The sequence below is a fragment of the Streptomyces griseorubiginosus genome (genome assembly GCF_001514195.1).
Lineage (GTDB): Bacteria > Actinomycetota > Actinomycetes > Streptomycetales > Streptomycetaceae > Streptomyces > Streptomyces griseorubiginosus.
Genome location: NZ_KQ948752.1, coordinates 1 through 57,671, shown reverse-complemented (window position 1 = coordinate 57,671; position 57,671 = coordinate 1). Strand labels below are relative to the sequence as shown.

Sequence of the window (57,671 nt, the reverse complement as noted above, 5' to 3'; positions counted from 1 at the left end):
CCTCCGCGACGACCGCCAGGTCGTCCTCCAGGGACAGCAGCGCGGCGAGCGCGCCCCGGATCAGATGCTCGTCGTCGGCGAGCAGCAGCCGCACGGTCACGCGACCACCCCGCCGCCGACCACTCCGTCATCGACCACTCCGTCGTCAGCCACTCCGCCGCCGACCACTCCGCCGCCGGTCACTCCGTCGTCGACCGCTCCGCCGCCGACCACTCCGCCGCCGGTCACGCCGTCGTCGCCCACCCCATCGCTGACCACTCCGCCGCCGACGACGGCTGCCGCCACCGGCACCCGCGCCACCAGCCGGAACACGCCCTTGCCCGCCGGTCCCGCCTCCAGCGTCCCGGCCACCGCGGCGAGCCGCTCCCGCAGGCCGGCGAGCCCGGACCCGCCGGAGCCCGACGCCGTCAGCGCCCCGTCGTTCTCCACGGTCAGCAACACACGCCCTTCTTCCTTCCGTACGGCCACCTCGCACCGCTTGGCGTCCCCGTGCCGCAGGACGTTGGTGGTGGCCTCCCGCACCACCCAGCCGAGCGCCGACTGCACCTCGGCGGGCAGCCCGGACGGTTCCCCGGTGACCTGGCAGTCGATCCCCGCCGCGGTCAACACCCCTCGCGCTCCCGCCAGTTCGGCGCCCAGGTCGGCCTCCCGGTAGCCCCGTACGACATCCCGCACCTCGCGCTGGGTCTCCCGGGCGATCCTCTGCACCTCGGTCATCTGGTCCACGGCCTCCTCCCGCCCGCGCCGCGCCAGCTGTACGGCCAGCTCGCTCTTGAGCGCGATCACGGCGAGGTTGCGGCCCATCACGTCGTGCAGGTCCCGCCCGAACCGCAGCCGCTCCTCGGCGACGGCGAGCCGGGCCCGGGTCTCGCGGGCCTCGTCGAGTTCGTAGACGGCGGTCAGCAGCCACACCGAGAAGATGGAGGTGAAGGCGAGGAACCCGGCGCCGAGCAGCACGCCCACCATCGCCGCGAGGGTCGCCGGGGCGGGCATCCCGAGCGGGAAGGCGATGACCCCCGCGCCCGCGGCGAACCCCGAGACGATGGCGAGGACCCGTTTCCGGGCCCGCACCCCCAGGGCGGTCACTCCGGCACCGAAGATCAGCACGACCGCGAAGATCCCGCCCGCCGCGGTGTCGACGTCCTCCCCGCGGGGTCCGTGTTCGGTGATCGCGACGGCCGTCACGGCGACCGCGAAGGTGAGCGTGCCGAGTATCCACAGCATGTGGACGGGCTGCTCGCGGCGGCCGCGCGTCCAGTCCAGTGCCCGGGACGCGGTCACGGCACAGGTCCCCGCGTGTCCGATCACCATCACCAGCATCAGGGCGGTCAGCCAGCCCGGCATCGCCCCGAACAGCGGCAGCCCGACCGAGGCGGCCTCGGCCAGCGCGAAGAAGTGGAACGACCACCGCGTGTACGTCTCGACCTTCGCCGGCGTGCTCTTCCGCCGCCACCAGCCCCCCGGCTTGCGCATGCTCACCCCGTACCTCAGCGCCTCGGCTCCCAGCGGAACCACCGTCCCACAGCAAACACCGCGAGCACGGTCCAGGCCAGTGCCGTCCCGAGGGCGCCGAAGGCCTCGTACACCGAGAGCGTGCCCGACCAGCCGCCGCGGATCAGGGTGATCACGGGGGAGAGCGGCAGCAGCTCGCACACCGACGCGAGCCGGTCCGGCAGCATCTCCAGCGGGACGGTGACGCCCGAGACGCTCATCGAGGCCAGGACGAACGGCAGGGTGGTGACCTGCGCGCTCTCCACGGTCCGGGTCACCGTCGCCGTCACGGCCGCGAGGGCCGCGCACATCACCAGGCCCATCAGCAGCCCCAGGACGGCGAACTGGGGTGCACGCGGCGCGGGCAGGTCGAGCAGCACCGCGCTTCCCGCCGCCACCACCAGGGACTGGACCACCGCGGTCGCGCCGATCGGCAGCGCGGTCCCGCACAGGATCTCGGCGTCCCGCGGCTCCCCCGTGCGCAGCCGCTTCAGCACCAGCTCCTCGCGCCGGGTGGTGTAGATCGCGGTGAGAGCGCTGTAGACCCCGAACAGCAGGGAGAAGCCGATCGCGGCGGGCAGCAGTACGAGCCCGACGCTCAGCCCTTCCTTCTGGACGTCCATGTCGTCCACCACGGACCGCAGCGTGAACGGCAGCGCGAGCGGCACGAGAACGGCCGTCAGAAGCGTGGCCCTGCTGCGCCCGAGCAGCGTGAACTCGGCCCGGGCGAGAGCGCCGAGCCGCTCGGCGGGAGTGGTGAGGGCGCCCACGCGGCGACCGCCTCGCGCGATGGAGGCGCTCATGCCGCGATCCCCGCTCATGCCGCCATCAGCACTCACGCCGCGATCCGCGCTCACGCCGCCACCTCCCCCGCGATCCGCGCTCACGCCGCCACCCCCTCACGCGCCGCGATCCCAAGGAACGCCTCCTCCAGCGACGCCGACCGCACGTCGAGCCGGCGCAGCTCGACCCCCGCCCGTTCGGCCCAGGTCAGCAGCCCGGTGGCCGCCCGCTGGAGTTCGTGCGTCCGCAGCCGTACGACCCGTCCGTCGACCTCGTGCCCGGACACGCCGAGGTCCCCGAGCGGCGGCAGATCCCCCACGAACCAGCCCTCCGGCAGCTCGAACGAGATCCGCGACGGCTGTGCGGCGGTCACCTCGTCCGGTGTCCCCTCGGCCGCGACCCGTCCCTCGTGCAGGATCGCCAGCCGGTCGGCGAGACCCTCGGCCTCCTCCAGGTAGTGCGTGGTGAGCAGCACGGTCGTGCCGCCCTCCCGCAGCGCCCGCACCAACTCCCAGGTGTCCCGGCGCCCTTCGGCGTCGAGCCCGGTCGTCGGCTCGTCGAGGAACAGCACCTCGGGGTCGCCGAGCAGCGCGAGCGCCAGGTCGAGGCGCCGCCGCTCCCCTCCGGACAGCTGCTTGACGCGTACGCCGGTCCGCCGGGCGAGCCCGACCAGTTCCAGCACCTCCAGCGGCGGCCGGGCCCCGCTCACGCAGCCCGCCCACATCCGCGCGGTCTCGCCCACGGTCAGCTCGGAGGGAAAGCCGCCCTCCTGGAGCATCACGCCGGTGCGGGGCCGTACGACGGCCCGGTCGGTGTGGGGATCGTGGCCGAGGACGCGGATGCGCCCCTCGGTCGGTCGGGCGAGCCCCTCCAGCAGTTCGACGGTGGACGTCTTGCCGGCGCCGTTGGTGCCGAGCAGGGCGAAGATCTCTCCCCGTGCCACGGAGAAACTGATTCCGCGCACGGCCTCGAACCCGCCCCCGTACACACGCCGCAGGTCGGTGACCTCAATCACGTGTTCGTCGGTGTTCATGAACCCAGCGTCCCGGCGGACGGGAGGCGACAGCAGTGCGCGCTGTCACCACTCCGTGTGACAAATGTCAGACGGTCGAGGGCAAGAAAAAACCCCGGTCCTGGGGACCGGGGTCTTCACTCAAGAGCGAACGACGAGGTTCGAACTCGCGACCTCAACCTTGGCAAGGTTGCGCTCTACCAACTGAGCTACGTTCGCATTGCCTCCGACCGGCTCTCACCGATCGGCGCGAGCACCATCCTACCTGATCCTCCCCCAGAGGGGGTGCCCCCAGGGACCGGGACCGGTGGTGCAGAGCGGGTGACAGGAATTGCACACTGCGCCTTCCTCCTGGAAGGAGGATGTTCTACTACTGAACTACACCCGCATGTACTCCGTGAGCTGGGCCTTTCGGCCTCGCCCCTCGGCGTGCTCCAGACTCTAGCTGACCAGGTGGGGTGCAACGCAAGTCGGTTGTCCCGAGGGGCGGGTGACCCGGCGTCGACCGGGAGCTACTGCGCCTCGGCGAACGCCTCGTAGACCTTCTTGGGGATGCGTCCGCGGGCGGGGACGTCCATCTTGTTGGCCTGGGCCCAGGCCCGGACCGCCGCCGGATCGGGAGCGACCTCGGTCTGCTTGTACGCCTTGCCCGACCTGGACCGCTTGCGGCCGGCCTCCACGTAGGGCTCGAGTGCCTCACGCAGTTTCTTGGCATTGGTTTGATTCAGGTCGATCTCGTACGACTTGCCGTCGAGTCCGAAGGCGATCGTTTCCGCCGCTTCCGAGCCGTCGATGTCGTCAAAGAGAGTGACCACGACCTTCTGCGCCACGAATATCGGTCCCTTCGTACGGCACGTCATCAATTCATTTGTACCGTGCCAGACAATGCATTGTGAAGCTCGACTAAATCCTTCCGCGTGTCCGAGCGCAATAGGTATCGGGTGTCGATCTGAGATCTTTCCCGGAAATTTTCGTGAACGCTCGAGCGGCAGGCGGCCCGTGATGGCCGTCACGTAGATTCCTACAACTCAACGCGCGTAGAAATTTTGTGCGGGTAGTCTGAAGGAACCTGCTCAGCACCACACCACCGGGAGTGCCAGTGGCACGCGTCGTAGTCGACGTCATGCTCAAGCCGGAGATCCTCGACCCCCAGGGCCAGGCGGTCCAGCGCGCACTGCCGCGACTGGGTTTCGACGGCATCTCCGACGTACGTCAGGGAAAGCGATTCGAACTGGAAGTTGAGGGTCCGGTCGACGAGGCCGCGCTGGCCCGCATCCATGATCTTGCGGAATCCTTCCTCGCCAACACCGTGATCGAGGACTTCACCGTGAAGATCGAGGAAGTCGCGGAGGCCGTGAAGTGACCGCTCGTATTGGCGTCGTCACTTTCCCCGGCAGCCTCGACGACCGGGACACCCAGCGCGCGATCCGTCTCGCGGGTGCCGAACCGGTCGCCCTGTGGCACAAGGACAAGGACCTCCACCAGGTCGACGCGGTCGTGCTCCCCGGTGGATTCTCCTACGGCGACTATCTGCGGGCCGGCGCCATCTCCCGCTTCTCGCCCGTGATGGAGACGGTCATCGAGCAGGCGAAGGCCGGCCTCCCGGTCCTCGGCATCTGCAACGGCTTCCAGATCCTCACCGAGGCCCACCTGCTCCCCGGTGGGATGCTCGGCAACGACCACCTCCACTTCATCTGCCGCGACCAGAAGCTGCGGGTGGAGAACGCGGACACCGCCTGGACCGTCGACTACGCGTCCGGCCAGGAGATCCACATCCCGCTGAAGAACATGGACGGCCGGTACGTCGCCGACGAGTACACGCTGGACAAGCTGGAGGCCGAGGGGCGGGTCGTCTTCCGCTACCTGGACTTCAACCCCAACGGCTCGCTCCGTGACATCGCCGGCATCACCAACGAGGCCGGGAACGTCGTAGGCCTCATGCCGCACCCCGAGCACGCCACCGAGCCGCTGATCGGGACGGGCCGCACCGACGGTCTCCCCTTCTTCACCTCGATCCTCAAGAAGCTGGTCAACGCATGAGCCGGACGCCTCTGGACACGGTCGAGCACGCGGCCGCGACCCCCGACGTCGAGCTGCCCTGGGCCGAACTGGGCCTGAAGAAGGACGAGTACGAGCGGGTCGTGGAGATCCTCGGCCGCCGGCCCACCGGTGCCGAGCTCGCCATGTACTCGGTCATGTGGTCCGAGCACTGCTCGTACAAGTCCTCGAAGGTGCACCTGCGCCAGTTCGGCGAGAAGGCGCCGCAGAGCGATGCGCTTCTCGTCGGTATCGGTGAGAACGCGGGCGTCGTGGACGTCGGCCAGGGCTACGCGGTCACCTTCAAGGTCGAGTCGCACAACCACCCCTCGTACGTCGAGCCCTACCAGGGCGCGGCCACCGGCGTGGGCGGCATCGTGCGCGACATCATCGCGATGGGTGCCAGGCCGGTCGCCGTCGTGGACCCGCTGCGTTTCGGCGCCGCCGACCACCCCGACACCAAGCGCGTGCTGCCGGGTGTCGTCGCCGGCATCGGCGGCTACGGCAACTGCCTGGGCCTGCCCAACATCGGCGGCGAGGTCGTCTTCGACGCCTGCTACCAGGGCAACCCGCTGGTCAACGCCGGTGCCATCGGTGTGATGCGGCACGAGGACATCCACCTCGCGAAGGCGTCCGGCGCCGGCAACAAGGTCATCCTGTACGGGGCCCGCACCGGCGGCGACGGCATCGGCGGCGCCTCGATCCTGGCCTCCGAGACCTTCGACGACGCCAAGCCCTCGAAGCGCCCGGCCGTCCAGGTCGGCGACCCCTTCCAGGAGAAGCTCCTCATCGAGTGCACCCTGGAGGCCTTCAAGGAGAAGCTGGTCGTCGGCATCCAGGACCTCGGCGCGGCCGGTCTGTCCTGCGCCACCTCCGAGCTCGCCTCCAACGGCTCCGGCGGCATGCGCGTGACCCTGGACGACGTACCCCTGCGCGACTCGACGCTCTCGCCCGAGGAAATCCTCATGAGCGAGTCGCAGGAACGCATGTGCGCGGTCGTGGAGCCGGAGAAGGTCGACCGGTTCCTGGAGATCTGCGACAAGTGGGACGTCATCGCCACCGTCATCGGTGAGGTCACCGACGGCGACCGCCTGGAGATCTACTGGCACGGCGGCAAGATCGTCGACGTCGACCCGCGCACGGTCGCCCACGACGGCCCGGTCTACGAGCGTCCGTACGCCCGCCCGTCCTGGCAGGACGAGCTCCAGGCCGACGACGCCAACAAGCTGCCCCGGCCCGGGACTTCGGAAGAGCTCAAGCAGCAGGTCCTCCAGCTGGTGAGCTCCCCCAACCAGGCCTCCAAGAAGTGGATCACCTCGCAGTACGACCACTTCGTGCAGGGCAACACGGTCCTCGCCCAGCCCGAGGACTCCGGCATGATCCGCATCGACGAGGAGACCGGCCTCGGCGTCGCCATCGCGACCGACGGCAACGGCCGGTACGCCAAGCTGGACCCGTACGCGGGCGCCCAGCTGGCGCTCTCCGAGGCGTACCGCAATGTCGCCACCACGGGTGCCAAGCCGCTCGCGGTGTCGGACTGCCTGAACTTCGGCTCGCCCGAGGACCCGGCCGTCATGTGGCAGTTCGCGGAGGCCATCCGCGGTCTCGCCGACGCCTGCCAGCAGCTCGGCACCCCGGTGACCGGCGGCAACGTCTCGCTCTACAACCAGACGGGCGAGGCGGCCATCCACCCGACCCCGGTCGTGGCCGTCCTCGGCGTCATCGACGACGTGGCCCGCCGCACCCCGGTCGCGTTCCAGGAGGAGGGCCAGCTGCTGTACCTCCTCGGCGACACCCGCGAGGAGTTCGGCGGCTCGGCCTGGTCCCAGGTCGTCCACGACCACCTCGGCGGCCTGCCGCCCAAGGTCGACCTGGAGCGCGAGCGCCTGCTGGCCGAGATCCTGATCTCCGCCTCCCGGGACGGCATGATCGACTCCGCCCACGACCTCTCCGACGGCGGTCTGATCCAGGCGGTCGTGGAGTCGGCGCTGCTCGGCGGCAAGGGCGCGCGTCTGGTCGTACCGGACGGGCTCGACGCGTGCACGTTCCTGTTCTCGGAGTCGGCGGGCCGTGCCGTGGTGGCGGTCCCGCGCTCCGAGGAGCTCCGCTTCAACGACATGTGCGGCGCCCGGGGCCTGCCCGTCACCCGCATCGGTGTCGTGGACGGCGACTCGGTCGAGCTCCAGGGCGAGTTCGAGCTGTCGCTGGAGGAGCTGCGGACGGCTCACGAGGAGACCATCCCGGCACTGCTCAAGTAGTCGGCAGTCGTACGACCCGGAAGGCCCCGCCCGTCACCCCGACGGGCGGGGCCTTCGCCATGCCGGGACCGGCTGACGTCCGTCGCGACGATCACCCTCCCCCGCCGCCGTCCGCCAGGACTAGGCTCTCCGTCATGCCCACGGCCAGGAAGCGCGCCCGCACCTACGACCCCGTCAAGATCCGCAAGGCGGTGGAGGCCCAGCTCGGACACGTACGGGCGGCCGTACGCACCCTGACCCCCGAGCAACTGGCGCTCCCCACGCGGCTGGGCGAGTGGACCGTACGGGAACTGGTCGCGCACATCGGGATGGCGGTCACGGCCGTGCACCGCAGCCTTGAGCGGCCCGCGCCCCCGCGGCAGGACGCCACGCTCCTCGACTGGCCCTTCGTCACCTCCGCCAGTTCCGCGGCCATCGACGACTTCACCCGGGGCGTCGCCGAACGGCACCCCGACCTCGACGCCCACCTCGGCGACGTCGAGCGGACCCTGACCGAGCTGCTGGACACGCACCCCGGCAGCCGGCTCCTGGAGACCAACGTCGGCGCGCTGCCCCTCGCCGACTACCTGGTCACCCGGACCGTCGAACTCGTCGTCCACACCGACGACCTGAACGCCGCCGTGCCCGGCCTGGACATCCCGTACGACCGCCAGGCCCTGGCCGCCTGCACCCGGCTTCTCGCCGACGCCCTCGCCGTGAAGGCGCCCGGCGGTTCGACCGAGGTGCGGGTGCCGCCGTACGCCGTCGTGCAGTGCGTCGAGGGGCCGAGGCACACCCGGGGCACCCCGCCGAACGTGGTCGAGACCGACCCGCTGACCTGGCTCCGGCTGGCCACCGGACGGCTCACCTGGCAGGAGGCGATCGCGGAGGCCAAGGTCAGTGCGAGCGGGGAGCGGGCGGACCTGGGCGGACTGCTGCCGTTGATGGCCTGATTCGACAGGTGGGGGACCGAACCCTTCGCGGGGCTCGTGCGTCCAAGAGGCATGAAGCGGACGACACGTGTGAAATGCGCCGCCCTGGCCGCCGTCGGCACCACCCTGCTGACGGCCGCGTGCGGCACGCAGTCCGGCGCCGGGAGCGACGGGGTCACCGACCGCGGGAAGGCGTCCCGGCCGGCCGGTGTCGCGGACGTCGACTGGTTGCCGCAGAAGGTGACGGTGAAGGGCAAGGACTATGTCCTGCCGAAGGACGCCAAGACCGTCCGGGAGGCCCGCATCGTCTTCAAGTCCGACCCCGGTGCCTCCCATGAGGACGGCGGCCGTTCCGGCGGCTCGGTCGGCTGCAACAGCATCGGTGCCGACGCCGAGATCGTCGGCGACACCGTGCGGATCACCGACCTGATCCAGACGCTGATCGGCTGCCCCGACCCGCTCGGCACGTTCGAGGCCAAGTTCGTCGAGGTCTTCCAGGGCACCCACAAGGCCAAGGTCACGGCACGGAACGGCGTCAGCACCCTGACCCTGACCACCCCCAGCGGCGACAGCATCACCTTCCGCGAGAAGAAGCCCCCGGCCCTCAAGGGCACCCGCTGGTCCCTGGGCGAGAACGCCCACCTCACCCTCACCAAGGACGACACCGTCACCGGCAGTCTCGGCTGCAACACCTTCCACGGCAAAGCCGTCGTCAAGGACGGCACCATCGACTTCGGGCCCCTCGCGACCACGCGCATGATGTGTTCGGGCCCGGTGATGAAGGCCGAGCGTGAACTCACCGGGATCCTCTCCGGCACGGTGTCCTACCAGCAGGAACGGCATTCTCTGAAGATCACGAACCCGTCCGGTGGGAGCGTTACGGCCCGCGCGGAGTAAGAAAGCCCACTCTCCACGAATTCGGACCAGTGGTCGATCTCGCCTACACTCGGAGCCGTGCCACGTGGTGACGGTCGACTCAGTCATGATCTGCTCCCCGGCGAGAAGGGCCCCCAGGACGCTTGCGGCGTCTTCGGGGTCTGGGCTCCCGGTGAAGAGGTCGCCAAGCTCACTTACTTCGGGCTCTACGCCCTCCAGCATCGGGGCCAGGAATCCGCGGGTATCGCGGTCAGCAACGGCTCCCAGATCCTCGTCTTCAAGGACATGGGCCTGGTGTCCCAGGTCTTCGACGAGACCTCGCTCGGTTCGCTCCAGGGTCACATCGCGGTCGGTCACGCCCGCTACTCGACCACCGGCGCCTCCGTGTGGGAGAACGCCCAGCCGACGTTCCGCGCCACCGCGCACGGTTCGATCGCGCTCGGCCACAACGGCAACCTGGTCAACACGGCGCAGCTCGCCGAGATGGTCGCCGACCTCCCGAAGAAGGAGGGCGGCCGCACCCCGCGCGTCGCGGCCACCAACGACACCGACCTCCTCACGGCCCTGCTCGCCGCGCAGGAGGACGAGGACGGCAAGCCGCTGACCATCGAGGAGGCGGCCCACTCGGTCCTCCCGAAGGTGCGGGGCGCGTTCTCGCTCGTCTTCATGGACGAACACACCCTCTACGCCGCCCGCGACCCGCAGGGCATCCGCCCGCTGGTCCTCGGCCGGCTGGAGCGCGGCTGGGTCGTCGCCTCCGAGTCCGCCGCCCTCGACATCTGCGGCGCCAGCTACGTCCGCGAGATCGAGCCGGGCGAGTTCGTCGCCATCGACGAGAACGGTCTGCGCACCTCCCGATTCGCGGAAGCGAAGCCCAAGGGCTGTGTCTTCGAGTACGTCTATCTGGCGCGCCCCGACACCGACATCGCCGGCCGGAACGTGTACCTCTCCCGTGTGGAGATGGGCCGCAAGCTCGCCAAGGAAGCGCCCGTCGAGGCCGATCTGGTCATAGCGACCCCGGAGTCGGGCACCCCGGCCGCGATCGGCTACGCGGAGGCCTCCGGCATCCCCTTCGGTGCCGGCCTGGTGAAGAACGCCTATGTCGGCCGTACGTTCATCCAGCCCTCGCAGACCATTCGCCAGCTCGGCATCCGCCTGAAGCTGAACCCGCTCAAGGAAGTCATCAAGGGCAAGCGGCTGGTCGTCGTCGACGACTCGATCGTGCGCGGCAACACCCAGCGCGCCCTGGTCCGCATGCTCCGCGAGGCGGGCGCCGCCGAGGTCCACATCCGGATCTCCTCGCCGCCCGTGAAGTGGCCCTGCTTCTTCGGCATCGACTTCGCCACCCGCGCCGAGCTCATCGCCAACGGCATGACGATCGACGAGATCGGCACCAGCCTGGGCGCCGACTCCCTCGCCTACATCTCCATCGACGGCATGATCGAGGCGACCACCATCGCCAAGCCGAACCTCTGCCGCGCCTGCTTCGACGGCGAGTACCCGATGGAGCTTCCGGACCCCGAGCTGCTCGGCAAGCAGCTCCTGGAGACCGAGCTGGCCGCAGGGCCCGCCGCCACGGCCGCGGCCGACGCGATCCGTCGCCCGTAGGCAGCCCGTCCCACCTGCAGTACGACACGAAGGTTCTCACTAGCCATGTCTGAGACAACTGGTGCCAGCTACGCAGCCGCGGGCGTCGACATCGAGGCGGGCGACCGCGCCGTAGAACTGATGAAGGAGTGGGTGAAGAAGACCCAGCGCCCCGAGGTCCTCGGCGGCCTCGGCGGTTTCGCCGGACTCTTCGACGCCTCCGCCCTCAAGCGCTACGAGCGCCCCCTGCTCGCCTCCGCCACCGACGGCGTGGGCACCAAGGTCGACATCGCGCGCCAGCTGGGCGTCTACGACACCATCGGCCACGACCTGGTCGCGATGGTCATGGACGACATCGTGGTGTGCGGGGCCGAGCCGCTGTTCATGACCGACTACATCTGCGTCGGCAAGGTCCACCCCGAGCGGGTCGCCGCGATCGTCAAGGGCATCGCCGAGGGCTGTGTGCTCGCCGGCTGCGCCCTGGTGGGCGGCGAGACGGCCGAACACCCCGGACTGCTGGGCCCGGACGACTTCGACGTCGCCGGCGCCGGTACGGGCGTCGTGGAGGCCGACCGGCTGCTCGGCGCGGATCGCATCCGTAAGGGTGACGCGGTGATCGCCATGGCGGCCTCCGGTCTTCACTCGAACGGGTACTCGCTTGTCCGGCATGTGCTCCTGAACGAGGCGGGCCTCGCCCTGGACGCCCGGATCGACGAGCTGGGCCGCACCCTCGGCGAGGAGCTCCTGGAGCCGACCAAGATCTACTCCCTGGACTGTCTGGCCCTGATCAGCACGGCCGAGGTGCACGCCTTCTCGCACGTCACCGGTGGTGGCCTCGCCGCCAACCTGGCCCGGGTGATCCCCGACGACCTGCACGCGATCGTCGACCGCACCACCTGGACCCCGGACCCGATCTTCGACCTGGTCGGCAGGACGGGTCAGGTCGAGCGCCTGGAGCTGGAGAAGACCCTGAACATGGGCGTCGGCATGATCGCGATCGTCCCCGAGGAGTCGGCGGACGTGGCGCTGGCCACCCTGGCCGACCGCGGGGTCGAGTCCTGGATCGCAGGTGAGATCACCGACCGGGGCGACAAGGCGACCGGCGCGGAGCTGGTGGGTGACTACAGCGCCTGACAGGCAGCGCAAAACCCGGTCCGGTGGTGTGGACCACTCGGACCGGGTCAAGCACAGCTAGAGCGTCAAGCGCCGCGGCGGTGTTGAGACGTGGGACCGGATTCGTCGTCCTCGTCCTCGTCGTCGTTGTAGAGATCCGCGTACTGGGCGTACGGGTCGTCTTCGTCGTCGTCGTCCTCGAACGGCTCGCCATTCGGCGGCTGGCTCGAAGTCGAAGCGCCCAGCTCATTGGCCAGACGCGACAGATCAGTCCCGCCGCTGCTGTACTTCAGCTGGCGGGCGACCTTCGTCTGCTTGGCCTTTGCCCGGCCGCGCCCCATGGCTCGACCCCCTCGGATACGGGGCTCGGTGGCCCCAGAGTCTTGACACGCGTTCATGATCTGGAACGGACTCTCCACAGAGAGTCCGGTCCGTAGGGCTTCCACGGTACCTGAGCCCACGCCCATACGGTACGTCGCCCGCAGCACGGGCCCGGCACCGGCACCCGCGGGGAGCCCCGTCCCCGCTGGTCAACCGCGATTTTAACCACTTCTTCGCGGCCGACCCGCCGACGAACGTGAGAGTTCTCTCTAAGTGTGCGCCGACGGGTACCGGTCAAACGTCAGCGGGCCCGGTTCATGACCGCGGTCATGAACCGTTCACGACCGCGTCAGGGCCGCCTCGTGCATCCGCTGCTCGGCGATCCGGTCGGCCGCGGCGGCCGGCGGAATCCCGTCTTCCTTCGCACGTGCGAAGATGGCGAGCGTGGTGTCGTAGATCTTCGCCGCCTTGGCCTTGCACCGCTCGAAGTCGAACCCGTGCAGTTCGTCGGCGACCTGGATGACCCCGCCGGCGTTCACCACGTAGTCCGGCGCGTAGAGGATCCCGCGGTCGGCGAGGTCCTTCTCGACGCCCGGGTGCGCGAGCTGGTTGTTGGCGGCGCCGCAGACGATCCGCGCGGTCAGCGCCGGCACGGTGTCGTCGTTCAGGGCACCGCCGAGCGCGCAGGGGGCGTAGATGTCGAGGCCCTCGGCGCGGATCAGGGTCGCGGTGTCGGCGACGGCCGTCACGCCCGTCGGATGGGCGGCGAGGATCCGCCCCACGGCCTCCTCGCGGACGTCCGTGATCACGACCTCGGCGCCCTCGTCGCGCAGGTGCGCGACCAGGTGGTGCCCCACCTTGCCGACGCCGGCGATGCCGACCTTGCGCCCGCGCAGGGACGGGTCGCCCCACAGGTGCGCGGCGCTGGCCCGCATGCCCTGGTAGACGCCGAAGGCGGTCAGGACGGAGGAGTCGCCGGCGCCGCCGTTCTCGGGGGAGCGGCCGGTCGTCCAGCGGCACTCCCGCGCGACGACGTCCATGTCGGCGACATAGGTGCCGACGTCGCAGGCGGTGACGTACCGGCCGCCGAGGGAGGCGACGAAGCGGCCGTAGGCGAGGAGCAGTTCCTCGCTCTTGTCGCGCTCCGGGTCCCCGATGATCACGGCCTTGCCACCGCCGTGGTCGAGTCCGGCCATGGCGTTCTTGTACGACATCCCGCGCGCGAGGTTCAGGGCGTCGGCGACGGCCTCCGCCTCGGTGGCGTACGGGTAGAAGCGGGTCCCGCCGAGTGCGGGGCCCAGCGCGGTGGAGTGGAGGGCGATGACGGCCTTGAGGCCGCTCCTGCGGTCCTGGCAGAGCACGACCTGCTCGTGGCCGCCCTGGTCCGAGTGGAACAGGGTGTGCAGCACATCGGCAGCGGCGCCGTTTACGTCGGTCACTGTGGTGACTCCTGGGTAAGTCTCGGCGATCGGTGCAGGCTTCCCGTACGGGTGGCGGGGGCCTGTGAGCACGAGATTAGAGCGTGTGACGCCCCGAGACCGTGCAGTGCTCAGGATCACCTTCCCGTGACTTGCGGGCGTGCGACGATTTGCATAGTTTTCCCGCGCGTTTGTGTGCGGGTTTCGCAGGTTTTCCCGGCAGGCGGCGGGGGAGAGAGCAGGCGTGCCCAAGGTGTCCTCGGTGATCGTCCCGTACGCGACCTATCTGCGCGTGTACGAACCACTGGCCGCCTTCCCCGAGCCGGAGCGCACCCACTGGGCCCGCTACGCCCGCCGCCAGGAGCGCCCGTCCTACCAGGACGAACTGCGTCGCTCGCTGGCGGATCTGCTGCCCACCCCGCCGGTCCCCGTGCCGGTGCACGAGAGCAGTGACGCGTTCGTGCTCGACGTGGACGGCGTGGTGTGCGTGTGCCCCTGGCGCACCCGGCTGCGCGGCTGGCTGGCGATGGAGGAGCTCGGCGAGGAGCTGCCGGGCCCCGTCCTGGACGCCGTGCTGCCCGCGGTCGTACGCCACCAGACGTCCCAGGACTACGAGCGCTGGCTGGCCCGGAACCCGGACGCCAGGCCGTGGATCCGTACGGCGACCTGGCAGGTGCCGCTGCACTGGTTCGTGCTGGTGGGCGACGAGGAGCGGCGCTTCGACAAGGGGTCCGGGGAGGTCCCGCCGATGCTGCGCTACCGCACGCCCATGGTGCAGGCCCGGCGGCGGGTGGCGCGGGCGCTGCGGGCCCTGAAGGACGGCGTCGACGAGGGGCCGCTCATCGACGGCCTGATCGATGTGGGGCGCTGGCTGGAGGAGTTCCACCCGCGTTCGCTGGTCGAGCTCGACTACGGCGGGCTGGTGCACGTGCTGCCGCCGGGCGAGCTGGAGGACGACCACTCGGCGGCCGACGTGGCCGAGGGCATCGAGGCGCTGAGGCTCGGTGACGGGGCGGCCGCGGGCGAGGCCTACGGGCGCCTTGTGGAGCGCTGGCGGGCGGTCAGGGACCGGCGCTCGGCGAACTGACGTTTGACGTGACGCCCTTTTTGGGGTTTCGTCCTCGCTCAAGGTGTCACGAGGTTTCGCTGATGTCCCATCAACAAGGGGCAAGCGTGACGGACCGCACGTATCCGGCTCTTGCGCCTCTTGCCCCTCCTCATGCCAAAATAGGACAAGGGGCCCGGGGGAGGTTCCGCTTTGGGGGGTCTGATGACTCCTGATCGCCTCTGTGACTGATCGTCACAGAGGCGTGACTGTCCGCTATGGCATGGTCCATCGGCTTCCGTCGCCGATGAACACCTGGGGGGCAATTCCATCGGTTTGGCCGACGAGGCTGGACGGATGGTGTAGTTGTAGTGCCGAGGACAAGCCGTTCGTCCTATAACCGACTCGACCCGCATCCGCCATTTCGGGCAACGCGGGTCAAGGTGCAGAATTTAGAGGAAAGAACCGAGAAGGTTCGGTTCTCCCGAGGAGGCCGCTCATGACCGCTCGCACCCCTGATGCCGAGCCGCTGCTGACCCCGGCTGAGGTCGCCACGATGTTCCGCGTGGACCCGAAGACGGTCACGCGGTGGGCGAAGGCCGGCAAGCTCACGTCGATCCGTACGCTCGGCGGACACCGCCGTTACCGCGAGGCTGAGGTCCGCGCTCTGCTCGCGGGTATTCCGCAGCAGCGCAGCGAGGCCTGAACAACTGAATAACCGGACAAACCGGCCTGCCCCCCAGCTGGCTGCGGCGTCCGAACCCTGGCTTCAAGCGACGCGGGTCCTGCCCCAACAGGGCCCATTCTCAACCCCGTCGTCGATCGCGCTGGACTCCGCCGAGTCCAGCGCGATCTTTTTTGTGCGCGCGCCAGGGGTGGTGGGAGCCGCTGTGAGTGGGCTTGTCGGAGTCTGGGGAGGGGTGTCGGATCTCCTGTGGAGCGGGCCCAGGGACAGGTCGGATCAGTAGTGCAATTGCACATATTAAATTGACCTGTTGTAGGGGAGGGGTAAGTTCCACCGTTTTAAAAACTCATGCGGTGACTCCCGTCACATGCCAGAGTCCTTGTTGCGGCTGGGACTTGTGCGCTAGAGGGGGCCGTGCCGTGTCGTGCCGTGTCGTGTCACGCCGGGGAGGGGGTCTCGTCCTCCCTCGGCTGCTCTTCCGGCTCCTCCGGGAGATCGGATGCTCGGGGCGCGGAATCCATCGCCAGGCGCAGGAGGCGGTGGCAGATCGGGCAGTGCCGGGTCAGATGCCGATACGACGACGCGGCGGACAGGTGTGCGCGGAGCAAGGCCCGCGTCTCGTGCCTGACCGATGCCGCCATACGCCACCTCCGGGCTCCGTCGGGAACGGGGGCCTGGTTTCTGGGTACCGGTGCTTTGAGGCGCCGTCAAGATGGCGTGGAGGGTGCCGAGCTCATCTCCGGCGCTGCGGTGACCGTCCTGGGGGCTGCCGCCCCCAGCCCCCCGCTTCGGCCCTGAACGGGCCTCGTCCTCAAACGCCGGACGGGCTGAGATGCCTGGACCGGCGTCCGAACAGCACCCTCCGTGTGACCATACGAAGAAGGCCCGCGCCCCGTTGCCGGGATGCGGGCCTTACTTCTTGTTGCGGTCCTGACGGGATTTGAACCCGCGGCCTCCACCTTGACAGGGTGGCGAGCACTCCAAACTGCTCCACAGGACCAGGTTTCGCGGCGCTTATCGGTGCGTTGCGCTGCGAGAAGGACTGTACAGGAGCAGGCGGGTCCTGGTCGAACTCACTCCGTGTGGCCGTCCGGTCACGGAGCCAGCGTGTCGATCGTCTTCACGATCCGCTTGTCCGAGATCGGGTACGCCGTGCCCAACGCGTGGGCGAAATAGCTGACCCGGAGCTCCTCGATCATCCAGCGGACGTCCAGGACCTGCTGCGGCACGGGCCGGCCCTGCGGGAGCTGCTCCAGGAGCCAGGCGTACTCGTCCTGCATCTCGTGGACCTTCTCCATACGGGTCGTGTCCCGTTGGGCGTTCGTCGGCATCTGCTGGAGCCGCCGGTCCGCCGCGACCAGGTAGCGCATGAGGTCGGGCAGGCGCCGCAACCCGGTCTCCGTGACGAAGCCGGGCTTCACGAGGGCGTCCAACTGCTTCCGTACGTCCGCCAGGTTCGCCAGCAGCGCCGGGCTCCGTACGGCCTTCAGACGGCGCTCACAGGCCTGCCAGGCGGCAAGCACCTGCTGCACCTGGCCGACCGTGCGGACAGTGGTGTCGACGATCTCCGACCGCACCTTGTCGTACAGCTTCCGGTACGACTCCTCGTCCCACGCCGGTCCCCCGAAGTCCCCGATCAGCTTGTCCGCCGCCGCGGTCGCGCAGTCGTCGAACAGGGCCTGGATGGAGCCGTGCGGGTTCGCCGACAGGGCCAGCTTCTGGGGGTTCGTCAGCTTCTCGGACGCGAACTTCGCCGGGTTCACCGGGATGTTGCGCACGATGAGCCGGCGCGTGCCCTTCCACATCGCCTCGGCCTGCTCGGCCTCGGTGTCGAAGAGGCGGACGGAGACGGTGTCGCCGTCGTCCACCAGCGCCGGGTACGCCTTCACCGGCTGGCCTGCCCGGCGGGTCTCGAAGACCCGGGTGAGGGAGCCGATCGTCCAGTCCGTCAGGCCCTTGCGCTCCAGGGACTCGCCGCCCTCGCGGGAGGCGGTCGCGGCGGCCGCCTGGGAGAGCGCCTGGCGCGCCTTGGGCTTGAGCTGGAGCCGAAGCGCCTCCAGGTCCTTGGCCTCCGCCAGCTTCCGCCGCCGTTCGTCCACGATCCGGAAGGTGATCCGGAGGTGGTCGGGGATCCGGGACTGGTCGAAGTCCTCCGCGTCGAAGGGCACGCCGACCATGCGCTTCAGCTCGCGGGCCATGGTGACCGTCAAGGGCTCCTGCAACGGCACCGCCGTGTCCAGGAACCGTTTCGCGAAGTTCGGCGCCGGCACGTAGTTGCGGCGGATCGGCTTGGGGAGGGAGCGGATCAGCTCCGTCACCAACTCCTCGCGCAGGCCCGGGATCTGCCAGTCGAAGCCCTCGTCCTTGACCTGGTTCAGGACCTGGAGCGGGATGTGGACTGTGACACCGTCCGCGTCCGCACCCGGCTCGAACTGGTACGTCACCCGGAACTTCAGCGGGCCCTGCCGCCACGAGTCGGGATAGTCGGCCTTGGTGACCGCCTCCGCCGACTCCCGGATGAGCATCTCCCGCTCGAAGTCGAGGAATTCGGGCTCCTCGTGCCGCTTGCGCTTCCACCAGGAGTCGAAGTGGGCGCCGGAGACGACGTGTTCGGGCACCCGCTGGTCGTAGAAGTCGAAGAGGGTGTCGTCGTCGACCACGATGTCCCGTCGCCGGGCCCGGTGTTCGAGCTCCTCAACCTCGCTCAGCAGCCTGCGGTTGTCGGCGAAGAACTTGTGGTGCGTGCGCCAGTCACCCTCGACCAGGGCGTTGCGGATGAAAAGCTCGCGGGACGACTCCGGGTCGATCCGGCCGTAGTTCACCTTCCGCTGGGCGACGATCGGCACGCCGTACAGCGTGACCTTCTCGTAGGCCATCACCGCGGCCTGGTCCTTCTCCCAGTGCGGCTCGGAGTACGTCCGCTTCAGCAGGTGCTCGGCGAGCGGCTCGACCCACTCCGGCTCGATCCTGGCGTTGACGCGGGCCCACAGGCGTGACGTCTCCACCAGTTCCGCCGACATGACGAAACGGGGCTGCTTCTTGAAGAGGGACGAGCCGGGGAAGATCGCGAACTTGGCGTTGCGGGCGCCCAGGTACTCGTTCTTGTTGCCGTCCTTCACGTCCTTCATCCCGATGTGGGAGAGAAGGCCGGCGAGGAGGGAGACATGGACCGACTGGTCGGCCGCGTCCTCCTCGTTCAGATGGATGCCCATCTGCTTGGCGACCGTGCGCAGTTGGGTGTAGATGTCCTGCCATTCGCGGATGCGCAGGAAGTTGAGGTACTCCTGCTTGCACATCCGGCGGAAGGACGACGAGCCGCGCTCCTTCTGCTGCTCGCGGACGTACCGCCACAGGTTCAGGTACGCCAGGAAGTCGCTGGTCTCGTCCTTGAAGCGGGCGTGCTGCTGGTCGGCCTGGGTCTGCTTGTCGGCCGGGCGCTCGCGCGGGTCCTGGATGGACAGCGCGGCGGCTATGACCATGACCTCGCGGACACAGCCGTTCTTGTCGGCCTCCAGGACCATGCGCGCCAGGCGCGGGTCGACGGGCAGTTGGGCCAGCTTGCGTCCGGTCTGGGTCAGCCGCTTGCGGACGTCCTTCTCGGAGGGGTCCAACGCGCCCAGTTCCTGGAGGAGTTGGACGCCGTCGCGGATGTTGCGGTGGTCCGGCGGGTCGATGAAGGGGAACTTCTCGATGTCACCGAGTCCGGCCGCGGTCATCTGGAGGATGACGGAGGCGAGGTTGGTCCGCAGGATCTCCGCGTCCGTGAACTCCGGGCGGGCCTCGAAGTCCTCCTCGGAGTAGAGGCGGATGCAGATGCCGTCGGACGTACGGCCGCAGCGGCCCTTGCGCTGGTTGGCGCTGGCCTGCGAGATCGCCTCGATGGGCAGCCGCTGGACCTTGGTGCGGTGGCTGTAGCGGGAGATACGGGCGAAGCCGGGGTCGATGACGTACTTGATCCCCGGGACGGTCAGGGAGGTCTCGGCGACGTTGGTCGCCAGAACGATCCTGCGGCCGGTGTGCGGCTGGAAGACGCGGTGCTGCTCGGCGTGCGAGAGCCGGGCGTACAACGGCAGCACCTCGGTGAAGCGGTAGTTCTTCTTCACCAGGGCGTCCGCGGTGTCCCTGATCTCGCGCTCGCCGGAGAGGAAGACGAGGATGTCGCCCTTGCCCTCGCCCTGGAGCTCCTCGACGGCATCGCAGATCGCGGTGATCTGGTCGCGGTCGGAGTCCTCCGAGTCCTCTTCCAGCAGGGGCCGGTAGCGGACCTCCACGGGGTACGTGCGGCCGCTGACCTCGACGATAGGGGCGTCTCCGAAGTGCCGGGAGAAGCGCTCGGGGTCGATGGTCGCGGAGGTGATGACGACCTTGAGGTCGGGGCGCCTCGGCAGCAGCTGGGCCAGGTAGCCGAGCAGGAAGTCGATGTTGAGGGACCGCTCGTGGGCCTCGTCGATGATGATCGTGTCGTAGGCGCGCAGCTCGCGGTCGGTCTGGATCTCGGCGAGCAGGATGCCGTCCGTCATCAGCTTCACGAACGTCGCGTCCTGGTTCACCTGGTCGGTGAAGCGCACCTTCCAGCCGACGGCCTCGCCGAGCGGGGTGTCCAGCTCCTCGGCGACCCGCTCGGCGACCGTGCGGGCGGCGATCCGGCGGGGCTGGGTGTGGCCGATCATGCCCTTGACGCCCCGGCCGAGCTCCAGGCAGATCTTCGGGATCTGGGTCGTCTTGCCGGAGCCGGTCTCACCGGCCACGATCACGACCTGGTGATCACGGATGGCGGCCGCGATCTCGTCCTTCTTCTGGCTGACCGGGAGCTGCTCGGGGTAGGTCACGGCGGGCACCCGCGCACGGCGTGCGTGCACCCGTTCCTCGCCCTTGCCGACCTCCGCCTCGATCTCGGCCAGCACGGCGGCGCGCGCCTCCGGCTTGCGGATCCGGCGCGCGCCTTCGAGCCTGCGCCCGAGCCGTTGCGCGTCACGCAGGGTCAGCTCGGTCAGGCGGGCGGCGAGATCCCCGAAGGCGGGGGTGCCGGGGGCGGGGGCAGGGTGCGTAGACATACGCGATCCAGGATCTCATCCCCGGGAAATTACTGGCGAACGGTTTTGTCCCGGGCGTCGCAGCCTGGTGGATCAGGGGCCGGCGGATCGGAAGCCCGCCGGATCACCAGCACGGCGATCAGGGGGCCCGCGGAGCCGGAGCCGACCCCGGTGCTCCCGATGCCGCCGGTGCCGGTTCCGGCGCCGTGGCTGTGCGCTCGTGCCGCTCGCCGAGGGCGATGGACCGCGCGGTGTTGGAGATCGCCTTGATGCCGAGATAAGCGGTGGTCATGCTGCTGACCGCGGTGAACGCGGCGGTGAGGACTCCGACGATCACCGCCTTGTCGCCGTCGAGCCGCCAGACCCCGACCACCGCCACCCCGGCGATCGCCAGATTGCTCGCCAGCACCGCGAACAGCCCGTATCTCGCGCGGGCCAGCTCCAGACCGTCGTCCTGACTCATCGTCCCCACCCCTGTCCACGGCAGATCGCACGACAGATACAACAAGACCCCGATCCGGAGATCGGGGTCTGTGCTGTGGCTGGGGCCGGGGTCGAACCGGCGACCTACCGCTTTTCAGGCGGTCGCTCGTACCAACTGAGCTACCCAGCCGAGAGGCTTCCGGGGAAACCTCAGCGGTCCTGACGGGATTTGAACCCGCGGCCTCCACCTTGACAGGGTGGCGAGCACTCCAAACTGCTCCACAGGACCAAGCGTTGTGCACGAACAGTGTCGCACACGGTTTTGCGTGCCCCCAACGGGATTCGAACCCGTGCTACCGCCTTGAAAGGGCGGCGTCCTAGGCCGCTAGACGATGAGGGCTATCGGCCCGCCTGGGCGCTTCTCAGCGCGTCGGGGACGTGAGAAGCATATGGGATGCCGGGAGGTATCGCCAAAACGGTTTAGGGGCTGCCCGTGGGGGAGGCCTGGGGCGAGGCCGATGCCGAGGTCGTGGGCGAGGCCGACGGCGAACCGGTCGACGACGTGGTCGGTGACGGCGTCGCTCCCGGCTGGTTGTCCTGCGGGAGGTGCCGGCTGACCTCCGCCGTCGTGAGGCCCAGACCGCCGAGTCTGATCTCGTCCCAGGCCTGGAGGCGCCGGGTGTCGCGGTCCAGGTAGAGGATCGAGGCCTCGATGGGGTCGGGGTACTTGCCCTCGACGGCCCGCAGACCGCTGCCGCCCGTGGAGCCCTCGACGCGCAGCCGGGTGCCCTTCTTCAGGACCTCCATCTCCTGGTGGTGGAGGTGGCCGGACAGGATCATCGGGACCTCGCCGTCGACCTCGCGGGCGGCCGAGGGCTCATGGGCGATCGCGATGTCGACCGGGGTCCCGGCGGCCCGCTGTGCGCGCAGGGCTGCGGCCAGGCGGGCGCCCGCCGCCTCCTCGGACGCGTCGGTGCCCGGGTTCGTGGAGCGGTCGGGGGTGAACTGGGGGTCGCCCATCCCGGCGAACCGCAGCCCGGCGACGGTCTCGGCCTTGCCGTCGTCGAGGACGTGGACCCGCTTGAGGCCCTCCATGTAGCGCTGGGTGGTCAGGGAGTCGTGGTTGCCGCGGACCCAGACGTACGGCGCCCCGAGGTCCGGGATCGGGTCGAGGAAGCCGTTCTCCGCCGCCGTACCGTGATCCATGGTGTCGCCGGAGTCGACGATCACGTTGACCCTGTACTGCTCCACCAGCGAGGCGATGATCTTCCAGCTCGCCGGGTTCAGATGGATGTCGGAGACGTGCAGGACCCGGATGGTGGTGGGGTCCGGCTGGTAGGCGGGGAGCGTGGACGTGACGTCGTAGAGCTTCGTCACGTTGGTGACCAGGCGGGCCAACTCCTTCTGGTAGACGTCGAATTCGGTGACGATGCTGCGCGCGTTGCCGACCAGGGACGGGGCCGAGGAGAGCAGGCCCGAGAACTTGGGCTCCAGGACCGATTCGGGGTTCCAGGTGGCGTACGCGGTGCCGCCGGAGGCCGCCAGGAGGGTGAGGGCGAGGCCGCCGGCGGCGAGGGCGCGGCGCGGGCGCCGGTAGACGGCGAGGCCGAGGGCGGTGGCGCCCGCGACCACGGCGACGCAGGAGCGGACCGCGAGATCGAGGGTGCCGTGCTCGACGTCCGAGGCGACCTCGTCCTGGAGGCCGGAGAGCCGCTCGGGGTGGTCGACGAGGGCCTGGGAGCGTTCCGGGTCGAGCTGGTCGACGTTGACGTCGAGCCGGACCGGCGCGTGGTGGCTGTCCAGCTCGAGGGCGCCCAGCGGGGACACGTTGATCTTCGTGCCGCCGGTCAGGGACGGGCGCAGGGTCATCGTCGTGTTCATGGGCCCGACGGGCACCCGCACGTTGCCGACGATCAGCAGGCCCAGCCAGGCACCCAGAAGGACCACGGCGACGAGACCGAGGGCTCGGGTCCAGGGATGAGCCGGATGGACCAGTTCGACGGACGGGTGGGAGCGACGACCGGCGTACTGCCGGGTGAGGGCGTGCGGTGCCTTCCTTACGGCGGACAGGATCTTCCGGGCGGCGGCGGGGACGCGGGCCATTGATCCCGTATGCCCAAGTCCGCGCCCGGATATGCGGGCGCGCTCCCCCTCTCGTACGGCGGGGTCGTACCGGAGAATGGGCATGTGCTGGAGATGACGCGCGAGGAGTTCGAGGAACTGGTCGCCGAGGCGCTGGACCGGATTCCGCCGGAGTTGACGCGGCTGATGGACAACGTCGCGGTGTTCGTCGAGGACGAACCGCCGGCGGACGATCCCGAGCTGCTCGGGCTGTACGAGGGCACTCCGCTGACCGACCGGGGCGAGTGGTACGCCGGGGTGCTGCCGGACCGCATCACGATCTACCGGGGTCCGACGCTCAGGATGTGCGGGACGCGGGACGAGGTGGTCGCGGAGACCGAGGTGACGGTGGTCCACGAGATCGCCCACCACTTCGGGATCGACGACGCGCGGCTGCACGCACTCGGGTACGGATAGCGGGTTCGCGTGTCCTCTTGTGGGCGGCAGGAGTTGGACAGGTTGACTCTCTGACGCCCGCCCTCGGAGGTGGCTGCTCGTGCGCCCCTTGTACGTACCCGTCCGTCTGGCCGCCACGGTCATGGCCGTCGCCGCCGCAGCGGGCTGCATGAGCGTGGGCGGGGACGACGGAGGCAGCGGCGCCAAGCCCTCGCACTCCGCCGGTGAGCGGGGCGGTGCCGGCCCCGACGGGGGCTCGGCGGGCTCCGGCGGTTCCGTGGGGCTCGGCAGGGCGGCCGCGGACGGCAAGCACGGGAAGAAGAAGGGGAAGCACGGCGAGGAGTCGGCGTCCCCGTCGGCGTCCGCCTCGGCGAGCGCGTCCGCCTCCGCGGGGGCGCGGCCGGGGAAGTCGGCCAGGCCGGCACCCTCGGCGACGCACGTCGACCCGCCCCCCACGCACACGCCCGATCCGGAGCCGCCCGCGTCGAGCGAGCCGCCCGCCTCGCCCACCCCGTCGCCGCCGCCCGCGGAGCCGTCGTCGTCGGCGCCGCCGGAGACGGGAGCGCAGCTGAGCCAGCGCGAGCCGGCGCCCACGGCGGGTGCGCCGGTGTGACGCGGCGGCCGCCCACGTGACCTCCACTACACCGGCAGGCGTTGGTTTGCCTTGGGGGGTGGGGGGTGCGTATGGTGGTAGATCGTTTGATCCCATTGCCCGGCGCCATTGCAGAGAGCGCCGTGTGGCGCGTTCTCTCCCTTGCCGTGGCTGACCGCATAGAGGCGGTCGTATTGCGAAATCACGGAGTTGACGGGCGCGTGCCGACGAGACTCCGGAAGGTTTCGCTTACGCATGTCCATTTCCAGTACTGATCACGCCGTCATGCCCGAGAACGAGGGCACCGAAGGCGCTCCCGAGGTCACCTTCGCGGACCTCGGTCTCCCCGAGGGCGTGGTGCGCAAGCTCGCCCAGAACGGCGTGACCACCCCCTTCCCGATCCAGGCCGCGACCATCCCGGACGCCCTGGCCGGCAAGGACATCCTCGGCCGTGGCCGCACCGGCTCCGGCAAGACCCTCTCCTTCGGTCTGCCGACCCTGGCGCGTCTCGCCGGCGGCCGCACCGAGAAGCACAAGCCCCGCGCGGTCATCCTCACCCCGACCCGCGAACTCGCGATGCAGGTCGCGGACGCCCTCCAGCCCTACGGCGACGTCGTCGGCCTGAAGATGAAGGTCGTCTGCGGCGGTACGTCGATGGGCAACCAGATCTACGCCCTGGAGCGCGGCGTCGACATCCTCGTCGCCACCCCGGGCCGGCTGCGCGACATCATCAACCGCGGCGCCTGCTCCCTGGAGAACGTCGAGGTCGCCGTCCTCGACGAGGCCGACCAGATGTCCGACCTGGGCTTCCTGCCCGAGGTCACCGAGCTGCTCGACCAGGTCCCGGCCGGCGGCCAGCGGATGCTGTTCTCCGCGACCATGGAGAACGAGATCTCCACCCTGGTCAAGCGCTACCTGGTCGACCCGGTCTCGCACGAGGTCGACAGCGCCCAGGGCAACGTCACGACGATGTCCCACCACATCCTGATCGTGAAGCCCAAGGACAAGGCGCCGGTCACCGCGGCCATCGCCTCCCGCAAGGGCCGCACCATCATCTTCGTCCGCACCCAGCTGGGCGCCGACCGCATCGCCGAGCAGCTGCGCGAGGCCGGGGTGAAGGCCGACGCGCTGCACGGCGGCATGACCCAGGGCGCGCGCACTCGCACGCTGGCCGACTTCAAGGACGGCTACGTCAACGCGCTCGTCGCCACCGACGTCGCCGCCCGCGGCATCCACGTCGACGGCATCGACCTGGTCCTGAACGTCGACCCCGCCGGCGACCACAAGGACTACCTGCACCGCGCGGGCCGTACCGCTCGCGCCGGCCGCACCGGCACCGTCGTCTCCCTCTCCCTCCCGCACCAGCGCCGGCAGATCTTCCGGCTGATGGAGGACGCGGGCGTCGACGCCGGCCGTCACATCATCAACTCCGGTACGGCCTTCGAGCCCGAGGTCGCCGAGATCACCGGCGCCCGTTCGATGACCGAGGTCCAGTCCGAGTCCGCGGCCAACGCGGCTCAGCAGGCCGAGCGTGAGGTCGCCCAGCTCACCAAGGAGCTGGAGCGGGCCCAGCGCCGCGCGACCGAGCTGCGCGAGGAGGCCGACCGCCTCGTCGCGCGTGCCGCCCGCGAGCGCGGTGAGGACCCGGAGACCGCGGTGGCCGCGGCCGCCGAGGCCGTCGTGGCCCAGGAGGCGGAGATCCGCGCCGAGGCCCTCGTCGCCGAGCAGCCCGCCGAGCGTCCGGCGTACGAGCAGCCGCGTCAGCGCCGTGACGAGCGGGGCAACTACGAGCGTCGGGACGACCGTGGTGGTCGTTCGTTCGAGCGTCGTGACGACCGTGGCGGCTTCAACCGTGACCGTCGGGACAACGACCGTGGTGGCTTCCGTCGGGACAACGACCGTCGGGACGACCGTGGTGGCCGTTCGTTCGAGCGTCGTGACGACCGTGGCGGCTTCAACCGTGACCGTCGGGACAACGACCGTGGTGGCTTCCGTCGGGACAACGACCGTCGGGACGACCGTGGTGGCCGTTCCTTCGAGCGTCGTGACGACCGCGGTGGCTTCAACCGTGACCGTCGGGACAACGACCGCGGTGGCTTCCGCCGCGACAACGACCGTCCGGCCGGCCGTTCCTTCGAGCGCCGTGACGACCGTGGCGGCCACCGGGGCAGCGACCGTCCGTTCAACCGTGACCGCCAGGGCGACCGCCCGGGCTTCCGCTCCGCCGGCCACGACCGCCCGAGCCACGACCGCCCCTACGGCCGTCGTGACGACCACCGCGGCAGCGGCAGCGGCAGCGGCACCGGCTCCTTCGGCCGCCGCGACGACAAGCCGCGCTGGAAGCGCAACGGCTGACACAGTGTGAAGTGAGAAGGGCCCGTACGACTTCGGTCGTACGGGCCCTTCTCGTATGCGTATTCGACTACCGGAGTCTGTGGGGCAGTTGTTAGCATCCGGGGATCGCGCTGTGGAGTGTGGCCGAGGGGGAACACCAGGCCTGCCGCCGCGCCTTTTCTGACTTCCCTGGGGAGGGACCCTTGACCCGGCGTGCCCGGATCGCACTCACTCTTGCCTCGCTGGCCGCCCTGAGCGCCGGCACCCTGACGTCCGCGGGCCAGGCGGCCGCGGACACCAGCCCGACGCCGATCGCCACGGACGGCGTGTGGGGCCTCGACTACGCGGCCGGCTATCTGACCAGCGTCGAGTACCGGCCGAACGGCGACCAGTACGTGGTGGGCCGGCAGCTCTCGCCGGACGGCTCCACGGTGCTGACGCAGGACACCCGCGGGTTCGCCGGCGTCTACGCCAACGGCACCCACCTTCAGCGGGTGCCCTGCGACGCGGGCGACTGCGTGCCGCTGCGGTCCACCGGTGAGCAGAGCGTCGGCTACTTCCGGGTCGACGAGTCCGGCAAGGAGCGCGCCCAGATCTGGCTGGAGCCGAACAGCTACCACGGCACCGAACCCGATGTCACCGGCGGCCGTTTCGTGGACGCCACCGGCCGCTACTTCGTCTACAACGCGGCCTCCACCGGCAAGCAGTACGTCGACGCGGTGAACCGGTACCGCGACGAGGACGTCCGGCTGACCCGTTCCGTCACCGCCGCCTCCGTGTGGGGTTCCGCGCTGTGGACGCCGGGCTCGGGCAACGGCGTGCTCACCCAGTACGACCTGGAGGGGAAGAAGACGGTCGCAACCGTCTCCACCGGCGCCCCCTGCACGGTCAAGGAGCTCCAGGTCGTCGGCCGCTGGATCTACTGGAACTGCGGCCCGACGGGCGCCGCGGGCGTGTACGACCGTACGGCGAAGAAGAACATCACGGTGCCCTCCGGACCCGTGCTCGTCGGCGACGGCTACCTCGTCCGGCACGACCGGAGCGCCGGCAAGCTGATGCTGACGGACTTCCACACCGGTACGGCCGCCGTCGCGCGCGCCATCGCCGACCTGCCGGCCGGGAACACCACCGACCAGCGGCGGCTGACCTGGTCGGTGGACAAGTTCGGCGGGGGTGTCGCCTACGTCGACGCCGACCGCACGATCCGGATCGTGCCGAGCGGGGTGCCCGCCCAGTCGCTCGGGAAGATCGAGTCGGACCTGGACAACCCCTACTTCAACGCCTCGGGTCGCAACGGCGGCAACATGGCCTGGATGAGCACCTGGCAGCTCAGCAAGCCCGCCGACTGGACCTTCACGGTGAAGGACGCCCAGGGCCGCACGGACCGCACCCTCAAGGGCAGCGGTACGGCCATCGACCTCCAGTGGGACGGCACGACGAACTCGGGCGCCTACGCGTACAACGGCCAGAAGACCTGGACGCTGACCGCGAAGGCCGCCGACGGCGTGGGCACGTTCACCACCAGCGGCAAGATCGCGCTGAGCGGCGGCCGCCAGGGCCACCACGACCAGGGCGGCTACGCCTACGGTGAGCTGGCCACCCTCAACTCCTCCGGCACGCTGAGCCTCCAGTACACCAACGGTGGCGGCAAGTTCGACTGGAAGCAGAACGGCTCCGGCTGGCCCGCCGGGACCGTGGCCGTGCCCTTCGGCGACATGGGCAAGGACCGCTGTGCCGAGATGCTGGTCCGGATGCCGAACGGCGAGCTGCGCCGCTACGCGGGCAAGTGCGGGGAGGGTTCGTACGCCCCGGCGAGCAGCCACACCTCGCTCGGCACCGGCTGGAACGCGTACAACGTCCTGACCGCCCCCGGCGACCTGACCGGCGACGGCCGGGTCGACCTGCTGGCCCGCAAGGCGTCCACCGGTGACGTCTACCTGTTCGCCAACGACGGCGCGAGCAAGCTCAAGCCGGGCGTGAAGATCCGCAGCTGGGCCACCTACAAGAAGATCGTCGGTGCCGGTGACCTCGACGGCGACGGCTTCGGGGACGTCCTGGTGCAGGACAAGGCCGGCACGCTGTGGCGCTACGGCGGCACCGGCACCGGGCAGGTCAAGGAGCGGGTGAAGGTCTTCTCCAGCTGGGGGACCTCGTACAACGTGGTCGTCGGCGTCGGGGACATCACCGGCGACGGCAGGAACGACCTGGTCTCCCGGGACACCGCCGGCAACCTGTACCGCAACAACGGCGACGGCAAGGGGTCGTTCGGGGGGCGTACGAAGATCGCGAGTGGCTGGCAGAGCTACAAGGGCCTTTTCTAGAGGGTCGCTTCTCGGCCAAGTTGTGACGTGTGTCACGCCCCCGGGATGGGAATCGCTGGGGGCATGACAGATGACGCCATAGCGAGTGGGCAGTCGGGGATCTCCAAGGAACTCTCCGACGAGGAACGGCTTGCCCAGCTCGGCTACACGCAGGTCCTGGCCCGCCGCATGTCGGCGTTCTCCAACTACGCGGTCTCCTTCACCATCATCTCGGTGCTGTCGGGCTGTCTGACCCTCTACCTGTTCGGCATGAACACGGGCGGCCCCGCGGTCATCACCTGGGGCTGGGTCGCCGTAGGCCTGATGACGCTCTTCGTCGGCCTGTCGATGGCCGAGATCTGTTCGGCGTACCCGACCTCGGCCGGCCTGTACTTCTGGGCGCACCGGCTGGCCCCACCCAGATCGGCCGCCGCCTGGGCCTGGTTCACGGGCTGGTTCAACGTACTGGGCCAGGTCGCGGTGACGGCGGGCATCGACTTCGGCGCCGCGTCCTTCCTCGGGGCGTACCTGAACCTCCAGTTCGACTTCGAGGTCACCCCCGGCCGCACGATCCTCCTCTTCGCCGCCATCCTCGTGCTGCACGGCCTGCTGAACACCTTCGGCGTGCGGATCGTGGCGCTGCTGAACAGCGTGAGCGTGTGGTGGCACGTGATCGGCGTGGCCGTCATCGTCGGCGCGCTCACCTTCGCCCCCGACAAACACCAGTCGGCGTCCTTCGTGTTCGGCGAGTTCGTCAACAACACGGGCTGGGGGAGCGGGGTGTACGTGGTGCTGCTGGGGCTGCTCATGGCCCAGTACACCTTCACCGGCTACGACGCCTCGGCCCACATGACCGAGGAGACGCACGACGCGTCCACGGCCGGCCCGAAGGGCATCGTCCAGTCGATCTGGACGTCGTGGATAGCGGGCTTCGTACTCCTGCTCGGCTTCACCTTCGCGATCCAGTCCTACGACGGCGCCCTGAACTCCCCGACCGGCGCGCCCCCGGCGCAGATCCTCCTCGACGCGCTCGGGGCCACGGCCGGCAAGCTCCTGCTCCTGGTCGTCATCGGCGCCCAGCTGTTCTGCGGGATGGCGTCGGTGACCGCCAACAGCCGCATGATCTACGCCTTCTCACGCGACGGCGCGCTGCCGTTCTCGCACCTCTGGCACACGGTCAGCCCGCGCACCCGTACCCCCGTGGCGGCGGTGTGGCTGGCCGCGGGCGGGGCACTGCTGCTGGGCCTGCCGTACCTGATCAACTACACGGCCTACGCGGCGGTGACGTCCGTCGCGGTGATCGGCCTCTACATCGCCTACGTCATCCCGACGCTGCTGCGGCTGCGCAAGGGCGACGCCTTCGACCGGGGGCCGTGGCACCTGGGCCGCTGGTCGCGGGCGATCGGGCTGGTGTCGGTGGGATGGGTCGGTGTGATCACGATCCTCTTCATGCTCCCGCAGGTCTCGCCGGTCACCTGGGAGACCTTCAACTACGCCCCGATCGCCGTCCTGGCCGTCCTCGGCTTCGCGTGGATCTGGTGGGCGGCCTCGGCCCGGCACTGGTTCCTCAACCCGGAGCACGAGCGCACCAGGGCCCGCGAGGCGGCCCGCGCGAACGCCCCCGAACCGGTCGATCCCTGACCTTTCCCACTCCCCGGCCCCTCTGACACGGCCGTGTCCCCGATACCCGATCGGAGACACGGCCACGTCCGGCTATGCTCGTGGGGGCAACATCGCCTGGGCCCTTAGCTCAATTGGCAGAGCAGTGGACTTTTAATCCATTGGTTGTGGGTTCGAGTCCCACAGGGCCTACAGGTTGCGGACGGGGGTGACTCCTCCGGCCTGCTGTGCAGCGCCTGAGCCGGCTTCGGTCGGGTCGGGCGCTGTCTGCGTTTCGGGGGCACCGCCCGCCACTCCCCGCCGTCAGAGCAGGTGCCGGTTCGGGGCCTTCGCCTCGTCCTCGTGGTCGGTCAGGACCACCACGTCGACCCCCTGCCCGGTGAGCAGGCCGGTCCCGTCCGCCCCCGTCACGAACGTGTCCGGCTCCCGCCACGCCGTCACCACCCGGCGTACCCCCGCGTCCAGGATCAGCCGGGCGCAGGGGGCCGGGCGGGAGGCGCGGTGGGTGCAGGGTTCCAGGCTCGTGTAGACCGTGGCGGACGGCAGCCGCGGGTCGTCCGAGGCGATCTTCGCCAGGGCCGCCTCCTCCGCGTGCACGACCGGGTCGCCGGACTCCCGGGAGTGGCCGCGGGCCAACTCCGTGCCGTCGGCGGCCACCACCACCGCTCCCACGCTGAACGCCGTGCGGGAGGGCGGGCACTGGGCGGCGAGTCGGCAGGCCAGCGCCAGCCAGTGGTGGTCCGCGGCGGCGGGGGTCGGGCCGGTGCCCGGTGCCGTGGGTTCGTAGCGCATCAGGACCACGTCCTCGATCCGACGGGTCTCCACCAGCCGCAGCCGGCCGCCCTGGTAGCCGCCGGGGCCGAACAGTCGCGGGGCCTCGGGATCGCCGACGAACAGCGGGGCCAGCACCAGCTGCACCTCGTCCGCCAGGCCCTGCTGGAGGAGCTGGGTGTGGATGCGGCCGCCGCCCTCGACCATGAGCCGTTCGACGCCGTGCACCGCGTGCAGATGCTCCAGCAGGCGGCGCCAGTCCAGCGCCGGGCCGAGGGCGACCACCTCGGCCGCCAGGCCCAGTTCGCGGGCCCGGTCCGCGCCCTTGTCCGTGGTGTAGACGACCTTCTCGCCGCCCGTGTGCCAGAAGTTCGCCGCGGGGTCCAGCTCGCCCGAGCCGCTGACCGTGACCTTCAGGGGGTACGGCGGTTTCCCGGCGGCGACCCGGGCGGCCCGGCGGGCCTCGGAGTTGACCAGCAGGCGGGGGTTGTCGGCGCGGATCGTGCCGGCGCCGATGAGGATCGCGTCCACGGAGGCGCGGACCTCGTCGACGCGGTCGAAGTCGGCCGGGCTGGAGAGAAGGAGCCGGTCGGGGCCGGTGTCGTCCAGGTAGCCGTCGAGGGAGACCGCGGCGGAGAGGAGGACGTGGGGGTGGGGCATCGGCGCGGTCCCTCTCGAAAAAGGATGGCGGGGCTTGGTTCAAGTTTGAAGCAAACCTACACTGGTGGCATGACGACCCGCTGGCTCAGCCCCGACGAGCAGCGAGCCTGGCGTGCCTACATCGCCGCCTCGCTCCTCCTGGAGGACACCATCGACCGGCAGCTCCAGCAGGAGGCCGGCATGCCGCACCTGTACTACTCCATCCTCGCCAACCTCTCCGAGACCCCGGAGCGGCGGCTGCGGATGACCGATCTCGCCGAGGGGCTGAAGATCACCCGGCCCCGGCTGACGTACGCCGTCGCCCGGCTGGAGAAGGACGGGCTGGTGCGGCGCGAGAGCTGTCAGTGGGACAAGCGCGGCAGCGTCGCGGTGCTGACCGACGAGGGTATGGCAGTGCTGGAGCGGGCCGCGCCGGGCCATGTGGAGACGGTCCGCGCCGCGCTCATCGACCGGCTCACCCCGGAGCAGGTGCGGCAGTTGGAGGAGATCTTCACCAGCGTCACCGAGGGGCTCCTGGGGGAGGAGGGCGCCTCCGGGGAGATGCCCTGGCGGCGCCGGTCGTCGCCGTCCTGTTCGTGAGGGCCGAGCGGGTCGTGTCGGTGAGGGCCGAGTGAGCGCCGCTGTCCGCGTGTGATGCGTGCCATAAACCCGTTGCTTCAAATTTAAAGCATGGGGTAGGGTCTCGATCAGTAGATCTGCTTCAAATCTGAAGCAGATATGCCTACGGACCGGAGTACCCGCATGACCGACCTGCCCGCCGCCACCCAGCGCTCCCGCGTCCGCGTCCCGCTGCGCTTCGGTGACGGCTACCGCGTGGACGCCGAACTCGTCACCTTCCACGGCCTGGCCGACGGACGGGAGCACCTCGCCGTCGTCCTCGGGGACCCCGCCCCCGGCACCGTCCCCCTGGTGCGCCTGCACTCCGAGTGCCTGACCGGGGACGTCTTCGGCTCCGCCCGCTGCGACTGCGGGCCCCAGCTGCGCGAGGCGGTCGAGCGGATAGCCGAGCGCGGCGGTGTGCTGCTGTATCTCCGCCAGGAGGGCCGCGGTATCGGCCTCTACAACAAGCTCGACGCGTACGCCCTTCAGGACCAGGGTCTCGACACCTACGCCGCCAACACCGCGCTGGGCCTGCCCGAGGACGCCCGGGACTACACGGCGGCCGCGCAGATGCTGACCGCCCTCGGGATCGACGAGGTCGACCTCCTCTCCAACAACCCCGACAAGGCGGGCCAGTTGAGGGACCTGGGGATCGGCGTCCACGACCGTGTCCCCACGGGGGTGTTCACCACCGCCCACAACGTCCGCTACCTGCGCGCGAAGGTCCTCCAGACCCAGCACACGCTGCCGCTGGGGGAGTTGACGGAGCTCGGGGTCGGCTGAGCGTCACGGGAGTGCGGTGACCACCGGCCCGCCGCACCGTCCGCCCGTCACGCGTGTACGCGGACGCCCAGGTCGTCCCGCCGGATCTCCAGCACCTGGCGGTGCGGCAACACCCGCCACGCCCCGTCCGGTTGGGGCACCCCGCTCGACGCGACGAGCACCCGGTCGCCGTCCGCCCGGTACCGCAGCCGGAAGAAGTCGGGCCCGCGCCGCCGGCTCACCTCGGAGTCCGGGTCCTCGTCGGCGTACGCGTACAGCGCCTCCTCGGTCAGCAGCAGGCAGTTCAGGCTCGCGAAGGACGCGCGGGCCCGGATGTCCGCCGCGGCCCGTGCGAGCGCGTCGACCGGGTCCTCGTCCCGCAGCAGCGTCCGCACCCGCAGGAAGAACCGCTCCGAGTCGGTGGACCCGCCCGCCGCCGCGAGCAGACCGGGGTCGATGAGCTCGTCGAGGGTGTCGTACGGCGAGAAGAAGCCGTTGTGCGCGAAGGCGAGGCCGCCCGCGGTGAACGGATGGGTGTTGCCCGGCACGACGGGCAGCCCGGGGCTCGCCATCCGCAGATGCAGCACGGCGGCATCGGCGTGCGTCCCGGCGAGGGCGTGCTCCCAGAGCCAGTCCCCGGCCGCCGATGCGATCCCCTTGACCACCCGTGGCCTGCCCCCGCCCGCCCCGGGCCAGGCGGCGATCCCCCACCCGTCACCGTGCTCCCGGCTCAACTCCGTGAAGGGAACGGTCAGTTCACCGAGGGCAGCGGCGAGCGGAAGAGGCGCGCGGGTGACCACGCCCAGGAGACGGCACATGGGCGTGACAGTACTAAGAGGCGCTGTCCTCGCTGTGGTCGCGGATCCAGTTCCGGTGCGCGTTGGAGCCCTCGCGGCCGGGCGAGAGCTTCAACACGGCTCCGCCGTCGATCTGCTCCAGGCTCGTGATCACGTACGGCGAGCCGGTGTGCACCGCAAGCCGTATGGCGCCGTTGGCGAACTCCGTCACCCGCAGAGTCCGGCCCCCGGAGAGCGGGACGTCCCGCTTGTCGATCTCCACCGGTCGCTCGTCGGCTGCCGTCATGGCCCCTCCTGGTTCGTTTGAGGACCGTCACGGTACGCCGACGGAGAGGGCCTGTTCCAGCCGTCCACCGGCGTGAAAGGGCAGGTCATGGGCGCTGCGCGGTAATGCGTGCAGGAGTCGCTCCCCGGATGGCGTATGCTGGTTTCACCGACGCGGGGTGGAGCAGCTCGGTAGCTCGCTGGGCTCATAACCCAGAGGTCGCAGGTTCAAATCCTGTCCCCGCTACTCACGGCTCAGGGCCGGAGTCCAGTCAATGGACTCCGGCCCTGAGCGTTTCCCGTAGCGCTCTCATGACCTGGCGTGAGCGGTCCGGTCAACTCGCCCGTTTTTTACCGGTGATGGGCCGTAAGTCCTGCGGGAATTTCGTTAATGATCAAGCGGAACAGCTTGGAATCGGACCCCCGGGTCTATTAACGTTCGATAACGCAGCGCGGTCGTCCCAGCCGTCACAAGAGACGGCTCCGTGCTCACGCGCCGAATTCCGCAAGGGAACCGGGGAACCACCACCTTGGGGTGAATCGCTCGTCTGCCGCCGTGGCCACACGGCGGGTATACGCGCGTAGGAGACCTTCCTGCTCCGAACCCGTCAGCTAACCCGGTAGGCGAGAAGGAAGGAAAGGAGCGCGCCCACGTGGCGTCCAACCCGCCTGCCCCCGAGGCCCCGCCCGTACCCCGCAGCACTCTCGTGTACGGCGGCTACCGCGCCGACGACGAGGCCCCCCTCGGCGAGTGGAACCCGACCGCGGACTCCCTCGCCCCGGTGCGAGGCCGGCACCGCGTGGCCAAGCAGCGCGGCGGCGGATTCGCCCGCAGCTCCACCGTCCTCGGCGTCGGTGTCATAGCCGCGGTCAGCGCCGGCGGCATGGCCAGCGCCAACACCGGCAAGCCGCCGGTCTCCATCTCGATGCCGGACCTGCCGAACGTCGGCTCGCTCATCTCGGACGACTCCGACTCCGGCGCCGACGACACCAGCGCGTTCAGCAGCGTCGGCACCACCACCGTCGATGCCGCCAAGGGCACCTCGGACGCCGGTGAGGCGCTGCGCTCGCGCATCCTCGCCCAGGCCGAGCGCCAGCAGGACCAGCTCGACACCAAGGCCGCCCAGGCCGTCGCCGAAGCCGCCCAGAAGGAGGCCGACGCGGCCGCCGCCAAGGCGGAGAAGGAAGCCCAGCAGCAGGCCGCCGCCGCGAAGAAGAAGGCGGAGGAGGCGGCCGCGAAGAAGGCCGAGGCCGCGCGCCTGGCCGAGCTCGCCAAGCAGTACACGCTGCCGACCTCGTCGTACACCATCACGGGGACCTTCGGTCAGGCCGGTTCGCTGTGGTCCTCCGGCTACCACACGGGCCTCGACTTCGCCGCCCCCACGGGCACGCTCATCAAGGCGATCCACAGCGGCACCGTCACGGAGGCCGGCTGGGCCGGTTCCTACGGCTACCGCACGATCCTCACCCTCGACGACGGCACCGAGCTGTGGTTCTGCCACCAGTCCTCGATCAGCGTCAGCGTGGGCCAGAAGGTCGGCACCGGTGACGTCATCGGCCGGGTGGGCGCCACCGGCAACGTGACCGGCGCGCACCTGCACCTCGAAGTCCACCCGGACGGTGCGGCGACCGGGATCGACCCGATGGCGTGGCTCCAGGGCAAGGGGCTCAACCCCTGAGACTCCCTAGACTCTCTGAGGTCCGGAGGGGCTAATTCCGCTTGTTTACGAGGACTTTGCGGCCGTAGCGGAAGGTCCTCGTCGGGTGGGGGCGTTGACGTATCACATGACTTCTCTCCGCAAGCTCGGCTCCTCCGACCTCGAGGTCTTCCCGCTCGCCCTCGGCGGCAACGTCTTCGGCTGGACCGCCGACGAGGCCACGTCCTTCGCCGTCCTCGACGCGTACACCGCCGCGGGCGGCAACTTCGTCGACACGGCCGACTCGTACTCCTCGTGGGTCGACGGCAACTCCGGCGGCGAGTCCGAGACGATCATCGGCAAGTGGCTGGCCGCCCGTGGCAACCGCGACGACGTCGTCATCGCCACGAAGGTCAGCCAGCACCCGGACTTCCCCGGGCTGACCGCCACCAACATCAAGGCCGCCGCCGACGCCTCCCTGAAGCGCCTCGGCACCGACCGCATCGACCTCTACTACACCCACTTCGACAAGACCGAGGTGCCGGTCGAGGAGATCATCGGCGCACTGGACGAGCTGGTGAAGGCGGGCAAGGTGCGCGCGATCGGCGCGTCCAACATCTCCGCCGCGCGGCTCTCGGAGTCCCTCGCCTTCTCCGACCGCGAGGGCCTGGCGCGCTATGTCGCCCTCCAGCCCCACTACAACCTGGTCTCCCGCGACACCTACGAGGGCGAACTCCAGGCCGTCGCCTCCCGGGCCGGCCTCGCCGCCGTGCCGTACTACGCCCTCGCGTCCGGATTCCTCACGGGCAAGTACCGCCCCGGTACGACGGTGGAGGGGGCGCGCGCGGCGGGAGCCGGCAAGCACCTCGACACCGACCGCGGCCGCAAGGTCCTCGCCGCCCTCGACGACATCGCCGAGTCCCACGCGGCCCCGGTCGCCACGATCGCCCTCGCCTGGCTCGCGGCCCAGCCGACGGTCACGGCCCCCATCGCCTCCGCCCGCACGGTGGAGCAGCTCCCGGCGCTGCTGGGGGTGGCGGACGTGACCCTGACGGAGGAGGAGCTGGGGCGTCTGACGGAGGCGTCGGCGTAAGGGGGACACGCCCGACCGACCCCGTCGGGCAGGGGGCGGGCCGGTTCGACCCTGTCGGCCTTCGGCGCAGCCCTCGCAACCCTTGCAGTCCTTGCAGTCCTTGCAGTCCTTGCAGTCCTCCGTAGTCCTTGCAGTCCTTGCAGCCCTACGTCCGATACGGGTTGTACGCGGGATACGGCGTCGGCTGGATGGGCTGGGACTGGACCGGCTGTACCGGCTGGTGCTGGACCGGCAGTGCGGGGTGGCCCGGCTGGGGCGGGTAGCCGTACACCCCGTACACGCCATACCCCCCGTACCCCGGCCAGGGCGGCGCGGCCACCGGCGGGGCCGTCACCCGGGCGGCATGGTCGAGGGCCGGCCGGGCCACCTCCCGGCGCCGCCACAGCTCCTGGAGCAGCTCCCGCTCCCGTACGACGAAGTCCCCGTTCGCCCGGCCGAGCCGCCCCCGCCGCCGTAGGAAAGCGAGCGAGGTCGCGTACGCCTCGTACTGCGCCACCGCCCGCCCCGCGGGCCGCCCGCCGAACTGCCGGCGCGCGTACTCCCGCGCCACCCGCCGTGCCCGCATCGAGCCGAGTGCGTACGGCTCGACCGGTGTCAGCCAGCCGGTCGCGGCGTAGGCGGGCAGCTCCTCGCGGACGGTCTTCAGCTCCCGCTGCCGCGTCCAGATCACCAGCCAGGTCAGCAGCGCGAACGCCGGCACCATGAACATCGCGTACACCGCGAAGAAGCCGTACTCCCCGAACGTCGACGAGCCGTTCCACGTCGCGTGCATGCCCATCGCGAGCAGCAGTCCGGACAGCGGGAAGAGCACCCGCCGGATGTGCTGGCGTTCCGCCGAGAGCGCGGAGATGCCGAAGCCGATGCCGGTGAGGACGGTGAACAGGGGGTGCGCGAACGGTGACATCACCACGCGCACGAAGAAGGTCGCGGCGGTGACGGAGGCGATGCCGCGGTCGCCGGTCAGCTGGTCGGTGCCGAAGGCGGTGCCGAGGTAGAGGATGTTCTCGGTGAACGCGAACCCGGTCGCAGTGATCCCGGCTATCACTACCCCGTCCACGATCCCGGTGAAGTCCCGTCTGCGGAACAGGAACACGAGCAGTACGGCGGCCGCCTTCGCCGACTCCTCGACGATCGGGGCTATCACCGTCGCGCCGAGGGTGTCCGCTCCGGACGGGTCCGCGGTCGCCGTCGCTATCCACTTCGTGGCGAAGCTGTTGGCGATGATCGCTATCAGCGCGGCCGCGCAGGCGCCCCAGGCGAACGCGAACAGCAGATTGCGCCAAGGGCCCGGCTCGACCCGGTCGAGCCAGCGGAACGCGGCAATGAGCAGCGGTACCGGCAGGACGGCGAGCCCCAGACCGACCAGGAAGCCCTCGCTGCCGGTCTGTTGACGCACCAGCGCGAGGATGACGAGCCCGGACAGCGCGAGAAGCGTGATCAGGGCGCCGTAGCGCACCCACTTCCGCTGCCACCAGTGCGCATGCCGCAGCGGGGCACCACCGGTGGGCTCACCGGAGTACGTCGGATACGGGGGAATGGTGGCCACGGCATCGACCTTAACGAGACGGAGGCACCGCCCGCAGCCGGGCTGGAACCTAGGCGCCGGAGGGGGACTGGTCGGTTCGGTCGCCGTGCTGTACGCGGCGGAACAGCAGGTCGTTCACGACATGTCCCTTCTCCAGTCCCTGGCCCTCGAAACGGGTCAGCGGCCGGAAGTCGGGACGCGGCGCGAATCCGCCGTCGGCCTGGGTGTTCTCGAAGTCGGGGTGCGCGGTGAGCACGTCCAGCATCTGTTCGGCGTACGGCTCCCAGTCGGTCGCGCAGTGCAGCAGCGCGCCGGGCCGAAGCCGGGTCGCGGCCAGGTCCAGGAACTCCGGCTGGATCAGCCGCCGCTTGTGGTGCCGCTTCTTGGGCCAGGGGTCCGGGAAGTAGACGCGCAGCCCGTCGAGCGCGTCCTCGGCGAGCATCTCGCGCAGGAGGATGATCGCGTCGCCGTTGCCGACCCGGACGTTGGTCAGCTGCTGCTGTTCGGCGAGGTTGAGCAGGTTGCCCTGGCCGGGGGTGTGCACGTCGACGGCGAGGATGTTGGTGCCGGGGTCAGCGGCGGCCATCCGCGCGGTGGCCTCGCCCATCCCGAACCCGATCTCCAGCACGACGGGGTGGTCGTTGCCGAACATCTCGCCGAGGTCGAGGACCCGCCGCCCGTCGATGTCGAGCCCCCACGTGGGCCACAGCCGCTGCAACGCGTCGGCCTGTCCCGCGGTCACCCGGCTGCGGCGCGGCTGGAAACTGCGGATCCGCCGCTCGAAGTGCGACCCCGCGGGGTCCGGGCTGGGACCGTCGGGAAACCGCGGCTCCCCCTTGCCCCGGGTGTGCCGCACGGAGACACCGGGGGTGTGCGGGGTGGAGTCGCCGGAGTCGACGGCGTCGGGAGCGTTGAGGGAATCAGACACAGTGGGGCCGATTTTACGTGAACCCGGCCCTGTGGGGTCCGGGGCGGGCCCCGGCCCGAATCGGAGCCCGTGCGCCGCTCCCCTCACACGCCCCGCAACGCCTCCAGTGCCCGCCGGGCCACCTCGCGCCCGATCGGCAGCGAGGCCGTCGCCGCCGGTGAGGGCGCGTTCAGCACATGCACCGCCCGGGCCCCCTCCCTGATCAGGAAGTCGTCGACCAGCGTGCCGTCCCGGAGCACCGCCTGGGCGCGCACGCCCGCGGGCGAGGGCACCAGATCGTCCGCGTTCGCCGCCGGCAGCAGCCGCCGCACGGCCGTGGTGAAGGCCCGCCGGGACACCGATCTGTGCAGCTCACCGGTGCCGTACCGCCAGTGCCGCCGCGCTATCTGCCACGACCCCGGCCATGCCAGCGTCGCGCCGAGCTCCCGGGGCCGCACGACACTCCAGTCGTACCCCTCCCGGGCCAGCGCCGGCACCGCGTTGGGTCCGATGTGGACGCTTCCGTCGATCCCGCGGGTGAGATGCACGCCGAGGAACGGGAACGCCGGGTCCGGCACCGGATAGACCAGCCCTCGCACCAGCTCGGGCCGCGCCAGCGTGTAGTACTCGCCTCGGAACGGCACGATCCGCATCTGCGGGTCGTCCCCGGTCAGCCGGGCGATCTCGTCGCAGTGCAGCCCGGCGCAGTTCACCAGCACCTTCCCGCGCACCACCTCGCCGGTGCCGGTGAGCACGGCCACCCCGAGCTCGGGCCGCCGGTCGATGCGCCGCACCTCGGCGCCGTAGCGGATCTCCGCCCCGGACGCCTCGGCCAGCTGCCGGGCGACCCCGACGAAGTCGCAGATCCCGGTGGTGCCAACGTGTATGGCGGCCAGGCCCTCCACCTCGGGTTCGTACTCGGCGATCTGGGCGGCGCCCAGCTCCCGCACCGGGATGCCGTTCTCCCGGCCGCGCTGGACCAGGCCGTGCAGCCTGGGCAGCTCGTCGCGCTCGGTCGCCACGATCAGCTTGCCGGTGACGGCATGGGCGATGCCGTACTCCGCGCAGAACTTGACCATCTCGGCGGCCCCGCGCACGGCGTACCGCGCCTTGAGCGATCCGGGGCGGTAGTAGATCCCGCTGTGGATCACCCCGCTGTTGCGCCCTGTCTGATGCCGGGCGGGTCCGCTCTCCTTCTCCAGCACGGTGACCCGTGTCCCCGGCGCGGCCCGCGTGATCGCGTACGCCGTCGACAGTCCGACGATGCCCCCACCGATCACGAGCACGTCACAGTCGTAAGCGATCCCCGACGGCACCTGCACCACCTCCCACCTCGATAGTGCACTGCGCCACTGACAGTCGCTTCAAACGCGGGACGTGGTGCTGCTCTCCTTGACTTATGCCGGGGCCATGAGCAAGGGCCGGGCCCGCTCGCGCAGCTCCACCACCCGGGGCTCGTCGCCGTACGGCTCCAGCCGGTGCAGGAGGTCCTTCACGTACTCCGTCGTGCGCGCCGAGGAGATCCGGCCGGCCACCTCCACCGCCCGTACGCCCTGCTCGCAGGCCGCGTCGAGATTGCCCGACTCGAGCTCCGCGACCGCCGAGACGACCAGCCGCAGCCCGTGCGAGCGCACGAACTCCTCCGTCGGCTTCGACAGTGCCTGCTCGGTGAACCGCCGCACCTGACGCGGCGCCTTCAGATCCCGGTAGCACTCGGCCGCGTCCGCGGCGAACCGGTCGTAGGAGTAGAACCCGAGCCAGGACGGGTCGTTGTCCCCCTCCCGGGAGCGCTCCAGCCAGCCCTCGGCCGCCTTCAGGGCCGCCCCGGCCGCCGCCGCGTCCCCCGCACGCGCGTGTGCCCGGGCCTCGACGAGCCGGAAGAAGCTCATGGTGCGGGCGGTCGCGAGTCCACGGTTGCGCTCCAGCGCGGCCTGCGCGAGGTCGACGCCCTCGTCACCGAAGCCCCGGTAGGTCGCCTGCAACGACATCGACGCCAGCACATACCCGCCGAGCGGTACGTCGGCCGCCGCGCGGGCCAGCCGCAGCGCCTGGATGTAGTACCGCTGGGCCGCCTCCTGCTGACCGGTGTCGAAGGCCATCCAGCCCGCGAGCCGGGTGAGCTCGGCGGACGCCCCGAACAGCGCCCGGCCCACCTCGTCGGAGTACGAGCCGAGCAGCAGGGGTGCCGCCTCCACCCGTAAGCACTCCGGCACCATGGACGAACGCCAGTCGCCGCCTCCGTACTTGGAGTCCCAGCGCCTGGCGTCGTCGGCGGCCTCCCGCAGCTTCTGCACATCGCTGTGGCCGACTTTGAGCGGTGCGCCGGAGCCCTCGGAGTGGTTCGTCTCCCGCGCGACCGAACTGTCGGCCGGGGTTATCAGCCACCGTGAGGCGGGCGTTGCGTATGCGCTCACTGCGAACGAACCGGCGAGGGACTGCCAGATGCCGCCGGTGCCGGCCCGGCGGCCCGCGAGGTCCAGTCGGTAGAGCTCGGTGGCCGACCTGACGGCCTGTCCGACGTCCCTGGGGAAGGCGAGGCCCACCTCGGGTGCGGGGTCCGCGTCCGCCAGGCCGATCTCGTGGAGCGGCACCGGGCGGCCGAGCTTCTGGCCGATGGCGGCCGCGATGAGGTGCGGCGCGGCGCCCTGCGGCACCATGCCCTTCGACACCCAGCGCGCCACCGACGTCTTGTCGTAGCGAAGTGTCAACCCGCGTTGGGCGCCAAGATCGTTGACGCGACGCGCGAGTCCTGCGTTGCTGATTCCCGCGAGGGCGAGAACGGCGCCGAGCTTTTCGTTCGGCCCGCGTTGCTCCCTGGACATGCGCCACCCCTCGACACAGACGGCTGCCGCGCTGGCATAACCACGCGGCATTCGTAAACCCAGCGTAGTTCGCCGCATCCCAAGCGTTAAGGGGCATTGTTCCGGATGGCGGGATTGTGGTCCGTACTGAAGTACGGGTCCGATACGCGCAGTTGCGTCGTGCTCCGGCCGTGTGGCCGTGCGCCCGTGTGTGCGCTCTTCTCCGGCCATGGGTGGAGCGCTTCGATGGATGCTGCGTGGGTCGGCCCGCTGTACTGGATCCAGTGGGCTGGGGGACACCGCCGCCTACATCCCCGCGGGCGGCGGAACGGCCCGGGGGGCGAAGTGGCGTCTCCCGGGCTGCGCGCCTGTCGTGCGGCGCGCGGGCTGTGTACGGAGCGTGCGCGAGCCTGTCCTCATGGCGTCGATTTGGCCGAAAACCGACCCCCGTTCTCCCGGGCCATCAGCCCTCCCACCATGGCAGTTGAGGGCGCGTTAGGTGTGATGGGGGAGCGTATCGGGGGCGCATTCACGTCGCGCACCACCTGCTCCGCGCGGGTCCCCGCAGGCGTACGCGGGTGGTCACAGGGGCGCGTTCCCCGTATCCCGAGCGGCTCCACCGGCCCTCCGTCAGGCGTCCTTCATGGCAGCATGGTGACCGGTTCGAACGGTGCACTGGTTGTCCACAGCCTGTGGAGGCGTCGATGCGGTGGTTGGTGGGATGGAGCAGCACCGCCGCGGGTGTCTCCGAAATCGGTGCGGCGGGGGCGACCGGAGGCGACGGCGAGACCGTGCACCCGGTGGGGTCCCACCTCCTGTGGGGCGACCCGGACCCGCTGTGGGCGGTCGGCGACTGGCGGCCCGACGAGGTGCGCGTGGTGACGGTCGACGCGCAGACCCGGATCGCGGTCTTCGGTATCTGCGGAGCCTCCGACGAACAACTGCGGGTGGGACTGCTCGCCGCGCGCGGAGGGGCACTTCGGCATCTGACGGCCTGGCCGGGCGCCTACACCGCGGTGGTCCAGGTGGGCCGCCGGATCACCGTGTGCGGCGATCTGGCGGGCGCGCGACCGGTGTTCCACACCCCCTGGGCCGGCGGCACGGCCTACGCGACCGCGGCCCTGCCCCTCGCCGACCTCATCGAGGCCAACCTCGACTTCGGGCACCTCGCCGCCCTGCTCGCCGCCCCCGACGTGCCGGCCGCGCTGCACGACTCCACCCCCTACGAGGGCGTCCGGCGCATTCCGCCGGGGCACGCGCTGATCCTGCGCAACGGCGCCCGCGAGATCGCCGGGTACGAGCCGGTCGCCTCCCTCGCCGTCGCCGCGCCCACCGCCGACGCGGACAGCGCGGTCGACGGCGTACGGGACGCGCTCGTCGAGGCGGTGCGGGCCAGGCTCTCCGCGCCCCGGCACGTGCCCGACATCGACCCCGGCCCGGTGCCCGGCATGGGCCCCGCCGAACGGCGTGCCGCGCGCGGGATGCCGGCGCCCGGCATCGGGGCCGACCTGTCCGGTGGCCCCGCCTCCGGGACGCTGGCGCTGCTGGCCGCCGGACTGCCCGGAAGGCCCGGAACCGTGCTGGGACACGGCACGGGCGCCGGTGAGCGGCTGCTCGCGGTCACCTTCAACGACCTTGCGGTGGGCGGGAGGGAGGCCGAGCTCCAGCGGGCGGGAACGCTCGCTGCCAACCCCCGTCTGCATCACGTGGTGGTGACCGGCGGTGAGGAGACCCTCCCCTACGCCGAGCTGGACGGGCCGCTGACGGACGAACCCGGGGCGACCCTGGTCACGGCCGCCCGGCACCGGGCCAGGCTGGCGGCGGGCAGCGCGGACCACTTCACGGGGTACGGGGCCCGGCAGGTGCTGGACGCCCATCCGGCGCGCCTGGCCGACCTGTTGATGGACCGCAAGCGGCGCCATCTGGTCCGCCCGGTGGCCGCGCTGGCGAAGGCGGACGGCTCGGTGTTCGTCCCCGCGCGCGTGTACGGTGCGGCGCGACGGCTGGCCCGTACGCCGTACCGGGCCGGCCTGGAGATGCTGGCCGACCGGCTCATGCACCAGCGTTTCGACGAACCCGGGGGTGCGGTGGGGGCGTCCCTCGCCGCGCTCACCTGGGCCAGACCGGGGCCGGCGGCGCGGTGGCTGACGGGGGAGGCGCTCGCTGAAGTATCGGTTCGCCTCCAGGGGGCGACGCAGCGCTCCGGGGTCGGTCCAGGTCAGCATCCCGGCGACTTCCGCGCGCGTGCGGCGCTCACGCGGCACGCTTCGGATCTGCGGGTCCTGGAGCAGGCCGCGGAGATCCGGTCGCAGCGGCTGCACGCGCCGTTCCTGGACAACCAGGTGGTGCGGGCGTGCCGGGCCCTGCCCGAGGCGCTGCGGGTCCAGCCGGGGGCGCGGGCCGAGATCCTCCGTACGGTGCTGGAGGGGGCGGGGGTCTCCGACCTGCCCCCCGGTTGGGGCGCACCCTCGCACGCCTCCTCGGCGGCGGCGACCCGGACGGGGCTGCGGGTGGCGGCGGACTCGCTGATGTCGCTGTTCGGGACGCCGTTGCTGGCGCAGGCGGGGCTGGTGGAGGCGCGGGTGGTGCGCAAGGCGCTGCGGGGGGCGGCGGAGGGCGAACCGCTCCCGCTGGACGGGCTGGCCGACCTGGTCTCGCTGGAGCTGTGGCTGGGACGGCTGCTGGCCCGCCGGGGGACGTGCTGGACGGGGACGCCGGCGCGGGCTCGGGCGGTGCCGGGGGGGATTCGGGGGGCGCGCGGAGCGTTGGCCTCCGGCGGTTGAGCCGTTTTTGTCTGCGGCTTGGTGGGGGCGGGCGTTTTGCGCAGTTCCCCGCGCCCCTGGGGGCCTGCGGCGGCCTCTTGCGGTCCGGTGGGGCCGTGCGTAGCGCGTTCCGTCCGGTGGGTGGGTCGGTGCCGGGGTGGGGGGTATCCGTCCTCGGTCCGGCGGCTCGGTCTCTCGGTCAGTTCTCGGCTCCGGACGCCGGACGCTGCGGGCGGACACCCCCCACCCCGTCCCCTGCCCGCCGTACGCGGCCAACGGCCCGGGGAGAGCGGGGCGCGCGGCGAATGGGTCCGGTGGGGGCGGGCGCAGCGGCTGACGGTCCGGTGAGGGGCGAGTGCGGCGGCTGACGGTTCCGTCGTGGCGCAGGTGGACTGCAACTCCCCAGGGGCGCGGGGAACTGCGCGACCAGCCACGACGGACCCGCACCCGCCGAACAACCGAACCCGGCACCTCCTCAGGGGCGCGGGGAACTGCGCGACCAGCAACGACCTACCTGCACCCGCCCTACAACCGCACCCGGCACCCCCATAGGCACCCGCTCCCACCAAGAACCCGGTGACAATGAGCCCGTGCGGTACAGGATTCTGGGTGTTACTCAGGCGATGGACGACGACGGCGCCGAAATACCTCTGGGCGGCCCCCGTGTCCGCGCACTGCTTGCTGCGCTCGCCCTCAGGCCCGGGCGGGCCGTGCGTGCGGAGGGGCTGGTCGATGAGGTGTGGGCGGAGGAGCCGCCGCAGGACGCCCCGGCCGCGCTCCAGGCTCTCGTCGGGCGGCTTCGGCGGGCCGTCGGCAGGGACGTGGTCGTTTCCGGGCCGGGGGGCTACCTGCTGGCCGCCCATGGCGATGACGTGGACCTGCATGTCTTCGAGCGGCTTGTGCGGGAGGGCACGGACGCGCTGGCCCACGGCGACCCGCGTACCGCAGCGCGGAAGCTCAGCGACGCCCTCGCCCTGTGGCGCGGTCCCGCTCTCGCCGACCTCTCCGACCGCACCGCCGCCACCCGGCCGGAGGCACTGCGGCTGGAGGCCACCCGGGCCAGGATCGAGGCGGATCTGCTGCTCGGCCGCGCCCAGCACGTCGTACCGGAGCTGAAGGAGCTGAGCGGGGCGCACCCGTACGACGAGCGGTTGTACGGCCTGTTGATACGCGCGCTGCGGGACAGCGGGCGGGGTGCCGACGCCCTCGCCGTCTACGAGGGCGGTCGGCGGGCGCTTGCCGAGGGGCTGGGGACCGATCCGGGGCCCGAGTTGCGGGCCCTGCACACCGAGTTGCTCGGGGCCCCGGCCGGTCGTCCTCGTGCCGAACCCACCGGCAACATCCGTCCGCGGCTTACCTCTTTCGTGGGCCGGGAACCCGAACTCGACGCCATCCGTTCCGAATTGCACAGGGCCCGCCTCGTCACCCTCACCGGACCGGGCGGCTCCGGAAAGACCCGTCTCGCCGAGGAGGCCGCCGCCGGGCTCCCGCAGGCGTGGCTGGTCGAGCTCGCCCCGCTCGACCGGCCGGAGGCGGTGCCCGGCGCGGTGGTCAGCGCGCTCGGTCTGCGCGAGACCGTGCTCATGACCACCGAGTTGACGGCCCCGCAGGACGACCCGCTCGCCCTGCTCGTCGAGTACTGCGCCCCGCGCAGCCTGCTCCTGATCCTTGACAACTGCGAACATGTCATCGAGGCCGCCGCCCAGCTCGCGGAGACCCTCCTCACCCGCTGCCCCGGCCTCACCGTCCTCGCCACCAGCCGGGAGCCCCTGGGCGTGCCGGGTGAGTCGGTGCGACCCGTCGAGCCCCTCCTTCCCGACCAGGCGGGCCATCTGTTCGCCGAGCGCGCCGCCGCCGTCCGTCCCGACGCGGCCGGCGTGCTCGCCGACGAGGAGTCGGTCGCCGAGATCTGCCGGCGGCTCGACGGGCTGCCCCTCGGTATCGAGCTGGCCGCGGCCCGGCTGCGGATGCTGACGCCACGGCAGATCGCCGACCGGCTCGACGACCGGTTCCGGCTGCTGACCTCCGGCAGCCGTACCGTCCTGCCCCGGCAGCAGACCCTGCGGGCCGTCGTCGACTGGTCTTGGGACCTGCTCGACGAGCGGGAGCGGACGTTCCTGCGCGAGGTGTCCGTCTTCGCGGGCGGCTGGGACCTGGAGGCCGCGGAGGCGGTGTGCGGCGGGCCTTCCGCCGAACTCCTCGGGGCGCTGGTGGACAAGTCCCTGGTCGTGGCGGTCCCGTGGCAGGGGGACGGCCATGACGGCATGCGCTACCGCCTGCTGGAGACCATCCACGAGTACGCCGTCGAGCGCGCCGCCGAGTCCCCCGCGCTGCGTGCCGCGGCCGAGCACCGGCACCGCGCGTGGGTGCGCGCACTGGTCGAGGAGGCCGAACCCCGGCTGCGGTCCGCCGACCAGCTTCCCTGGATCGCCCGCCTGGAGACCGAACTCGACAACATCCGCGCCGCCCTCGACCGGGCGATCGCGGCGGGCGAGGACGCGGAGGCCTCGGCCGTGGCCCTCGCCATGGGCTGGTTCTGGTGGCTGCGCAACTACCGCCGCGAAGGCATGTCCTGGGTGGCCCGGGTGCTCGACCCCGGGGCAACCCCGGAGGGCGGGGGTCTGATCGACGCCTTCCTCGCCGCACCGCGCGCGGAGACACCCGTCCGGTTGAACCTCCGCATGCTGCACCTCTTCCTCAGCGCCGAGACGGAGCCCATCGACGCCCGCCTGGACCCGCGCCTGCACCGCTACGTCAGTGCCGTGCGCGACCACTTCGAGCCGGGTGGCCCCGACGCGGCCCGGCTGCCCGGCATGATCTGGCCCCTGGTGGGCGTGATGCTCGGAGACCACACGGACATCCGCCCCCTCATGGAGGTCGCCGTCGCCAACTGCCGTGCCCACGGCGACGACTGGTCCGTGGCCGTCACGCTGATGTTCCGCACGCACATGATCGTCGACTCCCCGGGCGGCATGGCCGGTGTGGACGACGACCTGGCGGAGCTGCGCACGCTCAGCCGCCGCGTGGGCGACCGCTGGCTCCGCGCCCAGGTCAGCAGCGCGGCCGGTGAGGCGGCCATGGCCCGGGGCCGCGCGGCGGCGGCCAAGGAGGAGTACGAGACGGCGCTCCAGCTCGCCTACGAGGTGGGGGCGTACGCCGAGACCCCGTTCCTCATCGCCCGGCTCGCCGAGGTCGCGTACCGCACGGGCGACCGTACGACCGCGCTGGCCACCCTGGAGGAGGCGAGCGACGCGGGACACCGGTACGGCGTCCCGGAGACCCGGGCGTTCGTGCGGCTCCTGCGGGCCCACATGGCGCTGGACGACAAGGACCCCGCACGCGCGCGTGCGCTGGTGGACGAGGTCCGCGCGGAGCTGGGGCAGGTGGCGCCACCGCACCAGTTCACGGTGATGCTGAACTCGGTCGACGCGATGGTGACGGCCGAGGAGTCGGGCCCGGACCACGGGCTGCCCCTGCTGGCCGACACCGTCCGCGAGGCGATCGACAAGAAGTGCGCCGACGCGGTGCTCGCGATGCTCATGGACGCTGCGGCTGTCCTGCTGTGCGATCTCGGCGACCTCCCCCGCGCGGTCCGGCTGATCGCCGCCGCCGCGCGTCGACGGGGCGGCGATCCGCGTCCGTACCCCGAACGCGTGCACGTGGAGCGCACCGAGACCGCCGCCCGCACCGGCCTGGGACCCGTGCGCTACGCGGCCGAGCACACCCGGGGCGCCGACCTCACCGCGGACGGGGTCCTGGCCGAACTCGGCGAGGCGGTCGAGGCGCGGCGCGCTAGGAGCAGCTGAACTTCGACTCGGCCCAGTCCGCGAGCATGAGGTCGTCGAGGTGGCTGTGCGGCTCGACCACCAGCCGTACGGTGTCGTGTCCCGCGAGGTTCACATGGACGGGCACGGCCGGGTCCCCGCCCTCGACCAGGCCGGACCTCCACAGCCGGACCCCGTCGGCGTAGACGGAGAAGCGGACCTTGCCGAGGCCCAGTGTCATGTCGTCGACGCCGACCATCGCGTCGTAGGACGAGCACGCGCGGTTGAGGTCGATCGTGACGGAGGAGCGTCCGTGCACGGTCACGCCGTGGGTGTACCGGCTGCCGGCGATCGAGACGCCGTAGCGCTGCCACACCCAACTGCTCTCGCCGATCCGCATCTCGGGCCCGCTGCCGTCGCCGGAGACGTCGTAGGCCAGGTCGCTCCACTGGTAGACGGTCGGTGGCGGCGGGGGAGCCGGGGGCGGGGTCGGTGTCGGGGTGGGGGTCGGGGTCGAAGGGGGTTTCGGTGTGGGTGTGGGTGTCGGTTTCGGGGCGGGGGGCTGTGGGGACGTGAGGGTGGCCCTCGGGGTTGGGGTGGGCGAGGAGGCGGCGGGCGCCGGGGTCGGGGTGGCCGCGACGGGGAGCAGCGGGGGATCCGGCTCGGGCGTGCTCGGGGTGGGGGCGGGTTCGGCCGGTTCGACGGCCGGTGCGGAGGCGGGCGGCTTGGCGTCCGGCTTCCGCGGGGGGCTGTGGTCGCCGATCAGCGCGAGCGCCACCGCGGCGGTGGCCACCGCGACGACACCGGCCGCGATACCGGCCTTCACCGGCGCGCCGAGACCCTCCGAGGCCGCGGCGCCGCCGGCGCCCGCCCCGCCCGAGGAGCCGCCGCTCGCCGCGGCGGCCGCGCCCGCGGCACCGGCCGCCCCGGCCCCACCGGCGATGAGCCCGAGGGCCTTGGCGTACCCGGCGGCCCCGAACCAGCCGATGACCGCGAGCGGTACGACGGCCGGGATGCCCCCGGCGACTTCCTTGATCTGGCCCGCGGCCAGCCGGCACTTGGCGCACTCCTCCAGGTGCTTGCGCAGCCCGCGTTCGGCCCTGGTGCGCAGGCTTCCGCGGGCGTAGGCGCCGAGCCGGTCGGCGTAGCGGGCGCACTCCTCGTCGCCGGCGAGGCTGGCGCTGACGTGGGCCTGGAGGTAGGCCTGCTTGAGGCCCTCGCGGGCCCGGCTGGCCAGTACACGCGTGCCGTTGGCGTCGAGCCCGAAGAGGACGGCGACCTCGCTCGGCGACTCGTCCTCCACCTCGGTGTGCCACAGCACGGCCTGCCAGCGCTCGGGCAGCGACCGGAAGGCCTGCATGGCCATGGACTGCTCGGCTTCGTGCATCGCCCGCACATCGGCGCCCAGGTCCAGGGTGTCCTGGTCGGAGACCTCGGACGTGCGCGCGGCCTGGGCGGCGAACACCGCGAAGTCGTCGACGAGTTGCTCGCGCTTCGCCGACTTCGTCCAGCCGGCGGCGACGCGCCGGACGCTGGTGAGCAGGTAGGCGCGTACGGCGTGTTCGGGGCCGTGGCCGCGGCGGACGGCCTGGAGCATGCGGGCGAAGACCTCGGCGGTGAGGTCGTCGGCGGTGTGGGCGTCGCGGCAGCAGGTGCGGGCGTAGCGGCGCACGGCTTCCGCGTGGCGCCGGTAGAGCGCCTCGTACGCCGAGTCGTCGCCCGCGCGCATCCGCTCGATCAGATCGGCGTCGGACGGTGTCGTCTCGCGGGGCGGGGGCGGCAGGACGCTGCCGTCCTCGCGCCGGTCGCGCTGAGTCGGCACGCTGCCCTCGACGGGTTCCCCGCCCTGGGCCGGGATGCCGCCCTGGGGGACGCCGTGCGGAAGCCCCGACTGCGGGATGCCGGCCCGGCTGCCCTGGCCGGGCACCTGTGGGGTGCCTCCGGCCCGGCCACCGGCTTCCTCGTCGCCCTCACCGTGGGGCTCGTTCCGCCCGTCAACGCTCATCGCGGAATGCCCCCGCCGCCGGCCCAACCAGTCCCGAACACCGGGTCAGAGTGCCATATCGACTTTTAGTCAGTAGGGCACAGTGCTTCGCATCCACTCGTCCGTGGGGTTTTCCGGCGATCCAGTACTAGCTTTCACCCGTTCGGGGAATGCTCAACTGTCCTGCGTCGGACGGAAGTTGGGCGGGATGCCGGAATCGGACAGGAATGTTCCGAGGGGCGGCCGACGATCCGGCCGCACCCCCGTCGTCACCTTGACGCGTCACGCCGGCCGGGAGCGCAGTCCCTCCAGCAGGATGTCCAGCAGCCGTGCCGAGGCCGCCGCCTGCTGCGCCGCGTCCGGCAGCGAGGGCGCCGCGGTCGCGATCACCAGCAGCACGTCCGACACCGACACGTCGGTCCGCAGCTCGCCGGCTGCACGCGCGCGGTCCACGAGCCGGCCCACGACCTCCAGCAGCGCCGCCGCCCCGGCGTCGTCGTCCCCGGAGCCCAGCGGGCTCTCCTCCGGAACGAGCCGCAGCTCGCCGGAGCCCGGGGTGGTCCGCTGCTGCGGCACCCGCGCCTCGTCGTAGCCGTCGCCCTCGTCGACCCCGACCCGCAGCACCTGCGGCGGCAGCAGCCGCCCGGCGCCCGAGGCGACCGAGGTGCGCAGGAAGCGCGACAGGGCCGACCACGGCTCGTCCTCCTGCCCGAGCGCCGCCCGGGCCTGGTCGGTGAGCCGGGAGGTCTCCTCCTCGGCTATCCGCCGGACCAGGACGTCCTTGCTCGGGAAGCGCCGGTACACGGTGCCGACACCCACCCGGGCGCGCCGTGCCACGTCCTCCATCGGCGCGCCGTAGCCCAGCTCGCCGAAGACCTCGCGAGCCGCGCGCAGTACGTGCTCCAGATTGCGCTGTGCGTCCACGCGCAACGGGGTCGAACGCGAGCCCTCGCGTCCGTTGCCCGCCGCGCTCATCGTCGAGCCCATCGCGCCACCCATCGCCCCGCCACCGGGTGCGATGGCGGACGCGGTAGACCAATGAGAGTCCTGAATGTGCATAAATGTTCCCCCGGTAATGACGTCTCCCCCCGGAGACTCTCCCCGCCATCGAAAGCCGGAGCGAGCGGAACAAGCTCGTTTCGCGAGTCCGCCCGTCGCGGACCCGGAGCGCATCCCCCTACACCCCGTCGACACACGAACATAGTTGAGCGGGGGTCAATTCAGAAGGGGCACGTTCCGCACGGAGCGCCCCCCGATCGGAGTACGAGTGCCAAACGCCCCGATTGCACCCCCTCCACCCGCCCGGCGCACACCCCTTGACCTGCGATCCTTCCGCGCACTCCGGAAATTCGGCCAACCCGGCGCGCCGACGGACTCCGGTCACACAAATTGTCGAGGCTGTGGACAAACTCAAGCGGCGGGTGCGTCATGGGATGGTGAAGGAACGTGCGCGCATTCTGGTTGTCGGCGGTGGCTACGTCGGGATGTACACGGCCCTGCGGCTGCAACGGAAGCTGAAACGGGAACTGGACCGGGCCGAGGCCGAGATCACCCTCGTCACGCCCGACCCGTACATGACCTATCAGCCGTTCCTGCCCGAGGCGGCCGCCGGGTCGATCTCCCCCCGCCATGTCGTCGTACCGCTGCGCCGCGTCCTCGACCGCTGCCGGATCCTCGTCGGCGAGGTCACCGCGATCGACCACGCCAAGCGCACGGCCTCCGTGACCACCCTCGCCACCGAGGAGGAGCGCACCGGCGGCGAGCAGCTGTCGTACGACGAACTCGTCCTCGCCCCCGGTTCGATCGCGCGCACCCTGCCGATCCCGGGACTCGCCGACCACGGCATCGGGTTCAAGACGGTCGAGGAGGCCATCGGCCTGCGCAACCACGTGATCGAGCAGATGGACATCGCCTCCTCCACCCGCGACCCCGCGATCCGCGACGCGGCCCTCACCTTCGTCTTCGTCGGCGGCGGCTACGCGGGCGTGGAGGCGCTCGGCGAGCTGGAGGACATGGCCCGCTACACCGCGCGGTACTACCACAACGTCCGCCCCGAGGACATGAAGTGGATCCTGGTGGAGGCCACCGGCCGCATCCTCCCCGAGGTCGGCGAGGAGATGGGCCGCTACACGGTCAGCGAACTGCGCCGCCGCAACATCGACGTACGGCTGAACACCCGCCTGGAGTCCTGCGTGGACCGCGTCGTCGTCCTCAGCGACGGCAACCGCTTCCCCACCCGTACGGTCGTGTGGACCGCCGGCGTCAAGCCCAGCCCGCTCCTCGCCGCCACCGACCTCCCGCTCACCGAGCGGGGCCGGCTGAAGTGCACCGCCCAGCTCACCGTGGAGGGCGTCACGCACGCGTGGGCCGCCGGAGACGCGGCCGCCGTCCCCGACGTCACCGCCGACGAGCCCGGCAAGGAGACCGCGCCCAACGCCCAGCACGCCGTACGCCAGGCCAAGGTCCTCGGCGACAACATCGTGCACGCCCTGCGCGGCGAACCCCTGGAGACGTACGCGCACGCGTACGTCGGTTCCGTGGCCTCCCTGGGCCTCCACAAGGGTGTCGCGCAGGTCTACGGGCGCAAGCTGAAGGGCTACCCTGCCTGGTTCATGCACCGCGTCTACCACCTCAGCAGGGTGCCCACCTTCAACCGCAAGGCCCGTGTCCTCGCCGAGTGGACCCTGTCGGGGCTCTTCAAGCGGGAGATCGTCTCGCTCGGTTCACTCGAACATCCCCGGGCGGAGTTCGAACTCGCGGCCGGTGGAAAGCCTCCTCATGACCCTGTGAACGACCCGAAGGGGTCGTCCTGACCGGACCGAGGAACTCCACGAACCGCCCCGGCGTCTGACGGATGTCGACCCGGTCGGCCTCCTGACACACTGATGCCCGTCCTCGGACGGGCAGCCGCCCGCCCCTCGAACCCAAGAGGTCTTCCCACCGTGCTGCACCCCCGGGCTGCCGTCCCCAGCCCACCGGCCGGGCCCGGAGCCGGCCCGAAGACGCCGAAGACGACGACACGAGGCAAGGATTCGTGAACTTCACGCGCTGGAGCGCCCGCCTCCCCGGAACGCAGCGCCGCGCCGCAGCGCGGACCGACGACCTGGTCACCGAGGACCGCCTGAGCGAGGGCGCGGTCCCCGCGGCCCGCGCCGAACAACTCACCGTGCCGATCCCCGCCGTCGACGAACTCCCCGTCCGCGAGGTCCTCGACCGCGTCCCCGCCCTCGTCGCCCTCGTCCACGGCCCCGATCACCGCCTCGCCTACGTCAACGACGCCTATGTGGTCGCCTTCGGCCTGCGCTCGCCCGGCGCACCGGCCCGCGAAGCACTCCCCGAACTCGACGAGATCGGCCTCCTCCCGCTCCTCGACCAGGTCCTGCGCAGCGGCAAGCCCCGCACGGTCAAGTCCCGCAAGGCCCCCGACGGCCGCTCCTACACCTTCACCTGCACCCCGGTCACCGAGGGAGACGGCGGCGTACTCGTCTTCGCCACCGACGTCACCGACCACGCCGAGGCCGCCGAGCGCCTCAGAGCCAGCGAGCGCCGCCAGCGCGAAACCGCCGTCACCCTCCAGCGCAGCCTGCTCCCCCAGGAACTCGAACAACCGGACGACCTCCGTATCGCCGCCACCTACCACCCCGGCGGCACCGAGGCCGCGGTCGGCGGCGACTGGTACGACGTCATCACCCTCGGCGGCGGCCGCACCGCCCTCGTCATCGGCGACGTCATGGGCCGCGGGGTCCGCGCCGCCGCGGTCATGGGCCAACTCCGCACCGCCGTACGGGCGTACGCCCGCCTCGACCTGCCCCCGCACGAGGTGCTCCAGCTCCTCGACGGCCTGGCCACGGAGATCGACGCCAACCAGATCGCCACCTGCGTGTACGCCATCCACGACCCGAACGAGGGGAAGCTGGTCTACGCCTCGGCCGGCCATCTGCCGATCCTGGTCCGCGACGAGACCGGCACCGTCCTGCGCGCCGACGAACCCACCGGCCCGCCGCTCGGCACCGGCGGCTGGATGCACGCCTCCGGCTCCATCCCCCTCGGCCCCGGCTCCACGGCCGTGCTGTACACCGACGGCCTGGTCGAGCGCCGCAACGAGGACCTGGACGAGGGCATCGCGGCCCTCGAACGGGCCCTGGCCGGCGCGACCGGCACCCCTCAGGTGATGTGCGACCGCCTGATCCGCTCGGCCGGCGTCACCGCGGAACACGACGACGACGTCGCCGTCATGGTCCTCCAGCACCCCGCCCACACCGGCCCCCAGGGCGAGCTCTTCCGCAACGCCGGCCTCGAACTGCTGGGCGGAGTCGAGGCGGCCCCACGCGCGCGTGCGTTCGCCTCCGGCGTGCTGACGAGCTGGCGGTTCCCGGTCGAGCTGCACGACCTGGGCGTGCTGGCGGTGAGCGAACTGGTCGCCAATTCCCTTCAGCACGGCACCCCACCCATGCGGCTGCGGCTCCGCCGCACCGACCGGCGCCTGATCGTCGAGGTGACGGACGGGGACGACCATCTGCCCCGGCGCCGGAGAGCCGAAGCGGGCGACGAGTCGGGCCGCGGGATCGCGATCGTGGCGACCATCGCGTCGAACTGGGGGTCGCGGAGGACGCCGGGTGGGGGGAAGGCGGTCTGGTGCGAGTTCGTGCTGCCGAAGGGGGCCACGCCGTAGGGGTGCCTGATCGATGCCGGGCGCGGGTGCGTCGTGGCTGGTCGCGCAGTTCCCCGCGCCCCTGGGTGGGTTGCAGTCAGGCGGCAATCGACTGGGACTGCGCTCCGCCCTGCGCCACTACCCGGCTCTTCCTCAGCGACGGCTGGTTCTGGAGCGGGGTCAGCTGCTTGCCCAGGCGTATCGCCAGGTAGCTGATGCCCAGCGAGAACAGCAGGAACGTCACGATGTACGGCGCGTGCAGGGAGGCTCCGAGCGGGCCGCCCACCGCCGGGCCGACCGCCAGAGCCAGCTGCTTCACCAGGGCGAAGGCCGAGTTGTACTGGCCCGCCATGCCCTCCGGAGCCAGATCGGCGACCAGCGGGGCGACGGTCGGGGACAGCATCGCCTCACCCAGGCCGAACAGCGCGTACGTCGACACGAACGCGGCCGTGGCCATCTCCTGGCTGCCGTGGCCGAGGCCCGCGTACCCCGCGGTGAGCCACGCGATCGCCCAGATGACGCCGACCGCCGCGATCACCCGCGTGCGCCTGCGCCGCTCCACGAACTTCAGCACGGCGAACTGCGCGACCACGATCATCGCGGTGTTCGCGGCCAGGGCCGTGCCCAGCGCGGAGGTGGAGATGCCGGCGGCCTCGACGCCGTACGCGCTCAGGCCGGACTCGAACTGGCCGTAGCAGGCGAAGAACAGCACGAAGCCCAGCACGCACAGCTGCACCATGGCCCGGTTCCCGAGAAGCTGCTTCCAGCTGGCCTTGGCGGACCGGCAAGGCGCGTCCTGGATCCGCGGCGAGTGCGGCAGTCGCAGAGTCGTCATCACGACCACCAGCAGCAGGAACATCGCTGCCTCGATCGCGAAGAGCAGCGTGAAGGACGCGGGGCTCGACGTGTCGACGAGATGGCCGCCTATGAGACCGCCGACGCCGAGCCCGAGGTTCTGGAGGAAGAACTGCGTCGCGAAGGCACGCGAGCGGGTCTCCGCCGTGGAGCAGTCCACGATCATCGTCGCCAGCGCCGGCTGCATCACGGCCTGACCGGCCCCGAGCAGGGCCGCCGATGCCAGCACGGTCGGGGCGTGGGCCGAGAGGCCGAGACTCAACGACCCGACGGCCGCCGTGAGCAGGGCGGTGAGCAACACCGGCAGCGGGCCGCGCCGGACGATGGCCCGCCCGGCGAACGGCAGCACGACCAGTGCCGCCACGGCGAAGACGGCGAGGACGAGCCCCGCCGTCATGGCTCCCAGTCCACGCACCTGCGCCACATAGACGTACAGATACGGGACGGTGAAACCGAGCCCGAACGCGCTGAGTGCGTTGCCCACGTGGATCCGGCGCATCGCTGCGCCCATCGCCCTGGTCACGTTCACCTCTCTCACTAGTTAGGAGTGAAGACTTCAGAGTTAAAGTTCGAAGCTAAAGAGTACATAGCGAAGGACTTCAAGGCAAAGCATGCGCGTGCGATACTGCGCACATGGCCGAGACCCCTGGCGTCCCCGAGCCGACGCTCGACGAGCAGATCGCCGCCTATCAGCGCGAGTTCCAGGACCTCGACCCCCAGGTCGAGCAGATCGTCTCGGCGCTCTCCCGCCTCAACCGCCGTATGAACGTCGCCTACGGCCGTCAGACCGCCGACCTCGGCATCAGCAACGCCGAGTGGGAGGTCCTCAAGGCGCTCGTGCTCTCCGGCGCCCCCTACCGGATGGGCCCCAGCGATCTCGCCAAGCGGCTCGGCCTCACGCCGGCCGCGATGACCCACCGGATCGACCGCATGCACGCGCAGGGGCTGGTGACCCGAGAGCGGGACGAGACCAACCGGGTCCGGGTGATCGTGGAGCTGACCGCCGAGGGCCGCGAGAAGTGGCTGGAGGCGATGCGCCTCGCCACGGTCTTCGAGGAGGAGCTGCTCCAGGACCTTTCCGCCGAGGAGCGCAACACCTTGGGGGACGTCCTCACTCGGCTGCTGCGTAGGGTGGAGCACGCGCAGCCGGACGCCGGTGGGCGCCTCAGCGACCTCGACTGAAAAGATCTTGACAGCGGGTTCTTGACAGCCCCCTGCTGGATCCGTAGAGTTCTTCGGGTTGCCACGGGGCCGTAACGGTTCTGCGGCAGCACCTCCCGCCGCGAAAGCGGCCACTCAAACCATCAGAACGATCACCCAGCCGGGGTGAATTCGGCGTGCCCGAATTCAATTCGATTTGGGTGTGGCTCCTCGATTTGGGACCACAGCGAGAGTCCGCTAAGGTTTGAGACGTCGGAACGGCCCAACAGCCGGGAAGGCAAGCCCCGCTGACCGGGGATCAGGCCCGAAAGGATCTGATAG

44 protein-coding genes, 8 tRNA genes and 1 riboswitch (1 of these 53 running past the window's edge) are annotated in these 57,671 nt (G+C 71.0%); of the genes, 25 read left to right on the top strand and 27 right to left on the bottom strand.

Annotated elements, in window-relative coordinates; all coding sequences use genetic code 11:
• The 7 genes from AQJ54_RS42320 to AQJ54_RS42290 form a co-directional block, all read right to left on the bottom strand.
• On the bottom strand, positions 1-100 hold the beginning of the coding sequence (locus AQJ54_RS42320) for a response regulator transcription factor (RefSeq protein ID WP_062025396.1). The gene continues 509 nt to the left of window position 1, outside the view; only the first 100 of its 609 coding nucleotides appear in the window; it begins with the start codon at positions 98-100; the stop codon falls past the left edge of the window.
• Positions 97-1,473, bottom strand: coding sequence for a sensor histidine kinase (locus tag AQJ54_RS42315; protein ID WP_248845595.1), 1,377 nt, complete (start codon positions 1,471-1,473; stop codon positions 97-99). Before AQJ54_RS42315 ends, AQJ54_RS42320 begins: the two co-directional genes overlap by 4 nt.
• 14 nt (positions 1,474-1,487) lie before the next feature.
• Positions 1,488-2,294, bottom strand: coding sequence for an ABC transporter permease (locus AQJ54_RS42310; RefSeq protein ID WP_062246897.1), 807 nt, complete (start codon positions 2,292-2,294; stop codon positions 1,488-1,490).
• 80 nt (positions 2,295-2,374) lie between these two features.
• Complete coding sequence (locus tag AQJ54_RS42305) at positions 2,375-3,307, bottom strand: ABC transporter ATP-binding protein (protein ID WP_062246895.1); 933 nt, start codon at positions 3,305-3,307, stop codon at positions 2,375-2,377.
• 125 nt (positions 3,308-3,432) lie between these two features.
• Positions 3,433-3,505, bottom strand: a tRNA-Gly gene (locus AQJ54_RS42300).
• 97 nt (positions 3,506-3,602) lie between these two features.
• Positions 3,603-3,674 (bottom strand) — tRNA-Gly (locus AQJ54_RS42295).
• 124 nt (positions 3,675-3,798) lie between these two features.
• Positions 3,799-4,116: a histone-like nucleoid-structuring protein Lsr2 gene (locus tag AQJ54_RS42290; RefSeq protein WP_062025391.1), complete on the bottom strand. Its 318-nt coding sequence runs from the start codon at positions 4,114-4,116 to the stop codon at positions 3,799-3,801.
• A gap of 269 nt (positions 4,117-4,385) precedes the next feature.
• Here AQJ54_RS42290 and purS point away from each other — a divergent pair, with 269 nt between their 5' ends.
• The 7 genes from purS to purM all read left to right on the top strand — a co-directional run bounded on the left by purS (position 4,386) and on the right by purM (position 12,089).
• Positions 4,386-4,649 (top strand): phosphoribosylformylglycinamidine synthase subunit PurS, encoded by a 264-nt coding sequence (gene purS, locus AQJ54_RS42285; RefSeq protein ID WP_062025389.1) that lies wholly within the window; start codon positions 4,386-4,388, stop codon positions 4,647-4,649.
• Positions 4,646-5,326 (top strand): phosphoribosylformylglycinamidine synthase subunit PurQ, encoded by a 681-nt coding sequence (gene purQ, locus AQJ54_RS42280; protein WP_062025387.1) that lies wholly within the window; start codon positions 4,646-4,648, stop codon positions 5,324-5,326. The genes purS and purQ overlap by 4 nt, the downstream gene beginning before the upstream one ends.
• Positions 5,323-7,581: a phosphoribosylformylglycinamidine synthase subunit PurL gene (purL, locus tag AQJ54_RS42275; RefSeq protein ID WP_062246893.1), complete on the top strand. Its 2,259-nt coding sequence runs from the start codon at positions 5,323-5,325 to the stop codon at positions 7,579-7,581. The genes purQ and purL overlap by 4 nt, the downstream gene beginning before the upstream one ends.
• A gap of 134 nt (positions 7,582-7,715) precedes the next feature.
• Complete coding sequence (locus tag AQJ54_RS42270; RefSeq protein ID WP_062246891.1) at positions 7,716-8,513, top strand: maleylpyruvate isomerase family mycothiol-dependent enzyme; 798 nt, start codon at positions 7,716-7,718, stop codon at positions 8,511-8,513.
• Positions 8,514-8,564: 51 nt separating this feature from the next.
• Positions 8,565-9,389: an META domain-containing protein gene (locus AQJ54_RS42265; protein WP_062246889.1), complete on the top strand. Its 825-nt coding sequence runs from the start codon at positions 8,565-8,567 to the stop codon at positions 9,387-9,389.
• Positions 9,390-9,446: 57 nt separating this feature from the next.
• A complete protein-coding gene (gene purF, locus AQJ54_RS42260; protein WP_030319192.1) occupies positions 9,447-10,976 on the top strand; it encodes an amidophosphoribosyltransferase in 1,530 nt (509 codons plus the stop codon).
• A gap of 45 nt (positions 10,977-11,021) precedes the next feature.
• A complete protein-coding gene (gene purM / locus AQJ54_RS42255; protein WP_062246887.1) occupies positions 11,022-12,089 on the top strand; it encodes a phosphoribosylformylglycinamidine cyclo-ligase in 1,068 nt (355 codons plus the stop codon).
• 65 nt (positions 12,090-12,154) lie between these two features.
• Here purM and AQJ54_RS42250 read toward each other — a convergent pair whose 3' ends face one another.
• Positions 12,155-12,409 carry a DUF3073 domain-containing protein gene (locus tag AQJ54_RS42250; RefSeq protein WP_030319187.1) on the bottom strand — a complete coding sequence of 85 codons (255 nt, stop codon included), beginning with the start codon at positions 12,407-12,409 and terminating at the stop codon, positions 12,155-12,157.
• A gap of 318 nt (positions 12,410-12,727) precedes the next feature.
• On the bottom strand, positions 12,728-13,828 hold the full coding sequence (locus tag AQJ54_RS42245; protein WP_062246885.1) for a Leu/Phe/Val dehydrogenase: 1,101 nt from the start codon (positions 13,826-13,828) through the stop codon (positions 12,728-12,730).
• A 223-nt stretch (positions 13,829-14,051) separates the two neighbouring features.
• Here AQJ54_RS42245 and AQJ54_RS42240 point away from each other — a divergent pair, with 223 nt between their 5' ends.
• Positions 14,052-14,894, top strand: coding sequence for a DUF8083 family protein (locus AQJ54_RS42240; protein WP_062246884.1), 843 nt, complete (start codon positions 14,052-14,054; stop codon positions 14,892-14,894).
• A gap of 457 nt (positions 14,895-15,351) precedes the next feature.
• Positions 15,352-15,558: a developmental transcriptional regulator BldC gene (gene bldC, locus AQJ54_RS42235; RefSeq protein WP_003949541.1), complete on the top strand. Its 207-nt coding sequence runs from the start codon at positions 15,352-15,354 to the stop codon at positions 15,556-15,558.
• Positions 15,559-15,974: 416 nt separating this feature from the next.
• On the opposite strand, the gene AQJ54_RS47315 is transcribed toward bldC, so the two are convergent.
• The 8 genes from AQJ54_RS47315 to AQJ54_RS42195 all read right to left on the bottom strand — a co-directional run bounded on the left by AQJ54_RS47315 (position 15,975) and on the right by AQJ54_RS42195 (position 23,096).
• Positions 15,975-16,178 (bottom strand): DUF6274 family protein, encoded by a 204-nt coding sequence (locus tag AQJ54_RS47315; protein ID WP_062246882.1) that lies wholly within the window; start codon positions 16,176-16,178, stop codon positions 15,975-15,977.
• A gap of 284 nt (positions 16,179-16,462) precedes the next feature.
• Positions 16,463-16,537 (bottom strand) — tRNA-Asp (locus tag AQJ54_RS42225).
• Positions 16,538-16,631: 94 nt separating this feature from the next.
• Positions 16,632-20,591 (bottom strand): ATP-dependent RNA helicase HrpA, encoded by a 3,960-nt coding sequence (hrpA, locus tag AQJ54_RS42220; protein WP_062246880.1) that lies wholly within the window; start codon positions 20,589-20,591, stop codon positions 16,632-16,634.
• 118 nt (positions 20,592-20,709) lie between these two features.
• Positions 20,710-21,033, bottom strand: a complete 324-nt coding sequence (locus AQJ54_RS42215; RefSeq protein ID WP_062246878.1) for a hypothetical protein — start codon at positions 21,031-21,033, stop codon at positions 20,710-20,712.
• A 76-nt stretch (positions 21,034-21,109) separates the two neighbouring features.
• Positions 21,110-21,183 (bottom strand) — tRNA-Phe (locus AQJ54_RS42210).
• Between the two features lie 24 nt (positions 21,184-21,207).
• Positions 21,208-21,282, bottom strand: a tRNA-Asp gene (locus AQJ54_RS42205).
• A 38-nt stretch (positions 21,283-21,320) separates the two neighbouring features.
• Positions 21,321-21,393: transfer RNA gene (locus AQJ54_RS42200), tRNA-Glu, on the bottom strand.
• An 80-nt stretch (positions 21,394-21,473) separates the two neighbouring features.
• The gene (locus AQJ54_RS42195; protein ID WP_062246876.1) at positions 21,474-23,096 is read right to left on the bottom strand and encodes a metallophosphoesterase family protein; all 1,623 of its coding nucleotides are present in this window, start codon (positions 23,094-23,096) and stop codon (positions 21,474-21,476) included.
• Between the two features lie 84 nt (positions 23,097-23,180).
• On the opposite strand from AQJ54_RS42195, the gene AQJ54_RS42190 reads away from it, so the two are divergent.
• From AQJ54_RS42190 to AQJ54_RS42165, 6 genes are all read left to right on the top strand, one after another.
• Positions 23,181-23,531 carry a metallopeptidase family protein gene (locus AQJ54_RS42190; protein WP_030319175.1) on the top strand — a complete coding sequence of 117 codons (351 nt, stop codon included), beginning with the start codon at positions 23,181-23,183 and terminating at the stop codon, positions 23,529-23,531.
• 79 nt (positions 23,532-23,610) lie between these two features.
• Positions 23,611-24,123: a hypothetical protein gene (locus AQJ54_RS42185; RefSeq protein ID WP_062246874.1), complete on the top strand. Its 513-nt coding sequence runs from the start codon at positions 23,611-23,613 to the stop codon at positions 24,121-24,123.
• A gap of 234 nt (positions 24,124-24,357) precedes the next feature.
• Positions 24,358-26,457 carry a DEAD/DEAH box helicase gene (locus AQJ54_RS42180; protein ID WP_062246872.1) on the top strand — a complete coding sequence of 700 codons (2,100 nt, stop codon included), beginning with the start codon at positions 24,358-24,360 and terminating at the stop codon, positions 26,455-26,457.
• A gap of 182 nt (positions 26,458-26,639) precedes the next feature.
• Positions 26,640-28,757: an FG-GAP-like repeat-containing protein gene (locus AQJ54_RS42175; RefSeq protein WP_062246870.1), complete on the top strand. Its 2,118-nt coding sequence runs from the start codon at positions 26,640-26,642 to the stop codon at positions 28,755-28,757.
• 63 nt (positions 28,758-28,820) lie between these two features.
• Positions 28,821-30,377, top strand: coding sequence for an amino acid permease (locus tag AQJ54_RS42170; protein ID WP_062246868.1), 1,557 nt, complete (start codon positions 28,821-28,823; stop codon positions 30,375-30,377).
• Positions 30,378-30,475: 98 nt separating this feature from the next.
• Positions 30,476-30,548: transfer RNA gene (locus AQJ54_RS42165), tRNA-Lys, on the top strand.
• 111 nt (positions 30,549-30,659) lie between these two features.
• Here AQJ54_RS42165 and AQJ54_RS42160 read toward each other — a convergent pair.
• Entirely contained in the window at positions 30,660-31,787 is a 1,128-nt protein-coding gene (locus AQJ54_RS42160; RefSeq protein ID WP_062246865.1) for a dihydrofolate reductase family protein, read from the bottom strand.
• Positions 31,788-31,856: 69 nt separating this feature from the next.
• Here AQJ54_RS42160 and AQJ54_RS42155 point away from each other — a divergent pair, with 69 nt between their 5' ends.
• Positions 31,857-32,366 carry a MarR family winged helix-turn-helix transcriptional regulator gene (locus AQJ54_RS42155; protein WP_030319161.1) on the top strand — a complete coding sequence of 170 codons (510 nt, stop codon included), beginning with the start codon at positions 31,857-31,859 and terminating at the stop codon, positions 32,364-32,366.
• 162 nt (positions 32,367-32,528) lie between these two features.
• Positions 32,529-33,170 (top strand): GTP cyclohydrolase II, encoded by a 642-nt coding sequence (locus tag AQJ54_RS42150; protein ID WP_062246864.1) that lies wholly within the window; start codon positions 32,529-32,531, stop codon positions 33,168-33,170.
• A gap of 47 nt (positions 33,171-33,217) precedes the next feature.
• On the opposite strand, the gene AQJ54_RS42145 is transcribed toward AQJ54_RS42150, so the two are convergent.
• Both AQJ54_RS42145 and AQJ54_RS42140 read right to left on the bottom strand, forming a co-directional pair.
• Entirely contained in the window at positions 33,218-33,967 is a 750-nt protein-coding gene (locus AQJ54_RS42145) for a class II glutamine amidotransferase (RefSeq protein WP_062246862.1), read from the bottom strand.
• A 13-nt stretch (positions 33,968-33,980) separates the two neighbouring features.
• On the bottom strand, positions 33,981-34,232 hold the full coding sequence (locus AQJ54_RS42140; RefSeq protein ID WP_062246860.1) for a hypothetical protein: 252 nt from the start codon (positions 34,230-34,232) through the stop codon (positions 33,981-33,983).
• A gap of 151 nt (positions 34,233-34,383) precedes the next feature.
• Here AQJ54_RS42140 and AQJ54_RS42135 point away from each other — a divergent pair.
• The 3 genes from AQJ54_RS42135 (at position 34,384) to AQJ54_RS42125 (ending at position 36,940) form a co-directional block, all read left to right on the top strand.
• Positions 34,384-34,457, top strand: a tRNA-Met gene (locus AQJ54_RS42135).
• Positions 34,458-34,694: 237 nt separating this feature from the next.
• A riboswitch (cyclic di-AMP (ydaO/yuaA leader) is annotated at positions 34,695-34,852 on the top strand.
• Positions 34,853-34,863: 11 nt separating this feature from the next.
• Positions 34,864-35,889, top strand: coding sequence for a M23 family metallopeptidase (locus AQJ54_RS42130; RefSeq protein ID WP_062025353.1), 1,026 nt, complete (start codon positions 34,864-34,866; stop codon positions 35,887-35,889).
• A gap of 106 nt (positions 35,890-35,995) precedes the next feature.
• Complete coding sequence (locus AQJ54_RS42125; RefSeq protein ID WP_062246858.1) at positions 35,996-36,940, top strand: aldo/keto reductase; 945 nt, start codon at positions 35,996-35,998, stop codon at positions 36,938-36,940.
• Positions 36,941-37,085: 145 nt separating this feature from the next.
• Here AQJ54_RS42125 and AQJ54_RS42120 read toward each other — a convergent pair whose 3' ends face one another.
• The 4 genes from AQJ54_RS42120 to AQJ54_RS42105 all read right to left on the bottom strand — a co-directional run bounded on the left by AQJ54_RS42120 (position 37,086) and on the right by AQJ54_RS42105 (position 42,194).
• Positions 37,086-38,486, bottom strand: coding sequence for a PrsW family intramembrane metalloprotease (locus AQJ54_RS42120; RefSeq protein WP_062246856.1), 1,401 nt, complete (start codon positions 38,484-38,486; stop codon positions 37,086-37,088).
• A 49-nt stretch (positions 38,487-38,535) separates the two neighbouring features.
• Positions 38,536-39,393, bottom strand: a complete 858-nt coding sequence (gene trmB, locus AQJ54_RS42115) for a tRNA (guanosine(46)-N7)-methyltransferase TrmB (RefSeq protein WP_062025347.1) — start codon at positions 39,391-39,393, stop codon at positions 38,536-38,538.
• Positions 39,394-39,476: 83 nt separating this feature from the next.
• Positions 39,477-40,697 carry an L-2-hydroxyglutarate oxidase gene (gene lhgO, locus AQJ54_RS42110; RefSeq protein ID WP_062246854.1) on the bottom strand — a complete coding sequence of 407 codons (1,221 nt, stop codon included), beginning with the start codon at positions 40,695-40,697 and terminating at the stop codon, positions 39,477-39,479.
• A 72-nt stretch (positions 40,698-40,769) separates the two neighbouring features.
• Positions 40,770-42,194, bottom strand: coding sequence for an NsdA family TPR-like regulatory protein (locus AQJ54_RS42105; protein ID WP_030319143.1), 1,425 nt, complete (start codon positions 42,192-42,194; stop codon positions 40,770-40,772).
• Between the two features lie 683 nt (positions 42,195-42,877).
• Here AQJ54_RS42105 and AQJ54_RS42100 point away from each other — a divergent pair.
• Both AQJ54_RS42100 and AQJ54_RS42095 read left to right on the top strand, forming a co-directional pair.
• Positions 42,878-44,956, top strand: a complete 2,079-nt coding sequence (locus AQJ54_RS42100) for an asparagine synthase-related protein (RefSeq protein ID WP_062246851.1) — start codon at positions 42,878-42,880, stop codon at positions 44,954-44,956.
• Between the two features lie 569 nt (positions 44,957-45,525).
• Positions 45,526-48,741 carry an ATP-binding protein gene (locus AQJ54_RS42095; RefSeq protein WP_079070317.1) on the top strand — a complete coding sequence of 1,072 codons (3,216 nt, stop codon included), beginning with the start codon at positions 45,526-45,528 and terminating at the stop codon, positions 48,739-48,741.
• Here AQJ54_RS42095 and AQJ54_RS42090 read toward each other — a convergent pair.
• Positions 48,728-50,704, bottom strand: coding sequence for a sigma-70 family RNA polymerase sigma factor (locus AQJ54_RS42090; RefSeq protein WP_062246847.1), 1,977 nt, complete (start codon positions 50,702-50,704; stop codon positions 48,728-48,730). The two genes, AQJ54_RS42095 and AQJ54_RS42090, sit on opposite strands and share 14 nt — an antisense overlap.
• Positions 50,705-50,965: 261 nt before the next feature.
• Positions 50,966-51,742, bottom strand: a complete 777-nt coding sequence (locus tag AQJ54_RS42085; protein WP_079070316.1) for a TetR/AcrR family transcriptional regulator — start codon at positions 51,740-51,742, stop codon at positions 50,966-50,968.
• A gap of 374 nt (positions 51,743-52,116) precedes the next feature.
• Here AQJ54_RS42085 and AQJ54_RS42080 point away from each other — a divergent pair, with 374 nt between their 5' ends.
• Positions 52,117-53,496, top strand: a complete 1,380-nt coding sequence (locus AQJ54_RS42080; RefSeq protein WP_062246845.1) for an NAD(P)/FAD-dependent oxidoreductase — start codon at positions 52,117-52,119, stop codon at positions 53,494-53,496.
• A 221-nt stretch (positions 53,497-53,717) separates the two neighbouring features.
• Positions 53,718-55,355, top strand: coding sequence for an ATP-binding SpoIIE family protein phosphatase (locus tag AQJ54_RS42075; RefSeq protein ID WP_062025335.1), 1,638 nt, complete (start codon positions 53,718-53,720; stop codon positions 55,353-55,355).
• Between the two features lie 76 nt (positions 55,356-55,431).
• Here AQJ54_RS42075 and AQJ54_RS42070 read toward each other — a convergent pair whose 3' ends face one another.
• On the bottom strand, positions 55,432-56,700 hold the full coding sequence (locus AQJ54_RS42070) for an MFS transporter (protein ID WP_062246911.1): 1,269 nt from the start codon (positions 56,698-56,700) through the stop codon (positions 55,432-55,434).
• Between the two features lie 122 nt (positions 56,701-56,822).
• On the opposite strand from AQJ54_RS42070, the gene AQJ54_RS42065 reads away from it, so the two are divergent.
• Positions 56,823-57,371, top strand: coding sequence for a MarR family winged helix-turn-helix transcriptional regulator (locus tag AQJ54_RS42065; protein ID WP_062025334.1), 549 nt, complete (start codon positions 56,823-56,825; stop codon positions 57,369-57,371).
• Positions 57,372-57,671 lie beyond the last annotated feature (300 nt).

Excerpts from the sequence above, each read along its gene's own strand:
- AQJ54_RS42315 (WP_248845595.1), bottom strand. The coding sequence starts at position 1,473 with ATGCGCAAGCCGGGGGGCTGGTGGCGGCGGAAGAGCACGCCGGCGAAG.
- AQJ54_RS42310 (WP_062246897.1), bottom strand. The coding sequence starts at position 2,294 with ATGAGCGCCTCCATCGCGCGAGGCGGTCGCCGCGTGGGCGCCCTCACC.
- AQJ54_RS42305 (WP_062246895.1), bottom strand. The coding sequence starts at position 3,307 with ATGAACACCGACGAACACGTGATTGAGGTCACCGACCTGCGGCGTGTG.
- purL (WP_062246893.1), top strand. The coding sequence starts at position 5,323 with ATGAGCCGGACGCCTCTGGACACGGTCGAGCACGCGGCCGCGACCCCC.
- AQJ54_RS42270 (WP_062246891.1), top strand. The coding sequence starts at position 7,716 with ATGCCCACGGCCAGGAAGCGCGCCCGCACCTACGACCCCGTCAAGATC.
- AQJ54_RS42265 (WP_062246889.1), top strand. The coding sequence starts at position 8,565 with ATGAAGCGGACGACACGTGTGAAATGCGCCGCCCTGGCCGCCGTCGGC.
- purM (WP_062246887.1), top strand. The coding sequence starts at position 11,022 with ATGTCTGAGACAACTGGTGCCAGCTACGCAGCCGCGGGCGTCGACATC.
- AQJ54_RS42250 (WP_030319187.1), bottom strand. The coding sequence starts at position 12,409 with ATGGGGCGCGGCCGGGCAAAGGCCAAGCAGACGAAGGTCGCCCGCCAG.
- bldC (WP_003949541.1), top strand. The coding sequence starts at position 15,352 with ATGACCGCTCGCACCCCTGATGCCGAGCCGCTGCTGACCCCGGCTGAG.
- AQJ54_RS47315 (WP_062246882.1), bottom strand. The coding sequence starts at position 16,178 with ATGGCGGCATCGGTCAGGCACGAGACGCGGGCCTTGCTCCGCGCACAC.
- hrpA (WP_062246880.1), bottom strand. The coding sequence starts at position 20,591 with ATGTCTACGCACCCTGCCCCCGCCCCCGGCACCCCCGCCTTCGGGGAT.
- AQJ54_RS42215 (WP_062246878.1), bottom strand. The coding sequence starts at position 21,033 with ATGAGTCAGGACGACGGTCTGGAGCTGGCCCGCGCGAGATACGGGCTG.
- AQJ54_RS42195 (WP_062246876.1), bottom strand. The coding sequence starts at position 23,096 with ATGGCCCGCGTCCCCGCCGCCGCCCGGAAGATCCTGTCCGCCGTAAGG.
- AQJ54_RS42180 (WP_062246872.1), top strand. The coding sequence starts at position 24,358 with ATGTCCATTTCCAGTACTGATCACGCCGTCATGCCCGAGAACGAGGGC.
- AQJ54_RS42170 (WP_062246868.1), top strand. The coding sequence starts at position 28,821 with ATGACAGATGACGCCATAGCGAGTGGGCAGTCGGGGATCTCCAAGGAA.
- AQJ54_RS42160 (WP_062246865.1), bottom strand. The coding sequence starts at position 31,787 with ATGCCCCACCCCCACGTCCTCCTCTCCGCCGCGGTCTCCCTCGACGGC.
- AQJ54_RS42155 (WP_030319161.1), top strand. The coding sequence starts at position 31,857 with ATGACGACCCGCTGGCTCAGCCCCGACGAGCAGCGAGCCTGGCGTGCC.
- AQJ54_RS42150 (WP_062246864.1), top strand. The coding sequence starts at position 32,529 with ATGACCGACCTGCCCGCCGCCACCCAGCGCTCCCGCGTCCGCGTCCCG.
- AQJ54_RS42145 (WP_062246862.1), bottom strand. The coding sequence starts at position 33,967 with ATGTGCCGTCTCCTGGGCGTGGTCACCCGCGCGCCTCTTCCGCTCGCC.
- AQJ54_RS42140 (WP_062246860.1), bottom strand. The coding sequence starts at position 34,232 with ATGACGGCAGCCGACGAGCGACCGGTGGAGATCGACAAGCGGGACGTC.
- AQJ54_RS42125 (WP_062246858.1), top strand. The coding sequence starts at position 35,996 with ATGACTTCTCTCCGCAAGCTCGGCTCCTCCGACCTCGAGGTCTTCCCG.
- AQJ54_RS42105 (WP_030319143.1), bottom strand. The coding sequence starts at position 42,194 with ATGTCCAGGGAGCAACGCGGGCCGAACGAAAAGCTCGGCGCCGTTCTC.
- AQJ54_RS42100 (WP_062246851.1), top strand. The coding sequence starts at position 42,878 with ATGCGGTGGTTGGTGGGATGGAGCAGCACCGCCGCGGGTGTCTCCGAA.
- AQJ54_RS42090 (WP_062246847.1), bottom strand. The coding sequence starts at position 50,704 with ATGAGCGTTGACGGGCGGAACGAGCCCCACGGTGAGGGCGACGAGGAA.
- AQJ54_RS42085 (WP_079070316.1), bottom strand. The coding sequence starts at position 51,742 with ATGCACATTCAGGACTCTCATTGGTCTACCGCGTCCGCCATCGCACCC.
- AQJ54_RS42080 (WP_062246845.1), top strand. The coding sequence starts at position 52,117 with ATGGTGAAGGAACGTGCGCGCATTCTGGTTGTCGGCGGTGGCTACGTC.
- AQJ54_RS42070 (WP_062246911.1), bottom strand. The coding sequence starts at position 56,700 with ATGGGCGCAGCGATGCGCCGGATCCACGTGGGCAACGCACTCAGCGCG.
- AQJ54_RS42065 (WP_062025334.1), top strand. The coding sequence starts at position 56,823 with ATGGCCGAGACCCCTGGCGTCCCCGAGCCGACGCTCGACGAGCAGATC.